The sequence below is a fragment of the Dokdonella sp. genome, from assembly GCF_019634775.1.
Taxonomy (GTDB): domain Bacteria; phylum Pseudomonadota; class Gammaproteobacteria; order Xanthomonadales; family Rhodanobacteraceae; genus Dokdonella.
The window spans coordinates 115,344-172,044 of record NZ_JAHCAS010000001.1; the positions used below are offsets into that span (position 1 = coordinate 115,344).

General features: G+C 67.9%; 53 protein-coding genes (2 of these 53 only partly in view). 31 read left to right on the forward strand and 22 right to left on the reverse strand.

Features of this window, described 5'->3' with window-relative positions:
* Positions 1–2,686, reverse strand: the 5' portion of a protein-coding gene (gene hrpA / locus KF907_RS00485; protein ID WP_291216971.1) for an ATP-dependent RNA helicase HrpA. It extends 1,271 nt beyond the left edge of the window; only the first 2,686 of its 3,957 coding nucleotides appear in the window; its start codon is at positions 2,684–2,686; its stop codon lies off the left edge, out of view.
* A gap of 105 nt (positions 2,687–2,791) precedes the next feature.
* On the opposite strand from hrpA, the gene KF907_RS00490 reads away from it, so the two are divergent.
* The gene (locus KF907_RS00490) at positions 2,792–3,259 is read left to right on the forward strand and encodes a Dps family protein (RefSeq protein WP_291216974.1); all 468 of its coding nucleotides are present in this window, start codon (positions 2,792–2,794) and stop codon (positions 3,257–3,259) included.
* Positions 3,260–3,468: 209 nt separating this feature from the next.
* Here the strand turns inward: KF907_RS00490 and KF907_RS15400 are convergent, their stop codons facing one another.
* Together KF907_RS15400 and KF907_RS00495 are read right to left on the reverse strand one after the other, a co-directional pair.
* On the reverse strand, positions 3,469–3,729 hold the full coding sequence (locus KF907_RS15400; RefSeq protein WP_472843843.1) for a type II toxin-antitoxin system RelE/ParE family toxin: 261 nt from the start codon (positions 3,727–3,729) through the stop codon (positions 3,469–3,471).
* 80 nt (positions 3,730–3,809) lie between these two features.
* Positions 3,810–5,048, reverse strand: a complete 1,239-nt coding sequence (locus tag KF907_RS00495) for a threonine/serine exporter family protein (protein WP_291216976.1) — start codon at positions 5,046–5,048, stop codon at positions 3,810–3,812.
* A 470-nt stretch (positions 5,049–5,518) separates the two neighbouring features.
* Here KF907_RS00495 and KF907_RS00500 point away from each other — a divergent pair, with 470 nt between their 5' ends.
* From KF907_RS00500 to KF907_RS00515, 4 genes are read left to right on the forward strand one after another with little or no spacing between them, the layout of a single operon-like run.
* The gene (locus KF907_RS00500; RefSeq protein ID WP_291216979.1) at positions 5,519–6,625 is read left to right on the forward strand and encodes an MlaE family ABC transporter permease; all 1,107 of its coding nucleotides are present in this window, start codon (positions 5,519–5,521) and stop codon (positions 6,623–6,625) included.
* Entirely contained in the window at positions 6,622–7,416 is a 795-nt protein-coding gene (locus KF907_RS00505) for an ABC transporter ATP-binding protein (RefSeq protein WP_291216982.1), read from the forward strand. The genes KF907_RS00500 and KF907_RS00505 overlap by 4 nt, the downstream gene beginning before the upstream one ends.
* 13 nt (positions 7,417–7,429) lie before the next feature.
* A complete protein-coding gene (locus KF907_RS00510) occupies positions 7,430–8,374 on the forward strand; it encodes an MlaD family protein (RefSeq protein WP_291216984.1) in 945 nt (314 codons plus the stop codon).
* An 8-nt stretch (positions 8,375–8,382) separates the two neighbouring features.
* The gene (locus KF907_RS00515) at positions 8,383–9,012 is read left to right on the forward strand and encodes an ABC-type transport auxiliary lipoprotein family protein (protein WP_291216987.1); all 630 of its coding nucleotides are present in this window, start codon (positions 8,383–8,385) and stop codon (positions 9,010–9,012) included.
* Here KF907_RS00515 and KF907_RS00520 read toward each other — a convergent pair.
* Together KF907_RS00520 and KF907_RS00525 are read right to left on the reverse strand one after the other, a co-directional pair.
* A complete protein-coding gene (locus tag KF907_RS00520) occupies positions 8,960–9,370 on the reverse strand; it encodes a hypothetical protein (RefSeq protein ID WP_291216991.1) in 411 nt (136 codons plus the stop codon). The two genes, KF907_RS00515 and KF907_RS00520, sit on opposite strands and share 53 nt — an antisense overlap.
* 360 nt (positions 9,371–9,730) lie before the next feature.
* Complete coding sequence (locus tag KF907_RS00525) at positions 9,731–11,134, reverse strand: amidase (protein ID WP_291216993.1); 1,404 nt, start codon at positions 11,132–11,134, stop codon at positions 9,731–9,733.
* 106 nt (positions 11,135–11,240) lie between these two features.
* Here KF907_RS00525 and KF907_RS00530 point away from each other — a divergent pair, with 106 nt between their 5' ends.
* On the forward strand, positions 11,241–12,845 hold the full coding sequence (locus KF907_RS00530) for an electron transfer flavoprotein-ubiquinone oxidoreductase (protein ID WP_291216995.1): 1,605 nt from the start codon (positions 11,241–11,243) through the stop codon (positions 12,843–12,845).
* 210 nt (positions 12,846–13,055) lie between these two features.
* Here KF907_RS00530 and KF907_RS00535 read toward each other — a convergent pair whose 3' ends face one another.
* Positions 13,056–13,487 carry a group III truncated hemoglobin gene (locus KF907_RS00535; RefSeq protein ID WP_291216997.1) on the reverse strand — a complete coding sequence of 144 codons (432 nt, stop codon included), beginning with the start codon at positions 13,485–13,487 and terminating at the stop codon, positions 13,056–13,058.
* A 133-nt stretch (positions 13,488–13,620) separates the two neighbouring features.
* On the opposite strand from KF907_RS00535, the gene KF907_RS00540 reads away from it, so the two are divergent.
* The 4 genes from KF907_RS00540 (at position 13,621) to KF907_RS00555 (ending at position 16,801) form a co-directional block, all read left to right on the forward strand.
* The gene (locus KF907_RS00540; RefSeq protein WP_291216999.1) at positions 13,621–14,526 is read left to right on the forward strand and encodes an ATP-grasp domain-containing protein; all 906 of its coding nucleotides are present in this window, start codon (positions 13,621–13,623) and stop codon (positions 14,524–14,526) included.
* 189 nt (positions 14,527–14,715) lie between these two features.
* Positions 14,716–15,462: an electron transfer flavoprotein subunit beta/FixA family protein gene (locus KF907_RS00545; protein WP_291217001.1), complete on the forward strand. Its 747-nt coding sequence runs from the start codon at positions 14,716–14,718 to the stop codon at positions 15,460–15,462.
* Positions 15,462–15,854: a hypothetical protein gene (locus KF907_RS00550; RefSeq protein ID WP_291217004.1), complete on the forward strand. Its 393-nt coding sequence runs from the start codon at positions 15,462–15,464 to the stop codon at positions 15,852–15,854. Before KF907_RS00545 ends, KF907_RS00550 begins: the two co-directional genes overlap by 1 nt.
* Before the next feature lie 2 nt (positions 15,855–15,856).
* Positions 15,857–16,801, forward strand: a complete 945-nt coding sequence (locus KF907_RS00555) for an electron transfer flavoprotein subunit alpha/FixB family protein (protein WP_291217006.1) — start codon at positions 15,857–15,859, stop codon at positions 16,799–16,801.
* An 82-nt stretch (positions 16,802–16,883) separates the two neighbouring features.
* Here the strand turns inward: KF907_RS00555 and KF907_RS00560 are convergent, their stop codons facing one another.
* The 5 genes from KF907_RS00560 to KF907_RS00580 form a co-directional block, all read right to left on the reverse strand.
* Complete coding sequence (locus tag KF907_RS00560; RefSeq protein WP_291217010.1) at positions 16,884–18,047, reverse strand: M48 family metallopeptidase; 1,164 nt, start codon at positions 18,045–18,047, stop codon at positions 16,884–16,886.
* On the reverse strand, positions 18,044–19,168 hold the full coding sequence (locus KF907_RS00565; protein WP_291217012.1) for a YjgN family protein: 1,125 nt from the start codon (positions 19,166–19,168) through the stop codon (positions 18,044–18,046). The genes KF907_RS00560 and KF907_RS00565 overlap by 4 nt, the downstream gene beginning before the upstream one ends.
* A gap of 61 nt (positions 19,169–19,229) precedes the next feature.
* Positions 19,230–20,843: a GMC family oxidoreductase gene (locus KF907_RS00570; protein WP_291217015.1), complete on the reverse strand. Its 1,614-nt coding sequence runs from the start codon at positions 20,841–20,843 to the stop codon at positions 19,230–19,232.
* 95 nt (positions 20,844–20,938) lie between these two features.
* Positions 20,939–21,742 carry an MOSC domain-containing protein gene (locus KF907_RS00575; RefSeq protein ID WP_291217018.1) on the reverse strand — a complete coding sequence of 268 codons (804 nt, stop codon included), beginning with the start codon at positions 21,740–21,742 and terminating at the stop codon, positions 20,939–20,941.
* Positions 21,739–23,094 (reverse strand): NTP/NDP exchange transporter, encoded by a 1,356-nt coding sequence (locus KF907_RS00580; protein WP_472843812.1) that lies wholly within the window; start codon positions 23,092–23,094, stop codon positions 21,739–21,741. The genes KF907_RS00575 and KF907_RS00580 overlap by 4 nt, the downstream gene beginning before the upstream one ends.
* A gap of 140 nt (positions 23,095–23,234) precedes the next feature.
* Between KF907_RS00580 and fghA the strand changes: the two genes are divergently transcribed.
* The gene (gene fghA, locus KF907_RS00585; protein ID WP_291217023.1) at positions 23,235–24,083 is read left to right on the forward strand and encodes an S-formylglutathione hydrolase; all 849 of its coding nucleotides are present in this window, start codon (positions 23,235–23,237) and stop codon (positions 24,081–24,083) included.
* Positions 24,084–24,131: 48 nt separating this feature from the next.
* Here fghA and KF907_RS00590 read toward each other — a convergent pair whose 3' ends face one another.
* The 3 genes from KF907_RS00590 to KF907_RS00600 are packed head-to-tail and all read right to left on the reverse strand — an operon-like array spanning position 24,132 to position 27,976.
* On the reverse strand, positions 24,132–24,599 hold the full coding sequence (locus KF907_RS00590; RefSeq protein WP_291217027.1) for a hotdog fold domain-containing protein: 468 nt from the start codon (positions 24,597–24,599) through the stop codon (positions 24,132–24,134).
* Positions 24,600–24,603: 4 nt separating this feature from the next.
* Complete coding sequence (locus tag KF907_RS00595; RefSeq protein WP_291217029.1) at positions 24,604–27,075, reverse strand: acyl-CoA dehydrogenase; 2,472 nt, start codon at positions 27,073–27,075, stop codon at positions 24,604–24,606.
* A 31-nt stretch (positions 27,076–27,106) separates the two neighbouring features.
* A complete protein-coding gene (locus KF907_RS00600) occupies positions 27,107–27,976 on the reverse strand; it encodes an alpha/beta fold hydrolase (RefSeq protein ID WP_291217033.1) in 870 nt (289 codons plus the stop codon).
* A 116-nt stretch (positions 27,977–28,092) separates the two neighbouring features.
* On the opposite strand from KF907_RS00600, the gene KF907_RS00605 reads away from it, so the two are divergent.
* On the forward strand, positions 28,093–28,680 hold the full coding sequence (locus KF907_RS00605; RefSeq protein ID WP_291220195.1) for a TetR/AcrR family transcriptional regulator: 588 nt from the start codon (positions 28,093–28,095) through the stop codon (positions 28,678–28,680).
* A 60-nt stretch (positions 28,681–28,740) separates the two neighbouring features.
* Here the strand turns inward: KF907_RS00605 and KF907_RS15385 are convergent, their stop codons facing one another.
* A complete protein-coding gene (locus KF907_RS15385) occupies positions 28,741–28,911 on the reverse strand; it encodes a hypothetical protein (RefSeq protein ID WP_343214747.1) in 171 nt (56 codons plus the stop codon).
* Between the two features lie 142 nt (positions 28,912–29,053).
* Here KF907_RS15385 and KF907_RS00615 point away from each other — a divergent pair, with 142 nt between their 5' ends.
* The 3 genes from KF907_RS00615 (at position 29,054) to ubiT (ending at position 31,688) form a co-directional block, all read left to right on the forward strand.
* Positions 29,054–29,344: a DUF2249 domain-containing protein gene (locus KF907_RS00615; protein ID WP_291217038.1), complete on the forward strand. Its 291-nt coding sequence runs from the start codon at positions 29,054–29,056 to the stop codon at positions 29,342–29,344.
* Complete coding sequence (locus KF907_RS00620) at positions 29,341–30,597, forward strand: hypothetical protein (RefSeq protein WP_291217041.1); 1,257 nt, start codon at positions 29,341–29,343, stop codon at positions 30,595–30,597. Before KF907_RS00615 ends, KF907_RS00620 begins: the two co-directional genes overlap by 4 nt.
* A 209-nt stretch (positions 30,598–30,806) precedes the next feature.
* Positions 30,807–31,688, forward strand: coding sequence for a ubiquinone anaerobic biosynthesis accessory factor UbiT (gene ubiT / locus KF907_RS00625; protein ID WP_291217043.1), 882 nt, complete (start codon positions 30,807–30,809; stop codon positions 31,686–31,688).
* 101 nt (positions 31,689–31,789) lie between these two features.
* Here the strand turns inward: ubiT and KF907_RS00630 are convergent, their stop codons facing one another.
* The 3 genes from KF907_RS00630 to KF907_RS00640 form a co-directional block, all read right to left on the reverse strand.
* Complete coding sequence (locus KF907_RS00630; RefSeq protein ID WP_291217046.1) at positions 31,790–32,671, reverse strand: U32 family peptidase; 882 nt, start codon at positions 32,669–32,671, stop codon at positions 31,790–31,792.
* Positions 32,672–32,675: 4 nt separating this feature from the next.
* Positions 32,676–33,674 (reverse strand): ubiquinone anaerobic biosynthesis protein UbiU, encoded by a 999-nt coding sequence (gene ubiU / locus KF907_RS00635; protein ID WP_291217049.1) that lies wholly within the window; start codon positions 33,672–33,674, stop codon positions 32,676–32,678.
* 71 nt (positions 33,675–33,745) lie between these two features.
* A complete protein-coding gene (locus tag KF907_RS00640; RefSeq protein WP_291217052.1) occupies positions 33,746–35,218 on the reverse strand; it encodes a UbiD family decarboxylase in 1,473 nt (490 codons plus the stop codon).
* Positions 35,219–35,481: 263 nt separating this feature from the next.
* Here KF907_RS00640 and KF907_RS00645 point away from each other — a divergent pair, with 263 nt between their 5' ends.
* From KF907_RS00645 to KF907_RS00660, 4 genes are all read left to right on the forward strand, one after another.
* A complete protein-coding gene (locus KF907_RS00645) occupies positions 35,482–37,263 on the forward strand; it encodes a phosphoenolpyruvate carboxykinase (GTP) (RefSeq protein WP_291217054.1) in 1,782 nt (593 codons plus the stop codon).
* A gap of 158 nt (positions 37,264–37,421) precedes the next feature.
* Positions 37,422–38,006, forward strand: a complete 585-nt coding sequence (locus tag KF907_RS00650) for an RNA polymerase sigma factor (protein ID WP_472843813.1) — start codon at positions 37,422–37,424, stop codon at positions 38,004–38,006.
* Positions 37,999–38,466 (forward strand): hypothetical protein, encoded by a 468-nt coding sequence (locus tag KF907_RS00655; RefSeq protein WP_291217056.1) that lies wholly within the window; start codon positions 37,999–38,001, stop codon positions 38,464–38,466. The genes KF907_RS00650 and KF907_RS00655 overlap by 8 nt, the downstream gene beginning before the upstream one ends.
* Before the next feature lie 6 nt (positions 38,467–38,472).
* The gene (locus tag KF907_RS00660) at positions 38,473–39,456 is read left to right on the forward strand and encodes a DUF4097 family beta strand repeat-containing protein (protein ID WP_291217058.1); all 984 of its coding nucleotides are present in this window, start codon (positions 38,473–38,475) and stop codon (positions 39,454–39,456) included.
* On the opposite strand, the gene KF907_RS00665 is transcribed toward KF907_RS00660, so the two are convergent.
* Positions 39,441–40,376, reverse strand: coding sequence for a carbohydrate kinase family protein (locus tag KF907_RS00665; protein WP_291217060.1), 936 nt, complete (start codon positions 40,374–40,376; stop codon positions 39,441–39,443). The genes KF907_RS00660 and KF907_RS00665 overlap by 16 nt on opposite strands.
* Before the next feature lie 408 nt (positions 40,377–40,784).
* On the opposite strand from KF907_RS00665, the gene KF907_RS00670 reads away from it, so the two are divergent.
* The 12 genes from KF907_RS00670 (at position 40,785) to KF907_RS00725 (ending at position 53,898) form a co-directional block, all read left to right on the forward strand.
* Positions 40,785–41,831, forward strand: a complete 1,047-nt coding sequence (locus tag KF907_RS00670) for a rod shape-determining protein (protein WP_291217063.1) — start codon at positions 40,785–40,787, stop codon at positions 41,829–41,831.
* Between the two features lie 49 nt (positions 41,832–41,880).
* A complete protein-coding gene (gene mreC, locus KF907_RS00675) occupies positions 41,881–42,780 on the forward strand; it encodes a rod shape-determining protein MreC (protein WP_291217065.1) in 900 nt (299 codons plus the stop codon).
* Positions 42,777–43,268: a rod shape-determining protein MreD gene (gene mreD / locus KF907_RS00680; RefSeq protein WP_291217066.1), complete on the forward strand. Its 492-nt coding sequence runs from the start codon at positions 42,777–42,779 to the stop codon at positions 43,266–43,268. The genes mreC and mreD overlap by 4 nt, the downstream gene beginning before the upstream one ends.
* A complete protein-coding gene (gene mrdA, locus KF907_RS00685; RefSeq protein WP_291217069.1) occupies positions 43,265–45,148 on the forward strand; it encodes a penicillin-binding protein 2 in 1,884 nt (627 codons plus the stop codon). The genes mreD and mrdA overlap by 4 nt, the downstream gene beginning before the upstream one ends.
* Positions 45,145–46,263, forward strand: coding sequence for a rod shape-determining protein RodA (gene rodA, locus KF907_RS00690; RefSeq protein WP_291217071.1), 1,119 nt, complete (start codon positions 45,145–45,147; stop codon positions 46,261–46,263). The genes mrdA and rodA overlap by 4 nt, the downstream gene beginning before the upstream one ends.
* Before the next feature lie 35 nt (positions 46,264–46,298).
* Positions 46,299–47,318 (forward strand): lytic murein transglycosylase B, encoded by a 1,020-nt coding sequence (mltB, locus tag KF907_RS00695; RefSeq protein ID WP_291217073.1) that lies wholly within the window; start codon positions 46,299–46,301, stop codon positions 47,316–47,318.
* Complete coding sequence (locus tag KF907_RS00700; RefSeq protein WP_291217076.1) at positions 47,315–48,208, forward strand: septal ring lytic transglycosylase RlpA family protein; 894 nt, start codon at positions 47,315–47,317, stop codon at positions 48,206–48,208. The genes mltB and KF907_RS00700 overlap by 4 nt, the downstream gene beginning before the upstream one ends.
* Positions 48,209–48,260: 52 nt before the next feature.
* Entirely contained in the window at positions 48,261–49,499 is a 1,239-nt protein-coding gene (locus KF907_RS00705; protein WP_291217079.1) for a D-alanyl-D-alanine carboxypeptidase family protein, read from the forward strand.
* A complete protein-coding gene (locus tag KF907_RS00710; RefSeq protein ID WP_291217081.1) occupies positions 49,499–49,789 on the forward strand; it encodes a DUF493 family protein in 291 nt (96 codons plus the stop codon). The genes KF907_RS00705 and KF907_RS00710 overlap by 1 nt, the downstream gene beginning before the upstream one ends.
* A 180-nt stretch (positions 49,790–49,969) precedes the next feature.
* Positions 49,970–50,656, forward strand: coding sequence for a lipoyl(octanoyl) transferase LipB (lipB, locus tag KF907_RS00715; RefSeq protein ID WP_291220197.1), 687 nt, complete (start codon positions 49,970–49,972; stop codon positions 50,654–50,656).
* Positions 50,653–51,630 carry a lipoyl synthase gene (gene lipA, locus KF907_RS00720; protein ID WP_291217084.1) on the forward strand — a complete coding sequence of 326 codons (978 nt, stop codon included), beginning with the start codon at positions 50,653–50,655 and terminating at the stop codon, positions 51,628–51,630. The genes lipB and lipA overlap by 4 nt, the downstream gene beginning before the upstream one ends.
* 48 nt (positions 51,631–51,678) lie before the next feature.
* Entirely contained in the window at positions 51,679–53,898 is a 2,220-nt protein-coding gene (locus tag KF907_RS00725) for a carboxy terminal-processing peptidase (protein ID WP_291217086.1), read from the forward strand.
* Between the two features lie 129 nt (positions 53,899–54,027).
* Here the strand turns inward: KF907_RS00725 and KF907_RS00730 are convergent, their stop codons facing one another.
* The 3 genes in view from KF907_RS00730 to KF907_RS00740 are tightly spaced (at most 21 nt apart) and all read right to left on the reverse strand, a layout consistent with a single transcriptional unit that may run on beyond the window.
* Entirely contained in the window at positions 54,028–55,422 is a 1,395-nt protein-coding gene (locus KF907_RS00730; protein WP_291217089.1) for a leucyl aminopeptidase family protein, read from the reverse strand.
* Between the two features lie 21 nt (positions 55,423–55,443).
* Positions 55,444–56,130: an HAD family hydrolase gene (locus KF907_RS00735; RefSeq protein ID WP_291217091.1), complete on the reverse strand. Its 687-nt coding sequence runs from the start codon at positions 56,128–56,130 to the stop codon at positions 55,444–55,446.
* A 12-nt stretch (positions 56,131–56,142) separates the two neighbouring features.
* Positions 56,143–56,701, reverse strand: partial view of a substrate-binding domain-containing protein gene (locus KF907_RS00740; RefSeq protein WP_291217094.1) — the 3' portion only. Its footprint extends 530 nt past the window's final position; 559 of the gene's 1,089 nt are visible here — the last part of the coding sequence; the start codon falls outside the window, past its right edge; its stop codon occupies positions 56,143–56,145.

The window sequence follows — 56,701 nt, forward strand, 5'->3', positions numbered from 1 at the left end:
CATCGGCAGGATCGCCCGGCACGAAACGGTATTCGAGGCGCAGGCGATGCCCGCCGATGGCCAGGTGGGTCGGGAAGTCCTCGGCGGCGGTACCGGTTTCGGCCGTCAGCACGTCGGCCAGCGACCAGCGCAACGCGGCCTGCTCGGCCGGACCAGCCTTGCGGTACCAGGCATCGAGCGCCGCGCTGGTGTGGATGTCGGCCGGCAGGCGGCCGCTGAAGAACGCGGCCAGTGCTTGCTCGTCGCGCACCAGCCCGGCACGACGCTGCTTGGCCTCGACCTCGTGTGCCTGGGCCAGCGTGCGTGCATTCGCGCGGATGAAGTCGGCCTTGGCGTCGAGATCACCGCGCACGAGCGCCTCGCGCACGAAGATTGCGTGTGCCGTGGCCGGATCCTGGCGGCCGAACTGCACGGGCCGGCGCTCGACCAGCACAAGGCCGAACAGCGTGACCTGCTCGTGGGCCATGACCGCGCCGCGCTTGCGCGACCAATGTGGGTCATGCCAGGTCCGCCGCACGAGATGTGCGGCCTGCTGCTCGATCCAGGCCGGCTCGATGCGCGCGCACTGCATCGCATGGACCTTGCCGATGTCGAGGATTTGCCCGGCCAGCAACCATTGTGGCGGCGATTTCGCCAGCGCAGATCCGGGAAAGATGCCGAAACGCCGTTCGCGCGGCCCGCGGTACTGGCTGCGCTCGTCCTTGCGCCCGACCTGGGTCGGCCAGCCACTCAGCAGGCAGCGGTGGATGGCGTCGTACAGGCCGGGATTGGCGGGCCGGGAGTCGGAATCGACGGCAACAGCTTGCCTTCCGCCAGCGTGCTTCAGCGATTCCGCACCTCCCGTCCCCGGCTCCAGCAGCAACAACTGCCGATGCAGCTCACGCCATTCACGCATGCGCAGGAACGACAGGAAACGTGCCTGGCACCAGTCACGCAGTTTCGATTGGGTGAGGTCGGCGTGTGCGGCATCGTAGGCGGCCCAGAGATTGAGCACACCGACGAAGTCGGACTTCGGATCGGCGAACTCGGCATGCGCGGCATCGGCCTGCTGGCGCGCGTCGGCCGGGCGCTCGCGCGGATCCTGGATGCTGAGGAAGGCGACCAGCACCAGCAGTTCGCGACGCACACCGAGCCGCGCGGACTCGACCAGCATGCGCGCCAGCGCGACGTCGACCGGCACCGCGGCGATCGCCCGGCCGATCGACGTGAGCCTGTAGCCGCCCCCGCGTGCGCCCGCCGCTTCCTCGATCGCTCCGATCTCCGCCAGCCGCCGATACCCATCCCCGATCGCCCGCTCCGACGGCGCCTCGACGAACGGAAACGCGGCGACGTCGCCGAGGTCGAGGCTCAGCATGCGCAGGATCACGCCGGCCAGCGAGGTGCGCAGGATTTCCGGGTCGGTGTAGCGCGGGCGCTGTGCGTAGTCGTCCTCCGCGTACAGGCGATAGCAGATGCCCGGACCGACGCGGCCGCAGCGACCCTTGCGCTGGTCGGCCGCCGCCTGCGAGATCGGCTCGACGTGCAGGCGTTCGAGCTGGCTGCGCTGGCTGTAGCGCTTGACACGCGCGCTGCCGGTGTCGACGACGTAACGGATGCGCGGCACGGTCAGGGATGTCTCGGCGACATTGGTCGCCAGCACGATGCGCCGCTGCGGCCCCGGGCGGAACACCCGGTCCTGCTCGCTCGTCGACAGGCGCGCGTACAGCGCGAGAACCTCGGTCTCGCGGTACTTGCGCCGCGCCAGGGCGAGATGGGTGTCGCGGATCTCGCGCTCGCCGGGCAGGAACACGAGCACGTCGCCACGCGGATCCTCGCGCGTGATCTCGTCGACCGCGGCGACTATGTCGGCGGATGCATCGCTTTCGCGACGTCGCGCGCCCTCGCCCTTCGCCGGGGCTTCACTGTCGGCGCTCTCGCGCGCACGCCAGCGCACCTCCACCGGATACGTACGCCCCTCCACCTCGACCACGGGCGCGTCGCCGAAATGCGCGGCGAAGCGTGCCGTGTCGATCGTTGCCGAGGTGACGATGAGCTTGAGGTCAGCGCGTTTGAGCAGCAGGCGCTTGAGGTAGCCGAGCAGGAAGTCGATGTTGAGGCTGCGCTCGTGTGCCTCGTCGAGGATGATCGTGTCATAGGCCGACAGCCAGGCGTCGCCCTGGGTCTCGGCGAGCAGGATGCCGTCGGTCATGAACTTGACCAGGGTGGCCTCGCCGACCTGCTCGGTGAAGCGCACCTGGAAGCCGACGAGGTCACCGACCGTGCTGCCGAGCTCGCCAGCGACGCGCCGCGCGACCGCGCGTGCAGCCAGGCGGCGCGGCTGCGTGCAGCCGATCATGCCCTGGCGGCCACGACCGGCAGCGAGGCAGAGCTTGGGCAACTGCGTGGTCTTTCCCGACCCGGTCTCGCCGGCCAGCACGACGACCTGGTGGGTGCGGATCAGTTTGACGATTTCCTCGCTGCGCGCGGCGATCGGCAGCGATTCGTCGACGCGCACCTCGGGCACGCGCGCGGCGCGCGCGGCAACCGCGGCGCGCGACACCTCGATGTCGGCGGCGAGCCGGTCGACCTCGCCTGCCTGCACTTCGGCTCCGGCCTTGGCCAGGCGGCGCCAGCGTCCGAGCAGCCGCCCGCGGTCGCGCGAGCGCGCGCCGTCGATGGCGGAACGAAGGTCGGACAGTCGGGGCATGGCGGGGCAAGCGGCGCAACGTCACGGCGGACCGTGCGCTCTGGTAATCCGTTCGGAAAGCCGCCATATGATAGCGACCACACTCACCACCACGGGAGTTCGATCATGGCCATCGACATCGGCATCTCGGCGAAGGACCGCAGGAAGATCAGCGAAGGACTCGCCAAGCTGCTCGCCGACAACTATTCGCTGTACCTCAAGACCCACGCCTTCCACTGGAACGTCACCGGACCGATGTTCAACAGCCTGCATGTGATGTTCGAGACGCAATACAACGAACTCTGGCTCGCCAACGACCAGATCGCCGAACGCATTCGCTCGCTCGACGTGTTCGCTCCTGGCTCATATTCGCAGTTCGCCAAGCTGACCTCGATCAAGGAGGAAAGCGGTGTGCCGGACTGGAAGGACATGGTCCAGCAACTGGTCGACGGTCACGAAACCGCCGCCCGCACCGGCCGCGCGGTGTTCAAGCTCGCCGATGCCGCCGACGATCAACCCACCGCCGACCTCATCACTCAGCGCCTCGAAGCGCACGAGAAGACCGCGTGGATGTTGCGCTCGCTGTTGAAGTAGCAAACACGACAAGGGCCAGCCATTCCTTCCCCCGCGAAGCAGGGGGAAGGAGTCGCTCGCGTTCGGCCAAACCGCACCACGACGGGAGGCCCTGCAGGAGCCCCTTCAGGGGCGATGCTTCTCTGGCGCTTCATGCGTGATCGCGACCCTGATCGCCCGTAAACGGGCTCCTGCAACAGCGCTCCTCGCGCGGCTTCAGTCGCGATCCGTCAACCCGCGTGACTCCTGGAACCGCTCGTCGATGTCCCGGCTGCCATGCATGACACGAACAACCTCGATGCCATATCGAGCCGGGTGAAGGACACGACGCAACGACCGAACGGAAGACTGCGGATGCCGGGCGCGAGCTCTTTGCGTTCGCGACCGATCTTCGGCTGTGTTGCCCACAGGGCAAGGCGCTCATCCAGGCGGTCCATCCAGCGGTCGGCTTCAAGCACGCTGTCCGCCGCGATGCAGCCCCATATCTCCAGAGTGAATCCGGCCCATGATGAGGGCCATCATCAGTCGTTCGGCAGCCAACCGCGCCCGTCAAGCCGTTCCCGGTGCACAGCTACAACTTCCGCCTCGGCGGCACCAGCAGATCGCCGAACAACAGACCGGCGACGAGGGCGATGAGCAGGGTCATCAAGGTGATGCCGGTATCGAGGCCGAGCAGGACGTCACGCTCGAACACGAAGCTCATGGTGCGGAAACCGACGCTGCCAGGGACGAGCAGGATGATGCCGGGTTCGCGGATCAACGCACCGGGGCGGCTGAACATGCGGGCGAATACGTTGCTCGATGCGCCGAGCACGAGGCCGCCGAGGAACACGCCGAATGCGGCCGATACGTAGGCGCCACCGGCGCGCGTGCAGATGTAGCCGACGATCACCGCCGCGATGACGATCGGATAGTGGCGCAGCGGACTGCGGAAGGTGATCGCGAATGCGAGCCCCGAGATCGGCACGACGACCCATTCGAGCCAGACCGGCACGGCCGGCGCAGGGGTCTGCATCGGCACCCAGCCGATCAGTGTGCACAGTTGCACCGCCGCGGCGGTGCCGAAGGCGAGTTTCAGCAAGGTCGTCATCGCGCCGGCCATGCGCGCGGTGCCGGAAATCAGATGCTGGCTCGACAGCTCGCGCACCGCGGTGGTCAGGCTCATGCCCGGCAACAGCACGATCAGGCTGGCGATCACCACCGACTTCACCTGGATGGGCACGATGTGCGTGGCGATGAAGATCGCCGCGAGCGTGGCGACGAGTGCGGAGATCGCCTCGAATGCCGCGGCGATGTTCGGGCGTCGCTGGGCCAGCACCGACGTCGCGCCGATGGCGAGGCCGATGACCGCGGCGGTCGCCACGCCGGCCCAGCCGGTCAGCAGGATCGCCGCCACACATGCCGAAGCGATGCCGTAGGCGACGACGCTGGCAAAGCGCGACAGCCGCGATTGTGGCGTCTCGCCGATCTGCAGCAGGCGCCGGTAGCCTTCGACGAGGTCGAGGCTGCCGTCGATGACGCGGTCGGCGATCTCGTCGACGATGCACAGGCGCTTGAGGTTGACCTCGCCCGGTGAGGCGCGCACGACCTGGGTGATCTCGGCGAGTGGCCTGCGCCCGCGTGCGCGATCGGCGAAGGACATGACGATCGACGTCGGCGTCGACAGCACGTCGCAAGCGAGGTCGAGACGCTGGGCGACGAGACTGATCGCCGCCTCGAGACGCGGCGCTGCGGTGCCGTACTCGTGCAGGCGACGCGCAAGTTCGACGACGAACTCGATGCGCGTGGTCAGTGGCGCGGTGCCGCTCATCCAAAGGCTCCCGGGAAGGCCGCGCATGATGCCTGCATCCGCGCGCGTGCGGCAGTGTCCATGGCGCCGCATGGGTGGGGAACTGATAGCCTTGGGGGTGCTCTGATCAATCCCGCAATGGCGTCATGACATTCGCAAGGTTTGCTGCGGGGTGGGCGTGGTGAAGTGCAGGCTGGTTGCCTGGGCGAGCCGCGCACGCCGCGCTGCGGGCCTTGCGGAAGTCACCCCATCATTGGGAATCAAATGGTTGGGGCCGTCCTGTCGAGCGCAGCTCGGCCTTGCGCCGGCTCGACAGACGGCCAGTCTGCCTTCGCCGTCGCGCCTTGATCTGCGCCCGCACAGGACGGTGACGCCGTTGTGGGATTGATCGGAGCATCATTGGGTAGCCCGACCGCGGCTGGCTTTCAACAACCGATCGACTGTTGAACGCCAGCCGCGATCGGCCAAAGCGGATTGCGCCTGGACCGATCGTGGACACAGCTTCGGCAACCCTCAACGGAGACGGCACGCGCGTGGTCGCCCGCGGCGACTGGACGCTGGTCGAGGTCGCGCGGCTGGCCGGGCTGGCGGCGCAGCTCAAGCGCCAGGCCGTGAGCGGGCTCGCGGTCGACGCGCGGGCGCTCGGCCGCATCGATACGGCGGGTGCGAGCGTGCTGCTCGACCTGGTCGATGGCGATGTCGCACGCATCGAGGCGCCACCGCCTGCCGCGGCACGCCTGATCGCCCGCGTGGCGAGCGCATACCAGGCCGAATCGCCCCCGGCGCGACCGACGAACGGACTTGCCGAGCGCGTCGCCCGCATCGGCCTTGCCGTGGAAACGCTCGGGCGCGACGCTCGTGCCCTGGTCGGTTTCATCGGCCTGGTCCTGTCGACCGGCCTGCGCGGCCTGCTCCAGCCGCGCCGCTGGCGGCCGACCTCGACCGTGTTCCACATCGAGCAGACCGGCTTCGACGCGCTGCCGATCGTTGCCCTGCTCTGCTTCCTGGTCGGCGCCGTGGTCGCCTTCCTCGGCGCAACCGTGCTCGAGGAATTCGGCGCCAGCATCTACACGGTCGAGCTGGTCGGCTATTCGTTCCTGCGCGAGTTCGGCGTGCTGCTTACCGCGATCATGGTCGCTGGGCGCTCCGGCAGTGCGTTCACCGCGCAGATCGGCTCGATGAAGGCGCGTGAGGAAGTCGACGCGATCCGCACGCTCGGCCTCGACCCGATCGACGTGCTGGTGATGCCGCGCATCCTCGCCCTGCTCGTCTCGCTGCCGATACTGACCCTGGTCGGCATGCTTGCCGGCATCCTCGGCGGCGCAGCCGTCTGCACGTTTGCCCTCGACGTTTCGCCGACCATGTTCTTCACCCGACTGCACGAGACCACCGAGGTGCGCCACTTCTGGGTCGGCATGTCGAAGGCGCCGGTGTTCGCTTTCCTGATCGCCGCCATCGGTTGCCTGGAAGGTTTCAAGGTGTCCGGCAGCGCCGAATCGGTCGGTACGCACACCACCTCGAGCGTGGTGCAATCAATCTTCGTGGTCATCCTCGTCGATGCGCTGGCCGCGATCTTCTTCATGGAGATCGAACTGTGAACGCCGTCGAGCCGGTCATCCGCATCCGCGGCCTGCGCAACCAGTTCGGCACGCAGGTCGTGCACGAGAACCTCGACCTCGACGTGCACCGCGGCGAGATCATCGGCGTGGTCGGTGGCTCGGGCTCCGGGAAGTCCGTGCTCATGCGCGCGATCATCGGCCTCGGCCATCCGGCTGCCGGCAGCATCCGCCTGTTCGGCGAAGAAGTGACGACGCTCGACGACGCCGGGCGCAGCGCGCTCGAACGCCGCTGCGGCGTGCTGTTCCAGAACGGCGCGCTGTTCTCGTCGCTGACCGTGGCCGAGAACGTTGCCGTACCGCTGGTCGAGCACCACGGCCTCGACCGCACGATCGTCACACGCCTGGCCGCCCTCAAGATCGCCCTCGCCGGCCTGCCCGCCGAGGCCGGCGCCAAGTACCCGGCGCAGCTTTCCGGCGGCATGGTGAAACGCGCCGCGCTGGCACGCGCGCTTGCGCTCGATCCGGACATCCTGTTCCTCGACGAGCCGACCGCCGGCCTCGACCCGATCGGTGCCGCCGCGTTCGATCGCCTGATCCTGACCCTGCGTGACGCGCTCGGCCTGACCGTGTTCATCATCACCCACGACCTCGACACGCTGTACGCGATCTGCGACCGTGTCGCCGTGCTCGCGCAGAAGCGCATCCTCGTCGCCGACACGCTCGACGTGGTCGAGCGTTGCGACGACGCCTGGGTACGGGATTACTTCCAGGGCCCGCGCGGCCGCGCCGCACGGCACGCGGCCGTGGTCGCAGCGGCACCGACCACCTGACGAGTCATCGACCATGGAAACCCGCGCCCACCACTTTTTGATCGGCAGCTTCGCCATCCTCGCCTTTCTGCTCGGCCTCGGTTTCGTGCTGTGGCTGTCGAAGACCGGTTCCGAACGCGAGTTCCGCTATTACGACGTCGTCTTCACCGAGGCCGTCACCGGCCTCTCCAAGGGCGGACTCGTGCAGTACAACGGCATCAAGGTCGGTGAGGTCGCGCAGTTGTCGCTCGATCCGAAGGACCCGCGCAAGGTGATCGCGCGCGTGCGCCTCGACGCCAGCGCGCCGGTCAAGAAGGACACCGTCGCCAAACTCGGTCTGCTCGGCGTGACCGGCACCGCCTTCATCCAGTTGAGTGGTGGCACGCCGTCAAGCCCGCGCCTGGAGGCAACCAGCGAAAGACCGATCCCGCTGATCGCAGCCGAAGAATCGGCGCTGGCCAGGCTGTTGGCCTCGGGCGAAGACATCGTGGTCAGCGTCAACGAGGCCCTGTTGCGCGTCGGCCAATTGCTGTCGGCCGAGAACGTGCAGCACGTCTCCACTACCCTGGCCAACATCGACGAGCTCGTCGCCACCGTATCCAGCCAACGCGACAACCTCGGCGAGGCCGTCGCCCAACTCGCCGACGCCAGCAAGGAACTCAAGGGCACGTTGCACACGCTCAACCAAATGGCCGGCACGACCAATCAGCTCGTGCGCGACGAGGCACGCGCGGTGTTGCAGTCGACCGACAAGGCGATCGCCTCGATCGAGCGCGTCGCAGTTTCCACCGAGAGCATGCTCGAGGAAAACCGCGCCGCGCTGTCGAGCTTCAGCGAGCAAGGCCTGCGTCAGGTCGCGCCGACCCTGGCCGAGCTGCGCGAGACCCTGCAGGCCTACAAGCAGCTCGGTGAACAGCTCGGCAATTCGAACTCGCTGCTGCTCGGCCGCGACCAACCGAGGGAGTACAAGCCGCGATGAGCCGTGTGATGCGTCCGTTCACGATCGTTGCCCTGGCCACACTGCTTGCCGGGTGTTCGGCACTGGGGGGCAAGCACACGCCGTTCTCGATCCACTCACCCAAGCTGTCGCCGTTTGCCCCGGCGGCCACCACGCCGGTCGACTGGCAGTTGCAGATCGCCCTGCCGCAGGCGAGCAGCGCGCTCGACAGCCCGCGCATCGCGGTGATGCCGCACCCGGGCGTGCTCGAGGTCTACCCGGCCGCGCGCTGGCGCGATCCGGCGCCACGCCTGTTGCGCAGCCTCGTCGTCGAGGCCTTCGATCTTTCCGGCCGCGTTGGCGGTGTCAGCGGCGCCAACGTCGGCCTCAGCGCCGACTACGCGCTGGCGATCGACCTCCGCGACTTCCAGGCCGAAGTCGGCCGCGACGGCACGCGCGCCGCGATCCGCCTGCAGGCCCGACTGTTCGACCTGCGCGGCAACCGCATCGTCGCCACGCGCGCCTTCGACGAAACCGCGGCGGCCGCGAACAGCGACGTCGGCAACGTGGTTGCCGCCTTCGAAACCGCACTCGCCCAGCTGATGCCCGAACTGGTGAACTGGACCATCACCAGCGGCAATGCGGCGTGGGCAGAAATGGCGAACAACGCATCCCCGTAGAAGCCATTCGGTTTCCCGACATCAATGCGCTGTAGGAAACGCCTTCAGGCGTGATGCGTTTTCCAGACATCAATGCGCTGCAGGAAACGTCTTCAGGCGTGATGCGTTTTCCAGACATCAATGCGCTGTAGGAAACGCCTTCAGGCGTGATGCGTTTTCCGGACATCAATACGCTGTAGGAAACGCCTTCAGGCGTGATGCGTTTTCCGGACATCAATACGCTGTAGGAAACGCCTTCAGGCGTGATGCGTTTTCCGGACATCAATACGCTGTAGGAAACGCCTTCAGGCGTGATGCGTTTTCCAGACATCAATGCGCCGTAGGAAACGCCTTCAGACGTGATGCGTTTTCCGGACATCAATACGCTGTAGGAAACGCCTTCAGGCGTGATTCTGTTTCTTTGGGGCGTTGTACGGCCAAGGCATCGCGGCTGAAGCCGCTTCCTACAGGCCGCTTCCTACAGGCCGCTTCCTACAGGCGCTTCCTGCGGGGCGGCCTCGATGCCTGTGGGAAACGCCTTCAGGCGTGATGCGTTTTCCGGACATCAATACGCTGTAGGAAACGCCTTCAGGCGTGATGCGTTTTCCGGACATCAATACGCTGTAGGAAACGCCTTCAGGCGTGATGCTGTTTCTTTGGGGCGTTGTACGGCCAAGGCATCGCGGCTGAAGCCGCTTCCTACAGGCCGCTTCCTACAGGCGCCTCCTACGGCCGCTTCCTACGCCGGCGCAAGCGGATACACCGGCGCGGCATCGAGACGCGCTGCGCAGACCTCGGCAAGGTCGATCAGGCGCAGGTCCGAACCCGGTGCGCCGACCAATTGCAGGCCGACCGGCAAGCCGTCGTCGAGTGTCCCCATCGGCAGGCTGATCGCCGGGCAACCGGCCAGGCTGGCAAAGGCGGTGAGATCGGCATCGTTCGCCCGCTCCCCTTCGGCGATCGCATACGGCCCATGCGGTACGCTCGGCAGCACGAGCACATCGATGGCCTCGAACAGGCGGCGCGCAAGCACGACGGCGCGATCGATCATGCGATCCGCAGCGGCGTAGTCGACCGCACTACGCGCCTGTGCATAGCCGAGCAATGCACGCAGGCGCGGTGACGGGCCGCGTGCCTCGTCGGCGAGGTCCTCGGCGAGTTCCAGAGCCAGTTCGGCTTCCATGACGAGCAAGCCGGCACGACGCATGCGGGTGAAGTCGTAGCCCGCCGTGTCGATGCGGCTGCGCTCGCCAAGTTCGCGTCCGAGCGTGTCGAGCGCGCGCGCGAACACGGCCTGCACGGCAGGTGCGACACCGATCGCGCCGAGGTCGGCGATGCAGCCGCTGCGCAGGCGACCCGGCTCCCAATCCGGCGGTGCCAGGGCGATGCGGCGCCGGCGCGAGCGCGGATCGTCGGGGTCGTAGGCATTGAGAACCTGCAGAACGAGGGCGAGATCCTGCACCGAGCGCGCGAGCAAGCCGACGCTGTCGAGCCGGCGCGCGCTCTTGACCACGCCGCGCATGGCGATCTCGCCGGGTGTCGGGCGCAGGCCGAACACGCCGCAGTGGCTGGCCGGGATGCGCGTCGAACCGAGCGTGTCGGTGCCGATCGCGAAGGCGCACTGGCCAGTAGCGACGGCAACCGCCGAACCCGCCGATGAACCGCCGGCGACGATGTCAGCACGCTGCGGATGCGCGATCGCGCCGCCCGGCGCGGTGATGCCGGCCGAACCGAGCGTGCCTTCGTCAAGCGACGTCTTGCCGAGGATCACCGCACCAGCCGCACGCAGGCGCGCAACCACGCCAGCGTCGCGCTCAACCGACCGCGCGCGCGTGCCCAGGCCGAGCGCGGTCGGCAGGCCGGCGACGTCGATATTGTCCTTCACCGCCACGGTCAGGCCGTCGAGACGACCGATCGGGCCTTGCGCCCGGCGCCGCGCATCGCTGGCCGCAGCGTCCTGCATGACATCGGGGGCAAGCGCGGTGAACGCGCGCAGACGCGGGTTCTCGCGCGCGATCGCCTCGGCATGCAGGGTGGCGAGCCGGCGCGCGTCGAGGCGCCCGGCAGCCATCCAGTGCAGCAACTGGAAAGCACTGGCGCCACGCAGTCGCGCATCGGCCAGCGGTTGGTCGTGATCGTTCATCGGCAGTCGCCATCCTGCAGTGGATGGCCGAGTATGCCGCAAGCGAATTGCCGACCACCCCGCGAAGCCGGACAATGCGCGACCGTACGTATTGCCGGAGCCAGCCATGAGCGAGCGCGAAACCATGGAGTACGACGTCATCACGGTCGGCGCCGGTCCGGCCGGACTGGCGTTCGCGATCCGCCTCAAGCAGCTCAAGCCCGACATCCGCGTCTGCGTGATCGAGAAGGCGTCGACGATCGGCGCACAGGTGCTGTCCGGCGCGGTCATCGAGCCGGAACCGCTGAATGAACTGCTGCCCGAATGGGGCGCGAATCCACCGTCACCCTGCGTGGCGGCGACGAAGGACGAGTTCTGGTGGCTGCGTGACGCCACGCGCGCGCTGAAATCGCCGCTGGTGCCGCCACAGATGCACAACCACGGCAACTTCATCGTTTCGCTCGGCGCGCTGTGCGCCTGGCTCGCGCCACAGGCCGAGGCACTCGGGGTCGACGTGTTCCCCGGCTTCGCCGCCAGCGAGGCCGTGTTCGACGAAGCCGGCGCGGTGCGCGGCGTGCGCATCGGCGACATGGGCGTGGCCCGCGACGGTTCGCAGAAGCCTTCGTACACCCAGGGCATCGACATCGTCGCACCGGTGACCGTGCTTGCCGAAGGCTGTCGCGGCAGCATCAGCAAGCAGCTCATCCGCAAGTACCGCCTCGATGCCGACCGCGATCCGCAGACCTACGGCATCGGCATGAAGGAACTCTGGCAGGTGCCGGCCGGACGGGTCGAGCCCGGCAAGATCATGCACACGCTCGGTTGGCCGCTCGATGCGGCGACCTACGGTGGCAGCTTTCTCTATCACCTCGACCAGGACCGCATCGCGGTCGGCTTCGTCGCCGGGCTCGATTATCCCGACCCGAAATTCACGCCGTTCGAGGCCTTCCAGCAGCTCAAGAACCATGCCCTGATCAAGCCTCTGCTCGAAGGCGGCCAGATCCTTTCGGCCGGAGCGCGCGCGCTCGTCGAGGGCGGCCTGCAATCGCTGCCGAAGGTCGAGATGCCGGGTGCCCTGCTGATTGGCGATTCCGCCGGCCTGGTCAACGTGCCGAAGATCAAGGGCACGCACCAGGCCCTGCGCTCGGGCATGCTCGCCGCCGAGCACGTCGCCGAACACGGCACGAGTACGGGCTGGGATGCAAGGCTGCGCGACTCGGTCGTGGCGAAGGAACTGCGCAAGGTGCGCAACATCCGCCCGGGCTTCAACAAGGGCCTGTGGTTCGGCCTCGCCAATGCCGCGTGGGAGACCGCGACCGCCGGCCACTCGCCGTGGACGCTGAAGAACCACGCCGACCATTCCGCCCTGAAGCGCGTCGACGAATACGAATCACCGGACCGCCACTGGACCGAACGCACGCTGCCGCCGCGCGACCGCCTCGCCAGCGTCTACTTTGCCGCCACCGAGCACGACGAGGACCAGCCCGTCCACCTGCACGTCGCCGATACCAACATCTGCATCACTCGCTGCGTCGCCGAGTACGCCAACCCGTGCACGCGCTTCTGTCCGGCCGGTGTCTACGAGATCGTCGAGGACGAGGCCGGCAAGCGCCTGCAGATCAACGCCGCCAACTGCGTGCACTGCAAGACCTGCGACATCAAGGACCCGTACCAGATCATCACCTGGGTCACCCCGGAAGGCGGCAGCGGGCCGAACTACCAGGGCCTTTGACGTGCACGTCATGGCCTCTGCCTGCTGCGCCTCCGGCATTGCAATCGCGACTGAAACCGCTCCCACAAGAATGGTGCGGCGCTGAACGAAGGTCCGTGGGCGCGACTGACCAACCGTTCGGCTGTTGAAGACCGGTCGCGATGCGTTGGTACAGCCAGGGCTCACGGCTGAAGCCGTTTCCTACAGCGTCGCGCCTCGCAGGAAGCGGCCTCAGCCGTGATGCTCCTGCGACGAGCGTGGTGTCCCGACAACGGGAATGCCCAGACCGCGCACCTGCCCCGAGCGCGGCAGGCCGAGGCCGAGGCGCAGGCCATCGCCGATGCGGCTGGCATATTCGCGCATGACCGCCGCCGACCCGGCGTCGAGCACCTCGCCCGCGGTTTCGCCCCACATCGCCAGCCAATGCTCGAAGTGCTCGACGCCGATCGCATGCGGCCGGTGCTTGGCCATCGGGTTGCCGCGATAGGTGCCGGCGCGCAGCACGGTCGAGCACCAGAACGAGGTCAGCAGGCGCTTGTGCTCCGGCCAGTCCTCGACCACCGGGTTGAACACCGCACCGAGCATCGCATCGGCACGGACCTTGTCGTAGAAGCGGTCGACGAGCGCGGCGATGCCTTCCTCGTCGAGTCGGTGAGCGGGCATGGATGAGCGGTCCTGCATGGCGGCACAAGCATGGGGTGGCGACGATGCGCCACGCCCTGACGCCGATCAAGTGGACGAGACGCCACACCCGCCGGTGTGGGAAGCTGCGCGGCTTTCCGCACCGGACATCCGCATGATTACGCCCCGGATCGCCCTCGTCACCACGCGCGCCGCGCGCGGGCTCGATGACGACATGGAACCACTGGTCGATGCGCTCACGCAGGCCGGTGCGCAGGTGGCCGTGGTCGACTGGGACGATGCCACGCTCGACTGGGCCGCGTTCGAACTCGCCGTGCTGCGCTCGCCGTGGGACTACACGCAACGGACCGACGAATTCCTCGCCTGGCTGGACCGCGCGTCAGCGCTGACGCGGATGCTCAATCCGCCCGATGTGCTGCGCTGGAATGCCGACAAGCACTATCTCGCCGATCTCGATCGTGCCGGCGTGGCGATCGTGCCGAGCCGCTTCGTCGACGTCGGCGATGATGCCGCGGCGGCGGTCGACGCCTTCCTCGGCGATTTCCCGACGTTCGCCGACATCGTCGTCAAGCCCTGCATCGGTGCGGGCTCGCGCGATGCGCAGCGGCATGCGCGCGACAGCCGCGCGGCAATGCTGGCCCACGTCGAACGCCTGCTCGCGGCCGGCCGCGAGGTGCTGCTGCAACCGTATCTCGCCCGCGTCGACGAAGCGGGCGAAACCGCGCTGATGCATTTCGACGGCAGGTTCAGCCATGCCATCCGCAAGGGCCCGCTGCTGCGGCGTGGCAACGATCCGACGCGCGCGCTGTTCGCACCCGAGCACATCACGCCACGCACCCCGGGCGCGGACGAACTCGAACTGGCGCGACGAGCGCTGGCCGCGATCCCGTTCGCCGGACCACTCGCCTACGCGCGCGTCGACCTGATCCGTGACGTCGACGGAGCGCCGGTGCTGCTCGAACTCGAACTGGCCGAGCCCTCGCTGTTCTTTGCCCACGGCGAGGCCTCGGCGGCGCGATTCGCCGATGCACTGCTCGCGCAAACCCGCCAGCCGCGTTGAGCATGGCTTGACCAAACCGGGCGCAGCGCACACTCCGATGCGGCTTGGCGGGCTTCATCCAGGACTTGTCCACAGCCCTGTCCACGGCGGGTGTGGATAACCCGGCCATGCACCGAACGAACACCGGGCTTGCGTCGTTCCGGGTTACAATCCCGCGGCTTTGCACACACTGAAGGGAACCCTGCAGCGATGAAGATCCTGGTCGGTTACAAGCGCGTCGTCGACTACAACGTGCGCATCCAGGTCAAGCCGGACGGCTCCGGCGTCGTCACCGAAGGCGTCAAACAATCGGCCAACCCGTTCGACGACATCGCCCTCGAGGAAGCGCTGCGCCTGCGTGAGAAGGGCGTCGCCAGCGAGGTCGTGGTCGTCACCATCGGTCCTGCCGACGCCCAGGCCCACCTGCGCAACGGCCTCGCCATGGGTGCCAACCGCGCCATCCACGTGGTCACCAGCGATGCAATCCAGCCGCTGACCGCCGCGCGCGTGCTGCTCAAGCTGGTCGAGAAGGAGCAACCGGACATCGTCCTTCTCGGCAAGCAGGCGATCGACGACGACTGCAACCAGACCGGCCAGATGCTCGCTGCGCTGTGGGACCGTCCGCAGGCGACCTTCGCCTCGAAGGTCGAGGTGAACGGCCGCGCCGCACGCGTCACGCGCGAGGTCGATGCCGGCCTCGAAACGATCGAGGTCGATCTGCCTGCCGTCATCAGCGCCGACCTGCGCCTGAATGAACCACGCTTCATCAAGCTGCCGGACATCATGAAGGCGAAATCCAAGCCGCTGGAGACGATCGCCTTCGCCGACCTCGCGGTCGAATCGGGAGATCACCTGACGACCACGCACTACGCACCACCGGCGAAGCGCGCCAAGGGCGTGATGGTCAAGGACGTCGCCGAACTCGTGTCCGCGCTCAAGGCGAAGGGGCTGGTCTGATGAAGCCGCACCTGATCGGCGCCCTCTGCGCCGTGCTCGGCAGCCTGGCCGCCTGTTCGGACCGTGCGGCCGAGAAGCCGCGCGCGGACGAAGCGATCGCGCGCAGCGAGCCGACCTCGGCGCCGGCCGAGGCTGCGGCCCCTGCCGATCCCTCGGCGGGACATTGCGCGCAGGTCGGCGGCAACTGGAACGAAGCCTCCGGGCAATGCCAGGTCAACGCGGCGATGTGCGCGAGCACCGGCGCCGGCACCTGGAGCGAAGGCGTCGGCTGCGTCACCGCCGGTATCGCCAGCGAAGCCGACTGCGTCGGCTTCGGCGGCATGCGCTGGGACGGTAGCCAGTGCGTGCTCGCGTTCCTCGACCGCAACGATCTCAAGAACATCGGACTTTAATCATGGCCAAGGTACTCATCGTCGCCGAACACCTCGACGGCAAGCTCAACAACAGCACCGCACGCTGCGTCACCTGCGCGCAGGCGCTCGGCGCCGAGGCGGTGGACGTGCTGGTGCTCGCCGCCGATCCGGCCGGCGTCGCCGCGGAAGCGGCAAAGGTCGAAGGTGTCGCAAAGGTCGTCACGGTCGCGCGCGCCGAGAATGCGCACGCACTCGCCGCAGTGCTCGCGCCGCAGGTCGTGGCGGTCGTCAGTGACGGCTACAGTCACGTGCTCGCGCCGTCGACCACCTTCGGCAAGGATCTCATGCCGCGCGTCGCCGCCCTGCTCGGCGTCGCCCAGGTCTCCGACATCATGGCGGTGGAGTCGGCGCACAGCTTCAAGCGCCCGATCTACGCCGGCAATGCGATCGTCACCGTCGAAGCACCGACCGGCAGCGTGCTCGTCGGCACCGTGCGTACGGCCTCGTACGCGGCCGCAGCCAGCACTGCGAACGCCGCAGCGATCGAAGCGCGCACGCTCGACGTCGCCGTGCCCGCACACACACGCTTCGTCGAACTCGCCCAGGGCAAGAGCGATCGCCCGGACCTGCAGGGCGCATCGCGTGTCGTCTCCGGCGGGCGCGCGCTCGGTTCAGCGGAGAACTTCGCCATCATCTACGCGCTTGCCGACAAGCTCGGCGCGGCGGTCGGCGCATCACGCGCCGCGGTGGACGCCGGTTACGTACCGAGCGATCTCCAGGTCGGCCAGACCGGCAAGATCATCGCCCCCGAGCTCTACTTCGCGGTCGGCATCTCCGGTGCGATCCAGCACCTCACCGGCATCAAGGACGCCGGCACGATCGTGGCGATCAACAAGGATGCCGAGGCGCCGATCTTCGAGATCGCCGACTTCGGCCTCGTCGGCGACCTGTTCAAGCTCGTGCCGGAGCTCGAGCAGGCACTGTAGAAGCCCCTGTAGCTGCAGGAGCCACTTCAGGGGGATGCTTTCCCCGGCGGTGTACGAAAATGCATCGCCCGTGAACGGGCTCCTACGGCAGCGGGTCGGACTCCGCGTCAGCGCAATCGTCCTCGCCGCAATCCTCTTCAGGTTCCTCATCCTCGCAGATGTCCTCGTCTGCGCAGGGGTCGTAGCCGGGCACGTCGCGGAACCTGTCCGGGTGGCGTTCGAGGAAGGCCTCACCGGCGGCCTCGGCGGCAGCGATGCGCGCCTCGTCGGACGGATGCGTCGACAGCCAGGCCGCTGCGTCGCCGTAGTCCTCGTGGGCTTGCTGCAGGTTGCGCATCCCCTCGGCGAACCAGGCCGGTGATTCGCCCATCGCTTCGAGCGTGGCGAACGCGTAGCGGTCCGATTCTTCCTCGAAACCGCGCGAGTAATGGTTTTGCAGCAGGAAGGTCGGCACGCCGATGACGACCGAACTGGCCGCGCTGACGTCGCCAGCGAAGAAGGCGCCGAGCACGATCACGAAGGAACTGCGCAAGGTCTGGCGCAAAGCATGGCGATGCTGCTGATGACCGAGCTCGTGGGCGATGATGGCGTCGAAGGCGCGGTCATCGCTCATCGCTTCGACCAGATCATCAGTGACGACGATGGTACCTCCCGGCAGGGCCAGCGCGTTGGCGCCGACCTCGTCGGAATGGCGAAACTCCAGCCGATGCGCGCGCACCGTCGCAGCGGCCGCGACCACGCGCTCGAAGCGTGCGCGCAGTTCCGCTTCGCGCGCGCTCTCCAGGCCGCTCGGTCCGAAGCCAAAATGATCATCGAGCTGGGCAAGCACGCCATCACCGAGCCGGTCCTCGACACTCATCGGCACCTGTTCGGCAATGCGGTCCGCGGCCCAGGGGATTCCCCAGACGACCGCAACGACGAGCGCGGCGACGCACACGACGATGGAAGCCGCGACTGCGTGGGCATGGCGTTCGAGCCGATCGACGAGACGTTGCAGGCGATCCTCGCTCGGGAACCAGGCGTCGAGCAGCGGGTGGTCGGCGACGAGCAGACGTGCGCCGTCGTCAAACGCGATCGTGCGCGGCGTGCGGCCGAGGCGTGGCGTGATGCGCAGGCCGGCAAGCGCCGCGCTGCGCTCGACGCCATCGCCGGCGACATGCACGACGCCGGCCGCGTCGCGGCTCACCATCACCTCATGCATGCGGCTGGTGACGCCGTCGAACCAGTGGGCGGAAAAGGTGTTCACAGGCCGATGTCGATGTCGAACAGGCCGTCGACTTCGGCCGCGGTGGCATCGATCTCGCCACGGCGTTCGGCGACGAGTTCCTGGAGGTCGTCGGCGGCAAGCAGGCAGAGCGATTCGGCGCGGTAGCGCGCGATGCGGATCTTCGCCCACGGGATCAGCAGGCCCGCGCTGGCGAGGATGGCTAGCGTGTTGAACGCATAGATGCCGAGCAGCTTGTGCCCCTTCAGCGTCGAGCGCAGGCGCCGGCCGCCGATGTCGACATGGTTGTAGACGAGGTTGATCAGCGCCGCCTGCAGGAACACGAAGACCACGAAATAACCCGCGTAGAAACCGCCGACGACCGTCATCAGGTACCAGAACGGCGGCTCACCTCCGGATTCTCCCAATGCCGCCGACGCCGCGGCGAGACCGATCACGGCAAGGAAAAAGACAAACATCAGTGCCGACAGCGCGCCCCAGGCGATCAGGTAGGGAATGTAGAAACGCCCAGGCGCGAGGACGAAACGAAACCCGTGGCCACCGTAGCGGTGGTGCTCGACGACGAACTGCTTCTGTTTGCCCTGGACCCACGGGTAGAGCATGCCGAGCGTGAGCACCGTCGGGATCAGCAGCAGCAGGTAGCGGACATAGGCCTCGGCATAGTCGGGAATGAAACGGAACACGAGCCCGCGCCACGACGAGTAGCGTGCGCGAAAGGCGAGACCACGCACGAGCAGCCAGGGCGTGGCGAGCATGATCACGCCGATGAGCACGAGCTGCCAGACCAGGCTGTACTGGCTGGCCAGCACGTAAGCGACGAACAGGGTCACCGCGATGATGCGGCCCTTGAGGATCGGCCAGGGCTTGGCAAGGAACTCGAACGGCACGCCGGCCAGATGCGTACTGGCGTAGAAGTAGCGCTGCGTACGCACCTTGGCCCAGGCCGAGTAGAGGCCAAGGGTGACGATGCTCAGGGCGAGGTTGACGATCCAGATGCGGAAATACTCGCGCGCATCGCCGTCGAAGGCGAAGCGATGTTCAACCATCGGAGCCGGCGGAGCCGGCCACCAGGCCTGCACGTCGGCAGGTGGTGCTGGCGGAACTGGCGGTGACGCAAGCGCACCGATGACGTCCTCGTGCATTCCTTCTCCCCGGCCCACGCCGGGAGTCTGTCGGACCTCGCGGGCCTCCGGCGCGCGCAGTCTACGCGACGCGCGCGCGCGCGCGAACCCCGGACGCCGGCCCGAGCAGCAGATCGGCGGCATGCTCGGCAATCATGATCGTCGGCGCATTCGTATTGCCGCCGGGCAGGGTCGGCATGATCGAGGCATCGACCACGCGCAGGCCGGTGAGGCCGTGCACGCGCAGTTCGCTGTCGACCACCGCATGGGCATCGATGCCCATGCGACAGGTGCCGACCGGGTGGTAGATCGTTTCGGCCTTGCGGCGCACAAAGGCTTCCAGCATGCGGTCGTCATCGCCATCCACGCCGGGGAAGATCTCGGCGCCGCGATATGCGTCGAACGGCGCCTGCGCGAAGATGCGCCGCGACAGGCGCACGCCCTCGATCATCATCGCCAGGTCGTAGCCTTCCGGGTCACTCAGGTAGTTCGCATGGATTGCCACCGGCTGCGCGGGATCGGCCGAGCGCAATTCGAGACGACCACGGCTGCGCGGGCGCAGCGCGCAGGCATGCACGGTGTAGCCGCAACCGTCGAGGCGATGACGGCCGTGGTCGTCGAGCAGGGCCGGCACGAAGTGCAGTTGCATGTCGCAGCGCTCATCGGTGGCCAGGCGCGTGCGCACGAAACCGCCGCATTCGGCGATGTTCGAAGTACCGATGCCGCGTCGGTGCAACAGGAATTCGAGCGCGACGGCGACATCGTTGGCGCGGTCGTAGCTGATCGCTTCGGTCGAACGCTGCAGGGTGCAGATGTCCAGATGATCCTGCAGATTGGCGCCAACACCCTCGAGCGCGTTGCGCACGGTGATGCCATGCGCGCGCAACTGATCCGCCGGGCCAATGCCTGAAAGCATCAGCAGTTGTGGCGAGTTGACTGCGCCCCCGCAGAGGATCACTTCACCTGCTTCGGCGCGGCGCAAGCGCCCACGCTGGCGATAGTCGACACCCACCGCGCGCGTGCCGCAGACGAGCACGCGCTGGGCCAAGGCATGGGTACGCACCTCCAGATTCGGGCGGCCGCGCGCGCGGCCCAGCCAGGCCTTCGCCGTCGAGCAGCGCGTACCGTCACGCTGGGTCACCTGGTACCAGCCAACGCCCTCCTGGCTAGCGCCGTTGAAATCGGCATTGCGCACCTGGCCGGCAGCAACGGCGGCCTCAAGGAACACTTCCGACAGCGGATTGTGGTGGCGCAGGTCGGCGACACTGAGCGGCCCACCGCTGCCATGCCAGGCATCGGCACCGCGTGCATTGTCCTCGCTGCGCTTGAAGCGCTCGAGCACCGCCGCCCACGACCAACGCGCATCATCCACGGCACGCGCCCATTCGTCGTAGTCGGCGGCGACACCTCGCGTATAGCACATGGCATTGATCGAACTCGACCCACCGAGAACCTTGCCGCGCGGCCACCACAGACGGCGCCCGTCAAGGTTTGGTTCGGGCTCGGTCGTGTAGTTCCAGTTGAGCCGTCGGTTCGTCGCCAGCTTGGCCAATCCGGCCGGCATGTGGATGAACGGATGCCAGTCGCGCCCACCGGCTTCGAGCAGGAGCACACGCTTCGACGAATCGGCGCTCAAGCGCTCGGCGAGCACGCAACCGGCGGAGCCGGCGCCGACGATCACGTAATCGTAGCTCATGGCAGTCCTGCAGATGGTGGGTCCGACGAGGCTAGACGGCGAGCATAGAGCACATGCTCGAACGCACGCCGAGTCGCACGGGTGCGCGAGCGGTGTCAGGCCAGTACCTCGACCGCAGCGCCGACCCGCAACGTGCCGACACCGCGCGGAATGAGGTTCTGTCCGAACGACACGCCTTTCGGCGTGCGCCGGTAGGTCAGCAGCGTGCGCAAGGGCTCGCCATCCGCGGAGAATTCACCACGCCCGAAGTCGAGCGTGGTGAACACGCAGCGGATGCACGGCTTGACCACGTCGAATTCGATGCCGCCGATACGCACACGCTTCCAGCCGTCCTCGGCATGCGCGGCCACGCCGTCGACGACGAGATTCGGACGGAACCGCAGCATCGGCACGGGCTCGGCGAGCCTTGCATTGAGCGCGTCGAGAGCGGCCTGCGAGATCAGCAACAGTGGGTAGCCGTCGGCAAAGCTGACGAGATCGCCTGGCTGCGCATATGCCGGATCGACCGGGCGCACAGCCGACTCGTCCATGTGGACGAACGCGGCCGGAAAGCCGAGATACGCGCTGATCCAGGCGTCGGCCTCGGGCTCGGCCATGCGTGCCGAAACGACGCTGCCCCACACCTCCACCCTGCGTCGGGCTGACACGTCGGCGAGTGCACGCACTATCAGTGCCGGCATGCCGGGCGCATCGATGTGCAGGCCCTCGGCGGCTGCCCGCGCCCGCAGCAGGACCAAGCGCGGCAGCTTGCGCGCGGTGAGGAAGCGGCCGCTCTCATCGACCACCATCCAGCGCCGATCAGCGACGAGGCCACGCGCCTCGACTTCGGCCTCCGCGGGCGACAGCGGCGCGCAGGACTTGAGCGGAAAAACGTGCAGTGCCGTCAGTGTCGGCTTCATGTTGTCTCGTCCTGGACACGTCCGGACGGCAGCTTGCGTTGCTCGCGCCACAGGCCCCAGGCGCCGACGCCGAAGCAGCCGGCGACGAACATGCCGACACCGAACACGGCGTGGCTGCCAAACGCCGCGACGAACTTGTGCAGCCAGACGAAAGTGAGATCGCCGCCGCGATAGATGACCGTGTCGATCGCCGCACCGGCCTTGTAGCGCCACTCGCGCGGCACGCGCGTGTAGATCGTCTCGCGCGCCGGCTTGTTGAGGCAGAACTCGCTGCTGCGCGTGACGATCTGCACGATCGCCACCATCAGCGGCAGTGGATTCGCGGCAAGCAGGGCGTAGCCGATGAAGATCGCCAGCGACGGCAGCAGCAAGGCCGGGGCGACGCCGAAGCGCGACAGCAACCAGCGCGTGACGAAGACCTGCACGATGAGGGTCAGTGCGTTGATGGCGAGGTCGATGTTCGCGTAGAAGGCCGTCGCCTCGCGCGCATCGGTGTAGAACCTGCGCACGATCGCGGCCTGCTCGTTGTACAGCAGGGTGCCGACGCCGACGCCGAACAGCACGACCATCGCCATCCAGCGCAGCAGCGGTTCGCGCATGACCAGGGTCAGGCCGGCGAGCACACCGCCGCCCATCGCCGTCTCGCGGCTGCGATCGCCGCGCGCCTGCTCGCGCGCGACCGCCCACTGGCGCAGGCGCATCTGGCAGGCCAGGCACAACACCAGGAAGCCGCAGGCGACGAGCATGAGGTTGGCGATGCCGACACGCTCGACCAGCACGCGCGTCAGGATCGGCCCGAGAAAGGCACCGATCGTGCCGGCCGCACCGATGTAGCCGAAGTACGCACGCGCTTCGACGTCGTCGAACACGTCGGCCATGAAGCTCCAGAACACCGCCACCGCGAACAGGTTGAACACGGCGATCCAGACGAAGAACGCCATGCCCCGCCCCGGCATGCCGCTGTCGAAGGCCAGGTAGAACAACAGCAGGGTGGCGATGAAGAACAGGTACACGACCGGCAGGAACACGCGCCGCGGGAAGCGGCTGACCAGCAGGCCATAGGCCGGCTGCAGCAGCAGCATGACCAGAAAGGTGATGGTGAACAGCACCTGCAGGGTGAACGCGCCGGCATCGAGGCCGTGACTGGCGAACCAGTCGATCAGCCAGGGCGGGAAGACCGCGCGCACGTCAGCCGATGCGCCCATTGCCTCGCGCACCGGACGCAGCACGTAGTAGCCGCTCAACAGGCAGAAGAAGTACAGGAACGCCCACAGCAGCGGCGGTGAAGCGCGTAGCGCGGCATTGAAGCGCCCGAGGCCGGAAGCCGGCTTGGCAACGTCGTTCATCGGCATCCGGAGGAAACGCGGCGTCGCGCGCACGGTAGCGGCCGGCCGCGCGCGGTGCAATGCACAACCAGTTCCTCCTTTCTCCCCGTTGGGTACGGAGAGAAGGAACAGATGGCATCATTCCAGCCCCGGTACGGACCCCGAACATGACGATCGAGACGATTTCCGAACAGCGCAGCTTCGGCGGCACGCAGGGCTTTTACCGGCATGTCTCGGAGGAAACCGGCGGGGTGATGCGCTTCGGCGTGTTCCGGCCACCGCTCGGCCGCGGTGACAAGGCACCGGTTCTGTACTGCCTCGCCGGCCTGACCTGCACCGAGGAGACCTTCGCGATCAAAGCCGGTGCGCAGCGGCTCGCCGCTGAACTTGGCCTGGTCCTCGTCACGCCCGATACCAGCCCGCGCGACACCGGCATCGACGGCGCGACCGGCGACTGGGAATTCGGCGAGGGCGCCGGCTTCTACCTCGATGCAACGACACCGGCGTTCGCGTCAGGTTTCCGCATGTACAGCTACGTGACGAAGGCACTGCCGGCCGTCATCGCGGCGAACTTCGCCGACGCCGACCTCTCTCGCGAATCGATCCTCGGCCATTCGATGGGCGGCCACGGCGCGCTGACGATCGCACTGAAGAATCCGGACCGCTATCGCTCGGTGTCGGCCTTCGCACCGATCGTCGCACCGAGCCTGGTGCCGTGGGGACAGAAGGCGCTGCCGCGTTACCTCGGCGACGACGCGCAGGCCTGGCGAGCATACGACAGCGTCGCCCTGCTCGAGGACGGCGCACGTTTCCCCGGCACGCTGCTGGTCGATCAGGGCCAAGCCGACAAGTTCCTCGAACCACAGTTGCAGCCGTGGCGCCTCGACGCCGCCGCGCGCGCCGCCGGCCAGGCACTCACGCTGCGCCTGCACGCCGGCTACGACCACAGCTACTGGTTCATCCAGAGCTTCATCGAGGACCACCTGCTGCACCATGCAGCGGCGTTGCATGGGTGAGGTGCGCGCGCTGGCGCACGGCGACGAGGATCGCCCCTGAAGGGGCTCCTACGAGGGATCCTTCGGCGAGACCCACATCGTGATGTCGGCGTCGAACACGACGACATCGCCCGCGTCGCGCACTTCGACCAGGGCATGCACCTCGCGCGCGGAGCCGGCCTCGATCGCCGGCACGCGCGCAGTCGCGACGAGGACGCCGCGCGCCTTGGCAAGGTAGCGCACGGTCATGCCCTTCGGGATCCAGCGCATGGCATCCGGAATCGTCGCGTCGGTGGCGAGGCCGCCGGCCAGTTCGGCCGCATTGCACAGCGCGATCGCGTGCACCGTGCCGATGTGGTTCTGGATCGCGCGGCGCTGGCGCAGGCGCACGACACAGGCGCCCGGTTCGAGGCGTTCGATGGTCGGACGGATCGAGGCGAAGTACGGCGCCTGCCAGCAGATCAGGCGCGAATAGAGCCAGCGCCCCGGCGTCGATCCGCCGAGGCGCCGGAACAGCGCGAGTGCGCGCGAGGCCACGACCTCAGGCCACGCTGCGCAAGGCATTCGGCGGGGACTTCGCCGTGGCCGAACGCAGTTCGGCCGGGTCGAAGTCGTCGACCGAGATGAACTCGAACGAGGCCGCGCGCACATGCTCGAGCAACTGGCGTTCGGCGGAGTCGATGAAGCCTTTCGCTTCCGCATCGGCGATCTGCGCAGCGAAATCGAAGCCGGCGACTTCGCCGGACTTGACCGCCTTCAGGAACTTGCGCTCGACCGGTTCGGCGGCGATGACCTCTGGCAGCAGCGCGTTCATGCGACCAACCGGGTTGTTCGCGGTCGGCGTGAGATAGGCGCCGTCGACGAGACGCGAGCGCGCTTCGTTCGGTGCGGTCAGGATCGCGGCGACGCGACGGCCGAGACGATCCGACGGCGGCACTTCGCGGCGGCCGAACGGGAACACCAGCGCACGCAGCAGCCAGGCCACCGGACGCAGAGGAAAGTTGCGCAGCACGCCGTCGAGTGCGCCCTGCATGCGCCAGGCGCATTCGTGGAAGGCCCAGGCCAGCAGCGGGCGGTCGGTGGACGGGCGGCCATCGTCCTCGTACTTCTTGAGCAGACTCGAGGCGATGTAGAGGTAGGAGAGCACATCGCCGAGGCGCGCCGAGATCTTCTCCTTGAACTTGAGCTTGCCACCGAGCACGAGCATCGAGGTGTCGGCGACCAGGGCGAGCGCGGCGGAGTAGCGGTTGAGCTTGCGGTAGTAGCGGCGCGTGCAGGCATCCCCCGGCACGCGGCCGATCTTCGCTGCGGTCAGGCCGAGCACGAAACTGCGCGCGGCATTGGAGATGCCGAAGCCGATATGCCTGAACAGCACGCGGTCGAAGGCGCGCAGGCGCGTGCCGTAGTCCTCGATCGCCGCGGCCTGCATTTCCTCCAACACATGGGGATGGCAGCGGATCGCGCCCTGGCCAAAGATCATCAGGCTGCGCGTCATGATGTTCGCGCCTTCGACCGTGATCATGATCGGTACGCCCTGCCAGGCGCGGCCAAGATAGTTGCCGGGACCGAGGATGACGCCCTTGCCGCCATGCACGTCCATGGCATCGCGCGAGACTTCGCGCGCCCACTCGGTGGCGTGGTACTTGGCGATCGCCGAGGGCACCGCCGGCCGCTCGCCACGATCGACTGCCGCGGCCGTGGCGCGCGACAGCGCCGCCGTCGCGTAGGTGTAACCGCCGATGCGAGCGAGCGCATCCTCGACACCTTCGAAGCGACCGATGGCGAGGCCGAACTGCTTGCGCAGGCGCGCATAGGCGCCGGTCGCCGCCGCGCCCATGCGGCTGCCGCCGGTTGCGGTCGATGGCAGCGAGATCGCACGGCCGACCGACAGACACTCGACCAGCATGCGCCAGCCCTGCCCGGCCATGTCCGGGCCACCGATCAACTGCGACAGCGGTACGAACACGTCCTTGCCGCGCACCGGGCCATTCTGGAACGGCACGTTGAGCGGGAAGTGGCGGCGACCGATCTCCAGCCCCCTGGTGTCGCGCGGAATCAGCGCAAGCGTGATGCCGAGATCCTCGACGTCACCGAGCAGGTGGTCGGGATCGTGCATGCGGAAGGCGAGGCCGACGATGGTCGCCACGGGCGCCAGCGTGATGTAGCGCTTGTCGAAGGTCAGGCGGACGCCCAGCACGTTGCCACCCTGCCACTCGCCCTTGCAGACGATGCCATAGTCCGGGATCGCGGTCGCGTCGGAGCCGGCGTATGGACCGGTGAGGGCGAAGCATGGAATCTCGCGACCATCGGCCAGACGCGGCAGGTAGTGATTCTTCTGCTCGTCGGTGCCGTAGTGCAGGAGCAGTTCGGCCGGGCCGAGCGAGTTCGGCACCGCCACCGTCGAGGACACCGTGGCCGACATGCTGGCGATCTTCTGCAGCACGGCCGAGTGCGCGAGTGCGGAGAAGCCAAGGCCGCCGTACTGCTTCGGGATGATCATGCCGAAGAACTTGTTGGCCTTGAGGTATTCCCACATCTCCGGCGGCAGGTCCGCCAGTTCGTGCGTGATCTGCCATTCGTCGATGCGCTTGCACAGCCCCTCGACCGGACCGTCGAGGAAGGCGCGTTCCTCGACACTGAGTTCGGGCCTGGGCTGGGCGAGCAGCTTTTTCCAATCGGGCTTGCCGCTGAACAGTTCGCCCTCGAAACCGACCGTGCCGGCCTCGAGCGCGATCTGCTCTGTCGGTGAGAGCTGCGGCGTGATCTTGCGGTAGATCGCCAGCAGCGGTGCGCTGATGCGCTTGCGGCGGAAGTCGTCGAGGTTGAGCGGCAGCGCGACCAGCGCGAACACCAGCAACGGGATCGCGGTGGCAAGCCAGTGCGAACCGGCGAGCAGGCCGGCGCCGACCATGGCGACGACGGCAGCGATCGTCCACGCGCGCAAGCCGACGCGAACATAGGCGGCGCCCAGCGAGACGAGCAGCAGGGCCAACAGGGGGGTGAGTTGCAACATGACGGATTCTCCTCGGTCTCGTTGCGTCTGATCACGCGGGGGGCAGGGACTGCAGGAAGTCGAATACGTGCGCACTGAAGACGCGGTTCTCGTCACCGGCAACCATGTGCGTCGCCCGTGGCACTGTGACATGACGGGCGTGGGGTACAAGCTCTAGAAATTCGGCGATCGTCTCTGCGGAAACGACGTCGCTGGCGCCACCGCTGACCAGCAAGGTCGGCACCCGGATCTTGCGCGCCGCCTCGAACAGGTCGCCCTGATGGCGCGCCGAATCCTCGGCGATCGGCGCGAGCATGCGCGGATCCCAGTGCCAGCGCAGCCGTCCGTCGTCGCCACCGACGAGCAACCCAGCCAGGCGCTCGGATGAACGCCGCGGGCCGCGATGCGGCAGGTAGGCGGCGATCGCGTCGGCAGCCTCGTCGACATGGGCAAAGCCATCGGGATGCGCGCGCATGAACTCGACGATGCGGGCGACTCCGGCCGGCTCCCAGCGCGGCGTGATGTCGACCAGCACCAGCGCACGGCAGTGGGCAGACTCGCGCGCCGCCATGACCAGGCCGACCAGGCCGCCCATCGAGGCACCGACCACTACCGGTGGCGACGTCGTCTCGGCGCAGACGGTGGCGAGATCGTCGACGAACTGATCGACATGGTAGTCGCCGCTGCCGAGGCGATCGCTCTCGCCGTGGCCGCGGGCGTCATACGCCAGCGCGCGCCAGCCCGCCATGCCGAGTTCGGCGAGCGCGCTGCGCCAGGCGCCACGGGTCTGGCCAAAACCGTGCGCGAAGACGATGGTGGGTGCGGTGGCCGGGCCATGCTCCTCGACGGCCAATGCCACGTCGCCGGAGCGCAGGCGGCGCAGGCGTGGGGAAGTCACGGCGGATGGTTCGGCTTTGACCATACGGGCAAGTATGGAATGAAACGAGCGTTCGAATCAACGTGACGCACGCGCATGCCAGCGGTCACCGTCCACCGCTCGCTTTCCATCGCCGCTCGGCCTCGGGCACACTCGAACGCATGACCACCGCCGCCTCGACGACCAGCGAGCCCCGCGCGCGCCTGAGCGCCGCCGACTGGGAAACCGCCGCGCTCGATGTCCTCGCCCGCTCCGGCCTCGGCGCGGTCGCCGTCGAATCGATCGCGCGCGCGCTCGGCGTCACCAAGGGCAGCTTCTACTGGCACTTCGCCAACCGCGAAGCTCTGGTCAAGGCCGCGATCGAGCGCTGGGAGCGTCGCGACGAGGACGATGTGCTGCGTCAGGTCGAGCCGATTGCCGACCCGCGCGAACGCCTGCGCGAGCTGTTTCGCCGCGTCGGCGGCGAGGCGCAGTCGCACCTCATCTATGCCGCCCTGCTGCAGGCCTCCGACCACCCGCTCGTGCAACCCGTCATCGAACGTATCTCGCGCCGTCGCCTCGACCTGCTCACCGAGGCCTACCGCCAGGCCGGTTTCGAACCGCGCGCCGCCAGCCATCGGGCCCGCCTCGCCTACACGGCCTATACCGGCTTCCTGCAACTGCACCAGCACCACGGCATGCCGCGCATGGACCACGATGACTTCGAGGCCTATGTCGCGCATGTCATCGAGACGCTGATTCCGGGGTGAGCACGGGCTTTTCCTGCGCGTGCCGCGCGTTTGCAACGAAGTCTGACGACGACTCTTCGGTCATTCTTGCCCGTATGACGCGCACGAATGCTCCTCGCTCTTCAGCAGGCGCAGGACATTCGCGTGGACAAACAGCTTCTCGCGCCTGGCTTTCTGCTCGCGAAGCAGGCCGAGGTCGACCAGTTGCTGGAGGCAAACCGACGCCGTCCGCCGCTTCGCGATACCTTTCACGACGAGGTTCCGGATACGGCAGCAGGGCTGCCTGGGATGTTCTGATCAATCCCGCAATGGCGTCATGATCAGAGCATCCCTTGGCGACGCCACGGTGGTTGATGCGGATCATGGCGAGCCAGCGCCGCCGATGCGACCGTCGATGGCCGCCGCCACGCCATGGAGCATGCGTTCCGCCATGATCGAACACCTGGACCTGCGTGACCTGCCGCCGCCGGAACCCCTGAACCGGATCGTCGAAGCGCTGCGCTCGCTCGCGCCCGGGCATCGTCTGGACGCGCTCACGCCGTTTCCACCGATGCCGTTGCTGCCGATCCTGCAGCGCCAGGGTTTCGCCTGGCGCATCGACGAACTGCCGACAGGCCATGCGCGGGTGAGCATCTGCCGGAAGGAGGATGCCTCCGTGTTGCTGACGGCAGATCCGCTGCGGTGAGCGGGCTGGACCTGGCCCAGGCACCACCGCCCGAGCGACCCCTGCGCTGGCTGTCCAGCGTGCCGATCTGGGGCATGGCGGCAGGTGGCTGGCTGCTGGTGCATGGCGAAACGGCGCTGACCAGCCGCTGGTCGCTGCACACGGTGGCGCTGGTGCACCTGTTCACCCTGGGTGTGCTGGGCAACGCCATGCTCGGCGCCCTCCTGCAGTTCGTGCCCGTCGCCGCGGGCAGTGCGATGCCCGTGTCGAAACAGGCCGGCTGGCTGCATGTGGTCTACAACCTGGGGCTGGTGCTGTTCGTGGTCGGCCTCGGCCTTGGCTTCCCGGCTGTCCTCGGGATGGCTGCGGCCCTGCTCGCCCTTCCACTGCTCGCATTCGCCCTTGCCGCATTGCCGGGCCTGTTCGCGGCAGGTGCACGACGCAGCCTGCGCGCCGGCATCGGCTTCGCGCTCGCGGCGCTGATCGCGACCGTGCTGGTCGGCCTGCTTGCGGTCGCCATCCTGCGCGGCGATGCCGCCCTGCCGCTGGAGCACATCGCCGATGTCCATGCGGTGCTGGGACTGCTCGGCTGGAACCTGGCCCTGATCGCTGCGGTCGGCAGCATCACCCTGCCGATGTTCCAGGGCACCGTGACGGTGCCGGCGCACTGGCTGTCGCGCTGGCTCCTGCTGACCGGCATCTGCCTGCTCGCCGGAATCCTGCTGCGTCTGGGCAACGGCTCGCCGACCGGTTTGGTCGTGGCGGCGGCCGTGCCGGCGTTGCTGCTGGTCGCTGCATCGTTCTGGCTGCCACTGCGCGCGCTGCACCAGCGCAATCCGGCACTGAGGGCGTTCTGGCGGTTCGGCACACTGGCGGTCGGCACCGCCTGCTGCCTGGCCCTGCTGCAGACCGCACAGGTGCTGCCCGCCTCGACCGCCATGCTGGCAGGAGCACTCGGCATCGGTGTCGGCTTGCCGATGATGGTCATCGGCATGTTGCTGGAAATCACCGCATTCCTGACCTGGATCGGCTTGCGACAGGCCTGCCCGCGTGGGGTCCGCGTGCCCGGCACCGGTCGCCTGCTGCCGGAGTCCGACAAGCGTGTCGTGCTCGCCGCCCATCTGACCTGCCTGCTCGCCCTGCCCGCCGCGGTGCCGTGGCCGGTGCTGGCCAAACCGGCCGGGATGCTGCTCGCCAGTGCGCATGCGCTCACGCTGATCTACATGCTGCGTTGCCGCCAGCGTGCGCGCCGGTTCCTGCAGGCGTCGGCTTGAGCAGCGCGCGCGCACGGGGTCGCGCCCGCCGCGCCGCAAGGCATGCGGATGCAGGTGCCCCGGCGCGGACCTGGCCCGTACATCCGCATCCGCCCCGGTCATGCCGGCTGCCGGCCACGCACGGCTCGATCACCATGGCTTGATCCCGGTCAGCGCGGGCCGCTGTCATCGCCACTAGCCTGCGTCGGGCCGGCATCAGCAGACCCTGCATGACGATCACCCCATCCGTGTCGCCAGCGCCATCCGCAGCGGATCCACAGGCTGCGCAGCCATCGTTGCGGGCGGCCTCGTTGCTGCTCTCCGCGACGCGCCACGCCATCGACCTGATCGACGATGCAATGGTCGCGCTGCTGGCGATGCGGCGCGTGATGTCGGCGCAGGCCGGGACGGCGAAAGGCATTCTTCGGCGCCCGCTGCGCGACCAGGCCCGCGAGTGCGAGATCCAGCGGCGCGCGCGGCGCCTGGCCGCCCGCATGCGCGTGCCGACCGAAACCACCGACGGCCTGATCCACGTGCTGATCGACGATGCCTGCCGACAGCAATCGCACCACGCCTCGGCTACGCCCTCCCCCTCCTTGCCGTCCACGACCGATGCCGACATGAGCAACCAACGCGCCCTGCTGCGACTGATCCCGCCACCGCAACGCTTCAAGCCGTTGCTGCGCTGGGCGCCCCCCACGTTGATGGAGAAGGTGATCGAACTGGCCTTGTCCCGAGCACTCGCGCGCGAGCACATCGGGCGCCCACTGGACCATATCGCCGGTCGGCGCCTGGGCATCGAAGCCGCAGACATCGGCGTGACCTGCGTGGTGCAGTGGAGCGGGGGGCGCTTGCGCGCGGTGCAGGCGCCGGCCGAAGCCAGCGTGCGTGGCAGCGTGACCGACCTGCTCCTGCTTGCCGCCCGCCTGGAGGATGCCGACACCCTGTTCTTCCAGCGCCGGCTGGTGCTGACCGGCGACACCGAGCTCGGGCTGACCGTGCGCAACCTGCTCGACCGGATGCCTTGGGAGGCCTTGCCGCTGGGGTTGCGCATCGCCCTGCATCGTGGCGCGCGCCTGGCGCGGGCGGCGCGCGAGGCCTACCACGCCTGATGATCCGCAGACGCATCCCCGTCCATCCGGGCACATCAAGTCTTTGCCCCGAGCGCAACGGATAGCGAGCGGCCCCTACTGGCGCAGGCCGATGCGCCGCGTCACTCAGGCAATGCGAGTTCGTGCCTGCCCGGCTGCCCGTGCCAGTAGCCATTGCGCGCAGCGCGTGGCGGCGGTGCTGTCGGCGCGGCCAGCATCTGGCGGAAATGGGCGACCACCTCGGCCATGCCGTCGGCCTGCGGATACAGGCGCAGCACATCCACGCCGCAGGCCAGCAGGTCATCGCGCTCGGGGGCGAGGTCGACCACTTCCGCACTCTGGATCTGGATGCCGTTGATGGTCAGGAACGGATCGCCCTCGCGGGTGGCCAGGGGCATGCCATCGGCGTGTTCGATGCAGCGGAACCCGCACTGATCCTTCGGCACATCCAGTGCTCGGGCCGTGAAACACCGTGCTGAATAGGCCAGCGGCATCCGCCCCCAGGCCATCAGCTCCAGTTCCGGCATGCGTCCGCCCTGCGCCTGCAGCGCGTCGCGCAACTCGCGCAGCAGGGCGCGCCCCTGCTCCACGCCGGGCACCCAGCGGCACAGGCCGTCCTCCATCAACAAGGCCAGGGCATGATGGTTGTAGATGTTGAGCGTGGGGCCGCCGACGAAGGGCAGCCCGCGCTCGCGGCAAAGCTGCACGGCCGAGAGGTCGTTGGCCTCCACCAGGAATCGCCCGTTCTCGACCTGTCGGCGCAGCACCCCCAGCTCCGACTCCGCTTCGATCAGGGCCAGCGTGGACAGCACCACCTGCTTGCCGGCGTCGGTCAGTTCGTGGGCGAGGCTGAGCCAGTCGCGCAGACCCAATTCGCGGCGCTTGCTGCAGACGGTCTCGCCGAGATAGACGATGTCGACCGGCCATGCCGCCGCCGCGCGATAGAACGCCAGCGTGTGTTCGCGCGGCCAGAAGTACTGCAGCGGTGCCAGGCTCAGTTTCATCGGTTCAATGCCAGGCACGGTGATAGGGGCCGAGGGTGGTCTGCTGGCCTTCGGCGTGCGCGGCCAGCGCCTGCTGCCAGGCGGATTCGGACTTCCACTGCTGCGGGCTCACGCGGTAGCGGTCGATCGCCGCGCGCCAGGTTCGCGTCACCGCACTCACATAGGCCGCTCCACGCTGGCGGCCCTCGATCTTCAGTGCCACCACACCGGCCTGTGCCAGACGCGGCAGGATGTCCAGCGTGTTCAGACTGGTCGGTTCCTCGAGGGCATGGAACACCTCGCCACCGACCCGATAACGTCCCTTGCATACGGTCGGATAGCCGGCCGGTTCGCCATCGGCGAATCGGTCGATGAGCAGGCCGTTCAGGCGTACCGAGCGGCTGCGGTCCGGATGTTCGTCCCAGCGCACGAACTTGGCCGGCGAACATACGCCATGCCGGTTCGGTGACACGCCGGTGACGTAGCTGGAAAGCTGGCATCGACCCTCGACCATGATGCACAGGCTGCCGAACGCAAACACCTCCAGAGGCACCGGTGCGGTTTCGCACAGGCGCTCGACCTGCTGGATCGACAACACGCGGGGCAGCACTGCCAGGGAGATGCCGAAACGTTCGTGGGCGTAGCGCAGCGCGGCCGCCGTGGTTGCCGAGCCCTGCACGGAAAGGTGCCGCGCCAACTGCGGATGTCGTCGCGCCGCATGGTCCAGCACGGCCATCTCGGCGGCGATGATGGCATCGGCGCCGAGCGCCGCGGCCTGGTCCACCGCCGTTCGCCAGTACGGCAGGCGGGCGCTGTCGGGGTAGGTGTTCAGGGCCAGATAGACCTTGCGTCCGCGCGCGTGCGCATACGCGATGCCCTGGCTCAACTCGTCACCGTCGAAGTTCAGGCCGGGGAAGGCGCGTGCATTGGTCTGGTCGCGGAAACCCGCATAGACGGCATCGGCACCGGCATCGATTGCCGCCCGCAAGGCAGGCAGGTTGCCCGCCGGACATACCAGTTGCATGAGGGATTCCCGTACCGGCCCGCCGGTGATGCTCGATTCGCGGACAGCCGGCGTCATTGATCCATGTCAGCTCATGGCGACTTGCACAAGTCCGCCCACAGGGCGTCGATGCGTCGCTCGACCTGCGGGTCGGGACGGATCGGACGCCCCCAGTCCCGGCTGGTTTCCCCGGGCCATTTGTGGGTGGCGTCCAGCCCCAGCTTGGAACCCAGGCCCGCGACCGGCGAGGCGAAGTCCAGATAGTCGATCGGCGTGTTCTCGACCAGCAAGGTGTCGCGCGCGGGATCCACGCGGGTGGCGATCGCCCAGATGACCTCGCGCCACTCACGCACGTCGATGTCGTCATCGGTCACGATCACGAACTTCGTGTAGGTGAACTGGCGCAGGTAGGACCAGATGCCCATCATCACCCGTCGCGCGTGCCCGGGATACTGCTTGCGGATGGACACCACGGCGATGCGGTAGGAACACGCCTCCGGCGGCAGGTGGAAGTCGATGATCTCGGGAAAGACCTTGCGCAGGATCGGCACGAACACGTCGTTGAGCGCCATCGACAGCACGGAAGGCTCGTCGAACGGCGCCCTCCCCATGTAGCTGCCGTGGTAGATCGCGCCATCACGCAGGCGCATCCGCTCGACCGTGAACACCGGAAACATGGCTTGCGCGTTGTAGTAGCCGGTGTGGTCACCGAAGGGCCCTTCCAGCGCGGTATCGTGCGGATGGATGAAACCCTCGAGCAGGATCTCCGCACCGGCCGGCGCATCCAGCCCGGTCAGATCGCTGCGCCACACGCGCGTGCGCGCACCGCGCAGCAGGCCGGCGAACTCGTACTCGGACAGCGTGTCGGGGACCGGAGCCACCGCCGCCAGCATGGTTGCCGGATCGGCACCGATGGCCACCAGCAACGGGAATGGTTCGCCGGGCCGGGCCGCCTGCCAGGAGGCATGGTCCTGGGCTCCGCCCCGGTGCTGCAGCCAGCGCATGATCAGGCGGTTGCGCCCGATCACCTGCTGCCGGTAGATCGCCACGTTCTGCCGGCGCTGGTGCATGCCGCGCGTCACCACCAGACCGAAGGTGAGCAGGCGTCCGGCATCTTCAGGCCAGCAGCGCTGGATCGGCAGGCTGCCGAGGTCGACATCGCCCCCTGCCACGACCTGCTCGCAGAAGGCCGCATGTCGAACCCGCATCGGCGCCGCATGGGCCAGCTGGGCGAGGCCCGGCCATGCGTGCAGCATCTCGCGCAACGACGAAGGCCAGACCGGCTCCTTCAGTTCGGCGAGCAGCTCACCCAGCTCACGCAGCGATGCGAGTGGCCGGTCGCCGATGGCCAGTTCGATCCGGCGCCGATGGCCAAACAGGTTTCCGAGGGCCGGCAGCGCGGAGCCCTTCGCGTGCCGCATCAGCAGCGCCGGCCCCTGCTCGCGCAACGCGCGCAGGCACAACGCGGTGCTTTCCAGGTCCGGATCGACCGGCGCGTCGACCTCCCGCAGCTGGGCATTGGCCGAGAGGCAGGCCAGAAACTGGCGCAGGTCGTGAAACGCCATGCCGCATTCACCCCGCCGAGGCCGCACCGGGCGGCAGTCTGCACGGGCGCAACCGGCCCGCGCCTTGACGGCGGTCAAACCTGCCGGGATGCGGCTGGGCGCCAGTGTGGGCCGAGCAGGGATGGCCTGACCGAGGCGGCCTGATCCACCCGCCTCCACGCTGCGATGCGGCAGCGGACCTTGCCAAGCCCGCGGTTGCCTCGCTAGTTTCGCGGCCAATCCGTTCACGTGCCGGCGAGCAAACCCGGCCACCCGAGGAATCCATGTCCAGTTCGCTTGTGTCCTTGAACCGCTGGGTCGAGGAAGTCGCCCGCTTGACCGAACCTGCCGCGATCCACTGGTGTGACGGCTCGGAGGCCGAAAAGGCCGCCCTCACCGCACTGATGCTCGAGCGCGGCGACCTGATCGCGCTCGACCAGGACAGCCACCCGGGCTGCCACCTGCACCGCTCGCATCCGTCCGACGTCGCGCGCGTCGAGCACCTGACCTTCATCTGCACGAAGGACAGGGACGACGCCGGCCCAAACAACCACTGGATGGATCCGGCCGAGGCGCACGCGAAGATCGACGCGCTGTTCGCCGGCTGCATGCGCGGACGCACGCTCTATGTCGTGCCTTACTGCATGGGGCCGATCGATTCCCCGATCTCGCGCTGCGGCGTGGAGATCACCGATTCGCCGTACGTGGTCGCCAACATGCGCATCATGACGCGCATGGGCGCCGCGGCACTGGCACGCATCGAGCGTGAGGGCGTGTTCGTGAAAGGCCTGCACTCGACCGGCGAACTCGACCCGGACAAGCGCTTCATCATGCATTTCCCCGAGGAACTGGCGATCAAGTCGATCGGCTCGGGCTACGGCGGCAATGCCCTGCTCGGCAAGAAATGCCATGCCTTGCGCATCGGCTCGTGGCAGGCACGCAGCGAGGGGTGGCTTGCCGAGCACATGCTGATCCTCGGTGTCGAGAATCCGCAGGGCGAGACGCACTACGTCGCCGCCGCCTTCCCGTCCGCCTGCGGCAAGACCAACCTGGCCATGCTGATCCCGCCCGAGGGCTACCGCGCCGCCGGCTGGAAGGTGTGGACCATTGGCGACGACATCTGCTGGATGAAGCCGGGCGCCGACGGCCGCCTGTGGGCGATCAATCCGGAAGCCGGCTACTTCGGCGTCGCTCCGGGCACCGGCCGCAAGACCAACCCGAATGCGCTGGCGATGCTCGGACGCGACACGATCTTCACCAACGTCGGCATGACCGCAGACCGCAAGCCGTGGTGGGAGGGCCTCGACGAAGGCACCCCGGCGCTGGACTGGCAGGGCCGCCCCTACGACCCGGCCAACGGTCCGGCCGCGCATCCGAACTCGCGCTTCACGGTCGCCGCGAAGCAATGCCCGAGCTGGTCGCCGCGCGCCGAGGATGCGCAGGGCGTGCCGATCAGCGCGATCGTGTTCGGTGGCCGCCGACCGTCACTGGTGCCACTCGTGTTCGAGGCGCGCGACTGGGCGCATGGCGTCCTCGTAGGTGCGGCGATGGGTTCGGAGACGACCGCGGCGGCGACCGGCGCGGTCGGCGTGCTGCGTCGCGACTCGATGGCGATGAAACCGTTCTGCGGCTACAACTTCGCCGACTATTTCGCGCACTGGCTGTCGTTCGACAAGGCCGGCGCGAGATTGCCGAAGATCTTCCACGTCAACTGGTTCCGCCGGGGTGCCGACGGCAGATTCCTGTGGCCCGGCTACGGCGAGAACCTGCGCGTGCTCGAATGGATCATCGGCCGCTGCACCGGCAAGGCCGGTGCGCAGGACACGCCGATCGGTGCGCTGCCGCGCGCGCAGGACCTCCACCTCGACGGTCTCGAGCTCGCCCCCGGCGCGATCGAGGAGCTGCTGCACGTCGATGCGGTCGGCTGGCGCGACGAACTGGCCAGCATCGGCGCGTACCTCGACTCGTACGGGACACGCATGCCTGCGCGCCTGCATGCCGAGTGCCGCCGCATTGCCGACACCCTCGCCGGTGCGCCGAAACAGGCGCGCGCCGCGAATGGTTGAGGGTGACGGTCTTTCTTCGTAGGAGTCCCTGCAGGGGCGATGCTCCTTCTTCGTGCCCCCGTGTCAAAGAGCATCGCCCGTGAACGGGCTCGTGCAGGGGTTCCTGCGGGGCATTGCCGGTAAACCTTTCCGCCGCAGCCGGCATCGAATCGGGCACCATGAGTACCGCCTGCCTGCCGATGCCGCTTGCGATGATCGATGCGCCACGGTCCGAACCCGAGGATGCCGCGCTGGTTCGCCGTGCGGCGAGCGGCGACACGCGGGCGTTCGAAGCGCTGTACCGGCGCCATGTCGGCCGTGTGCACGGCGCCGTCTGGCGCCTGTCGGGCATGAACGCGACACGTGCCGAGGAACTGACCCAGGAAGCCTTCGTGCGCGCCTGGCAGAAGCTCGGCAGTTTCCGCTTCGAAAGCGCGTTCACGACCTGGCTGCATCGCCTCGCGGTCAACGTAGCCTTGATGGACCTGCGCAGCCGCTCCCCCGAGGACAGCATCGAGGACGACGCGCTCGATGCACTCGGCGAGGCGCCACGTCCATTCTGTGCCGGCGAGCGTGCCGACCTCGAACGCGCTGTCGCCACCCTGCCGCCACGCGCCCGTGCGGTGCTCGTCCTGCACGACATCGAAGGCTGGAAACACGAGGAGATCGGCCATGAACTCGGCATGGCGGTCGGCTCGTCGAAAGCGCAACTGCATCGTGCGCGCGCTCTGCTGCGGCGCGCACTCGGAGAAGGCCATGAATGACTTCGAGATCCAGCGCCGCCTGCGCGAACTGCGCGTCGTGCGCGAGCCCGGGCGCGACCTCTGGCCTGACATCCGTGTACGTCTGCGGACGGTGCAGTCCGCGGCGCGCACGCGGGCTCGTCCGCGCCGCTGGCTGCCGCTGTCGGCCGCGGCGATGTTCGCCGTCGCCACTACGACCGGCCTGTTCGCCATAGCGGTGCAGCGTCAGGGTGCGCAGCCGACGGCGCCGGACCGGGCGGCCGTGTCAGTGCGCGAACAGATCGAACGCGCCCGCGACCTTGCCCTGCGCGACTACCCCGACCTCGCCGGTGCCGAGATCGTGCTCGACAGTGCCAACGCCGAACTCGAGCGCGCCCTGCGCGAACAGCCCGGCGCAACCTATCTCGTCGATCTCGCCAACCTCACCCATGCACAACGGCGCAAGCTCGCCCGCCTCGGCCTTCAGGCCGGCCAAGGATAAGCCACGATGAAAACCACCGCTCCGCTCCTGTCCTGCCTCCTGTTCGCCGGCGTGTTCGGCAACGCCATCGCCGGCACGCCGATCAACGAGACGCGCAGCGTCGATGCGCGTGCGCGCATCGAGGTGTCGAACGTGCGCGGCGCAGTCAACGTCAGCACCTGGAATCGCGATGAGGTCGAGGTCACCGGCACGCTCGGCGACGGCAGCGGTGGGCTCGAGATCGAGGGCAGCGGCTCGCGCCTTTCAATCAGGGTCAGGGGTGCCGAAAACCGGGGTTGGCTGAGCGGCTGGTTCGGCGGCGGCGCGGGCACACGCATGGAGGATACGATCCTCGACATCAAGCTGCCGCGCGAAGCCGAACTGGACATCGGGGTCGTCAGCGCCACGGTGGCAGTGTCGGGCCTGGCCGGACGGCGCCTCGAAGTGAACAGCGTGAGCGGCAAGGTGCGCGTCGATTGCCAGGCGCACGAAGTCGAGATCGGCAGCGTGAGCGGCGGGATCACCCTGGCCGGCCGCAACGGGCGCGTGCAGGCCGCCACCGTGTCGGGCGACATCGATGCCGGCACGAGCGCCGAGCGATTCGGCCTGGAGACGGTGTCCGGTCGCATCAACGTCGAGACCTCGGGCTACCGCGAACTCGAAGCCGGTTCGGTCTCGGGCGACATCAACGTGCGCGGCACACCGGCGGCCGATGCACGCCTGGAGTCGGAAACGATGAGCGGTGACGTGCGCGTGCAGCTCAACGAGGGTTTCGCCGGTCGGATCCGCGCCGAAACCTTCAGCGGCCGCTTGCGCAGCGACTTCGGCACGGTCACGGAATCCGGCCACGGGCCCGGCCGTTCGCTCGACGCGACGATCGGCGAAGGCGCTGCGCGCCTGCGCATCGAAACCTTCAGCGGCGACATCGAGATCCGGGGGCCGATTCCTTCAGACGTTCACGGCGCCGGCATTCCACGACGTCCCTGGACCGCGCCTCAATCGAGTGAATAGCCGAACTGTTGGCGGAATTGGTCGGCGAACTCCTCGTAGTCGAAGCGCTGGTTCTGCGTGCCGGGATGCTCGACCTTGAGCGCGCCCATGAGGTTGCCGATGCGGCCGATGGTCGGCCAGTCGTAGCCCTTCATGATGCCGTGGATGAGACCTGCGCGGAACGCGTCACCACAGCCGGTCGGGTCGGTGATACGACGTTCATGCGCGGGCGGCGCGTCATGGGTGGTGCCGCCGGCATGGATCTTCGCGCCACGCGGACCACAGGTGGTGATGTAGGCCTTCACGCGCTTGGCGATCTCGGCCTCGTCCCAGCCGGTGCGCTCCTGCAACAGGTTCGACTCGTAGTCGTTGACGGTCACGTAGTCGGCCATCTCGACGAAGCGGCGCAGTTCCGCGCCGTTGAACAGCGGCATCGCCTGACCGGGGTCGAAAATGAAGGGGATGCCGGCTTCGACGAACTCGGCGGCGTTCTGCAGCATGCCTTCGCGGCCGTCCGGGCTGACGATGCCGAACTGGATGCCGGGCACATCGCGCACGTGGTTCTCGTACGAGCGCATCATCGCGCCGGGATGGAAGGCGGTGATCTGGTTGTTGTCGAGGTCGGTGGTGATGAAGGCCTGCGGGGTGAACAGGTCGGGCAGTTCCTTGACGCGGTCGAGGCGGATGCCGAACTCCTCGAAGTGCTCGCGATATGGACCAAAATCCTGGCCGACGGTCGCCATCGGCACCGGATCGCCACCGAGCAGCTTGAGGTTGTAGGCGATGTTGCCGGCGCAGCCGCCGAACTCGCGGCGCATGCGCGGCACGAGGAAGGACACGTTGAGGATATGCACCTTGTCGGGAAGGATGTGGTTCTTGAACTGGTCCGGAAACACCATGATGGTGTCGTAGGCGAGTGAACCGCAGATCAGGGCCGACATGATCGAGGGGAGCTCCGTTGCTGGGGATGCGCCGGCAGGCGGCGATCGGTGGAAGCCGCGCCAGTGAGGGCGGCCGCAAAGGGCGCGATCTTGCCCGACTTGACCTCGATGCGCACGCGGCGCGCGCCACGCGACCGCGGGCCGCCCTCCATCGGCGCTGCACAGATCGCCGCAAACCCGCGCAAAACAAGGCTTTCTTAACGTCGATCCGGCTTGCGGGGGCGCCGGAGCGTCTCTACACTGCGCGTTCTTCGTCGATCGCAAGCCCCGCATCCTTCGCCGGCGTGTTCCTTCCCGGATCGCGCCGTGCCCCGGTGGCCAAAGGCACGCTCCACCGCGTCGCCGGCAGCACCCTCACCGAAGATGCCGGCCTCCGACCGACCATCCCCTGGACGAAATCCGATACCCATGTTCAAAGGCTTGCGCGGACTCTTCTCGAACGACCTGTCGATCGATCTCGGCACGGCGAACACCCTCATCTACGTGCGCGGTCAGGGCATCGTGCTCAACGAGCCCTCGGTCGTGGCGATCCGCCAGGACCGAGGGCCCGGCGGACCGCGCAGCGTTGCCGCGGTCGGCGTCGACGCCAAGAAGATGCTCGGCCGCACGCCCGGCAACATCGTCACGATCCGGCCAATGAAGGACGGCGTCATCGCCGACTTCACCATGACCGAGGAGATGCTCAAGCAATTCATCCGCAAGGTGCATCGCTCGCGCATGTTCCGCCCCAGCCCACGCGTACTGGTCTGCGTGCCGTGCGGCTCGACCCAGGTCGAGCGTCGCGCGATCAAGGAATCGGCCGAGAGCGCCGGCGCGCGCGACGTGTTCCTGGTCGAGGAGCCGATGGCTGCGGCGATCGGCGCCGGCATCCCGGTCGGCGACGCGCGTGGCTCGATGGTGCTCGACATCGGTGGTGGCACGTCGGAAGTCGCAGTGATCTCGCTCAACGGCATCGTCTACTCGCAGTCGGTGCGCATCGGCGGCGACCGTTTCGACGAGGCGATCATCAACTATGTGCGGCGCAACCACGGCACCCTGATCGGCGAAGCAACGGCCGAGCGCATCAAGGTCGAGGTCGGCTGCGCGTTCCCGCAGTCGGAGGTCAAGGAAATCGAGGTGTCCGGACGCAATCTGGCCGAGGGCGTGCCACGCATGTTCACGGTCAATTCCAACGAGATCCTCGAGGCACTGCACGAGCCGCTCGCCGGCATCGTCAGCGCGGTGCGCAGCGCGCTCGAGCAGACTCCGCCGGAACTGTGTTCGGACGTCGCCGAACGCGGCATCGTGATGACCGGTGGCGGTGCCCTGCTGCGCGACTTCGACCGCCTCCTGTCCGAAGAGACCGGTCTGCACGTGCATGTCGCCGACGAACCGCTGACCTGCGTCGCCCGTGGCGGTGGTCGCGCGCTCGAACTCGTCGACAAGCACGGTGGCGACTTCTTCGCACAGGAGTGACCAGGTTCCCGCCGTGCATGCATCCTGCGGTTCCGACGAATAGCCCCGCATGCCGCTGACCCGAACCGACAAGGTGCCGTTGTTCGCCGAGGGTGGCGTCAGCACGCTGCGCCTGATCGTGTACCTGACCATGGCGATGATCGTCATGGTCGTCGACCATCGTGCCGGCTACCTCGAGGGCCTGCGCCAATTGGCCAGCCGTGTGATCGAACCGGTTTACCGGGTGGCCGGGCTTCCGGCCGAAGCCGCACGCGCGGGGCGCCTGGCGATCGCCACGCAGTCGCAACTCGCCGAGGAGAACCGCACGCTGCGCGAGGCCCTGCTGCTCGCCCAGGCGCGGCTCAACCGCATGGCGGCGCTGGCCGAGCAGAACGAACGCCTGAAGGCACTGCTGGACGTGCAGAACAACCTCGGCCTCGGCGTCCAACTCGCGCACCTCGTCGACGTCGACCTCGATCCGTTCCGCCAGCGCGTGGTCATCGACGTCGGCCGCGCCCAGGGCGTGGCGGTGGGCCAGCCGGTCCTCGATGCCGGCGGCGTCATGGGCCAGATCGTCGAAGTGCTGCCGAACACCTCGGTGGCGATGCTGATTACCGACCCTACGCACGCGATCCCGGTCACGATCGAACGCACCGGACTGCGTGCAATCGTCTACGGCACCGGCGGCATCGATCGCCTGCAATTGCCGACCATTCCGATCAGTGCCGATGTCCGGGTCGGCGACCGCCTCGTCACCTCGGGTCTCGGTGGGCGCTTCCCGGCCGGCTTTCCGGTCGGCGAGATCCTCGAGATCAGCAATGACGAGAGCGGCATGTTCGCCGCCGCGCTGGCCAGACCGGCCGCCGCTCTCGAGCGCAGCGGCGACGTGCTGCTGCTGCACGACCTGCCCCAGCCGATGGGTCCGCCACCACCGGACGCATCGCCGGACGGACGGGAGCCAACGCCATGAACCGCCAGCGCGCACACCTGTGGCTGTTCACGGCGAGCATCGCGCTCGCTTTCCTGTTGCAGCTGCTGCCCTTGCCGCAGGCACTGCTGCCGCTCAAGCCGTTCTGGCTGGCCCTGATCATCGTCTATTGGGCGATCGAGGCGCCCGAACGCATCGGCCTCGGCTTCGCCTTCCTGCTCGGCCTGGCCGGTGACGTACTCAGCGGCGAACTGCTCGGTGAGCAGAGCCTGCGCCTGGTCATCCTCGCCTTCATCGTGCTGCGGTTCCGTTCGCGGCTGCGCTTCTTCCCGATGTGGCAACAGGCACTGGCCGTGCTGGCCCTGCTGCTCAACGACCGTGTCGTGCAGATCATGGTGCGCGGCTTCTCCGGCGAGGTCATGCCGGGCGCAACGTTCTGGATCGCACCGTTCGTCGGCATGCTCGCCTGGCCATTCGTGTTCCTGCTGCTCGACGACCTGCGTGCCCGCCTGCGCGTGCAAGAGCCATGAAACCCCGGCCGATCAAGGACACGCGCCAGGAGGCTTCGCTGTTCGTGCGCCGTGCTCTGGTCGGCTTTGCTCTGATCCTGCTTGCGCTGTCCGCGCTTGCGGCGCGCTTCTGGTACCTGCAGGTCGAGCGCCACGACGAACTGCGGGCACGTTCGGACTCGAACCGCATCCTCACCCGTCCGCTGGCGCCGGCGCGCGGCCTGATCTACGACCGCAACGGCGTGCTGCTGGCCGAGAACGTCGCCGCGTTCCGCCTCGAGATCACCCCCGAGCAGGTGAAAGACATGGACGCCCTGCTCGCCGACCTCGCCGCCACGATCGGCGTCAACGATGATGACATCGCACGCTTCAAGGCACTGCGCAAGGGCAAGCGCGCCTACCAGAGCGTGCCGTTGCGCATGAAGCTCAGCGAGGAAGACATCGCGCGTTTCGCGGTCAATCGCTGGCGCTTTCCCGGGGTCGACGTGGTGCCCTATCTCACGCGCTACTACCCGAAGGGCAAGGAGTTCGGCCATCTGGTCGGCTATGTCGGACGCATCGACGACAAGGATCTTCAGCGCCTGGAAACCTCGCGCTATGCCGGCACCACGCACGTCGGCAAGACCGGCATCGAACGCTCCTACGAGGAGCTGTTGCACGGCCAGCCCGGGTACGAACTGGTCGAGGTCAATGCCGACCGGCGCCCACTGCGCGTGCTCGAACGCGTCGCGCCGACGCCGGGCAAGAACCTTTACCTGACCATCGACGTACGCATCCAGGAGGCCGGCGAGGCCGCTTTCGCCGACCGTGCGGGCGCTTCGGTGGCAATCGATCCACGCAACGGCGAAGTGCTGGCCATGATCAGCGTGCCGGGCTTCGATCCGAACCTGTTCGTCAACGGCATCGGCAACGCCGACTACAAGGCCCTGCTCGAGGCGCCGGACAAGCCGCTGCTCGACCGCGCCCTGCGCGGCAGCTACATGCCCGGCTCGACGATCAAGCCGTTCATCGCCGCAGCAGGCCTCGAATTCGGGCTACGCCGCCCCGGTGACACGGTGCTGTCGACCGGCGAGTTCCACATCCCCGGGCAGAAGCGTGGTTACCGGGACATCCGCGCCGGTGGCCATGGCACGGTCAACCTCGAGCAATCCATCGCGCAGTCGGTCAACACGTATTTCTATTCGCTCGCCCTCGACATGGGCATCGACCGCCTGGCCGAGGGCATGGCGCGCTTCGGGTTCGGCGCACCGACCGGCATCGACCTGGTCGGCGAGGCCGGAGGGGTGCTGCCCTCGCGCGAGTGGAAACGTGCGCGCTTCAATCAGCCGTGGTATCCGGGCGAGACCGTCATCGCCGGCATCGGCCAGGGCTACTGGGTGGTAACCCCGCTGCAGCTCGCGCGCGGCGTGGCCACGCTGGCCGCGCGCGGCGTGCCGCAGCAGCCGCATCTGCTCTATGCCACCCAGGACGGCATCGGCGACGCGCCGATGCGCCACATGCTGTCCGCACCCGGCGAGCCGGTATTCAGCAATCCGGCACACTGGGAAGCCGTGCGCGACGGCATGGTCGCCGTGGTCCACGGCCCGACCGGCACCGCACGCACGATGGGTGTCGGCTTTCCCTACATGATCGCCGGCAAGACCGGCACGGCCGAGCGCTATTCGCGCACGACCGAGGCCTGGGAGCACATCTCGCAGGTGGCGATCGAGCGCCACCAGGTGCTGTTCGAGGCGTTCACGCCGGCCGATGACGCGCGCATCGCCGTGATCGTCGCCCTCGAGGCCGGGCGTGCCGGCGGCCGCGACGCGGCGCCGATCGCGCGCACGATGCTCGATGCCTGGCTGGTCAGCGAAGGCGGCCCCGCGCCGAACCCGCCACCGCTCGCCGGAGCAGGCCCATGAGCGAAGTCGTGCTCGCGCGCCTGCGCCGTACCGCTGTCTCGCTGTTGGGCAAGCCGCGCATGGACCTGCCCCTGCTCGGCGCATTGCTCGTGCTCGCCTTCGTCGGCCTCGCCACCCAGTACAGCGCAAGCGACCTTGATCGAGGCCAGGCGCTCGCCCAGGGTGTTCGCCTCGGTCTTGGCGGCACACTGATGTTCGTGCTCTCGCGCATCTCGCCGTCGACCCTGCGCAACTGGACGCCATGGGCCTATGCCGGCAGCGTCGCCCTGCTGGTGCTGGTGGCGATCCTCGGCGAGGGCCGCGGCGCGCACCGCTGGCTCGACCTCGGCTTCGTACGTTTCCAGCCCTCGGAACTGCTCAAGCTGACCATGCCGATGATGGTCGCCTGGTACCTCAACCAGCGACCGCTGCCGCCGGACTGGCTCTCGCTCGGCGTGGTCTGCGTACTGATCGCGATCCCGGCCGGCCTGATCGCCGAGCAGCCCGACCTCGGCACCGCCCTGCTGATCGTCGCCAGCGGCCTGTTCGGCGTGTTCCTGGCCGGCCTCGCCTGGTGGCGCATCGGCCTCATCGTCGCCAGCGTCGCCGCAGCGGCACCGATCGCCTGGCATTTCCTGCACGAGTACCAGCGCAACCGCGTGCGCATGCTGATCGACCCCGATTCCGACCCGCTCGGTCTCGGCTGGCACATCATCCAGTCGAAGATCGCGGTCGGGTCGGGAGGCGTCTGGGGCAAGGGCTGGAACGCCGGCACACAGTCGCGCCTGGAGTTCCTGCCCGAACACACCACCGACTTCGTGTTCTCGGTGTTCGCCGAGGAATGGGGCCTGGTCGGCGTGCTGATGCTGCTCGCGCTCTATGTGTTCATCATTGGCCGCAGCCTGTGGATCGCGGCCAATGCGCGCGACACCTATTCACGCCTGCTGGCCGGTGCGATCAGCATGTCCTTCTTTGTCTACGTCATCGTCAACGGCGGCATGATCACCGGCATGCTGCCCGTGGTCGGCGTGCCGCTGCCGCTGGTGAGCTATGGCGGCACCTCGGCAGTGTCCCTGCTGGCTGGTTTCGGCGTGCTGATGTCGATCCACGCGCATCGCAAGCGGGTGGCGGGGTGAGCATCGCGCAAGCTACAGTAGGCGCGGTTTTCCGCGTGGGCGCGTCGATCTTGAAGCCATTCGTGTCGTTGTACGGTCTCATCCTCACCGGCGGCCTCGTCGCTGCATGCAGCTCCACCGCCACCGCCCGGCCCGCACCCGACCCGGCCCACGTCGAATTCGCGCGCGAACTGGCCGTCAACGACGGCCTGGTCGAAGCCGACGTGCTTGCCATGCTGGCGAAAGCCAAGGTGCAGCCGGCGATCCTGGAGGCGATCGCGCGCCCGGCCGAGGCCAAGCCGTGGAAGGACTACCGACCGATTTTCCTTACCCGCAAGCGCATCGACGACGGCATCACCTTCTACCGCGCCAACCGCGAACTCATCGAACGTGCCGGGGCGGAGTTCGGCGTCGCCCCCGAAATCGTCGTCGCCATCATCGGCGTCGAGACCAGTTACGGTCAGATCGTTGGCAAATGGCGGGTGCTCGACGCCCTGGTCACGCTCGGCTTCCACTATCCCCCACGTGCGAAGTTCTTCCGTGGCGAGTTGCGCCAGCTGTTCCTGCTCGGCAACGGTCACCTCGCCTATCCGCTCGATGAACTGGTCGGCTCGTATGCCGGCGCGATGGGCTGGGGCCAGTTCATCCCGACCAGCATCGCCAACTGGGCGCGCGACTACGATGGTGATGGCCGTATCGACCTGTGGAACTCGGTGCCGGACATCGTCGGCAGCGTCGCCAACTACTTCGCCGCCCATGGCTGGGAAACCGGCGCGCCGGTGGCCACGCGCACGACGCCGACGGCAGAGGCGCGCCCGCTCGAGCCAAAGGGCCTCGAGCCAGCCTACCCGCTCCAGCAACTCGGGGAATGGGGCTACGCACCAGCCGACGCCGTCGACGATGCCACACGCACTGCAACCCTGCTCGTGCTCGAAGGCGCCGAAGGCGCCGAACACTGGATCACGTTCCGCAACTTCTACGTGATCACGCGTTACAACCGCAGTCCGCTGTACGCGATGGCGGTCTGGCAGTTGTCGCAGGAAATCGCCAAAGGCATTGCCGGACCAGTGCCATGACCGCACTGCGTGCCTGCGCCCTTGCGCTGCTCGCACTCACGCTGGCCGCATGCGTCGCGCGCAAGCCGCGCCCGCAGCCGCCAAGCACATCATCACCGGCAACACCCGCTGCACCGGTCCACGAGACGCAGCTGCCGCAATCGCAGCGCTACCGCAAAACCCGGGACAGCGAACCGGACGGCGTTCGCGTCGATATCGCCAGCCTGGTCGAGCCGGTGCCCAAGCCAGAGCCGCGTTCGCGTTACGGCAACAAATCGCCCTACAGCGTGCTCGGCAAGAGCTATGTCGTGCTGCCCGATGCACGCGGCTACGTCGAACGCGGCATCTCCTCATGGTATGGCGCGAAGTTCCACGGTTACATGACCTCGAGCCTCGAACCCTACGACATGTACCAGTTCAGCGCCGCGCACAAGTCGCTGCCGCTGCCGAGCTGGGCTCGCGTTACCAATCTTGAGAACGGCAAGAGCGTGATCGTGCGCGTCAACGACCGTGGCCCGTTCCATGACAACCGCCTGATCGACCTGTCCTATGCCGCCGCGGTGCGCATCGGCATCTGGCCCAAGGGCACCGGCCTGGTCGAGGTGCGCGCAATCGATCCTGCGCATCCCGAGGCGACGCCGCTGCCGGCACCCCAGCCGGTCGCACCCGGCGAACCGCACATCTACCTGCAGCTCGGCGCGTTCGCCGAGCGTGCCAACGCCGAGCGCATCGAACGCGAGCTGCGCGCACAACGCTTCGGCAATGTGCGTATCGTTACCATCGACGTGGATGGACGCACGATCCATCGCGTGCGTCTCGGTCCGCTCGCCGACATCGACGCCGCCGACACGACAGGCAAGCGCCTCGAACGGCTCGGCTTCGGTACACCGCGCGTGGCGATCGACGACTGATCGGGCGACAATGCCCGCTTCCGGCCAAATGAACCGAGGATCCTTTCCCCAGATGAAGCTGTTCAGCCTTGCCCTCGCCGGCACCACCCTGGTCGCCACCAGCCTCGCCCAGGCACAGGCGCCACAGCCGGTGCCACAGCCGGTCGCGCCTGCCGCCACACCCGCGCCGGCGCCGCCGCCGCCGAATCCACCGGCGAAAAGCTTCGTGCTGATGGACCATGCGACCGGCCAGATCCTCGTCGAGGGCAATGCGGACCTGCGCGTCGAGCCGGCCTCGATCACCAAGATCATGACTTCGTACGTCGTTTCGGCCGAAACCGCGCACGGCAAGATCAGCCTGGACGACATGGTCACGATCAGCGAAAACGCCTGGCGCTCCGGTGGCGCCGGCACCGATGGTTCAACCAGTTTTCTCGCCCTCGGGAGCCAGGTGCCGCTGCGGCAGTTGCTGTACGGCATGATCATCCAGTCCGGCAACGATGCCGCGATCGCGCTGGCCGAACACACCGCTGGTTCCGAGCCGCTGTTCGCCGACCTGATGAACCAGTACGCGCGGCAGCTCGGCATGACCGGCACGCATTACGTCGACGCCAGCGGCCTGCCGAACGAGAACCACTACACGACTGCGCGCGACGTCGCCATCCTGTCGCGCGCACTGATCCGCGACTATCCGGCCGAATACGAGATTTACAAGATCAAGGACTTCGAGTGGAACGGCATCAAGCAGCACAACCGCAACACCCTGCTGTGGCGTGACTCCAGCGTCGATGGCATCAAGACCGGCCACACCCGCGCAGCGGGCTTCTGCCTCGCCACCTCGGCCCTGCGCAACGGCCAGCGCCTGATCGCCGTGGTCATGGGCGCGGACAGCGAGAAGGCGCGCGCCGACGCCAACCAGGAGTTGCTGAACTACGGCTTCCGCTTCTTCGAATCGCACCGCCTCTACGAAGCGGCGAAACCGCTGGCCACACCGGAATTGTGGAAGGGCGAGTCTGACACGGTCGCCGTTGGCGTCGCCGAGGACGTCAACATCGTGCTGCCGCGCGGACGCTATGGCGATCTCAAGGCGCGCATGGACCTGCCCGCGCGGATCATCGCGCCGCTCGCCAAGGGCCAGGCGATCGGTTCCCTGAAAGTCGAGCTCGACGGCAAGGTGCTCGTGGAGCGCCCCATCATCACCCTCGCCGATGCACCCGAAGGCGGCTTCTTCACCCGCCTCGGCCATGGCGTCATGCTCTGGTTCAAGAGTGACGACAGTGCGGCAACCAGCGTGCCGCCGCAGGAGCCGTGATGCGCGACCTCGGCGACCTCGCTGCACGCAATCCCGACCAGGGTTTCCAGTTCCCGGGTGAATTCGAAGTCACCGTGCTCGGCCGTGCCGACGCCGGCCTCGAGGCGAAGCTGCGCGGCGTGCTGGGCAGCCTCGGCCTGCCTGTCACCGAGGGCAGCGTGCGCACCAAACCGTCGAGCGCCGGCAACTACGTGTCGGTGTCGGCCAGCTTCGCCTGTCCCGACCGCGCGCACTACGATGCCGTCCACGCCGCCCTGCGCGCCGACCCGGCGGTGCGCTGGACCTTGTAGGCGTCGTTCACGGGCGAGGCCCACTCCGTGGGAGCGGCTTCAGCCGCGATGGCGCGCGCTGGGTGCAGGCGCCGGCGACGAAGCGGAGCGCCGGCAATGGCTTCCGGCATGGATGCAAAACCCGGACGTTCGCGCGAGGATGCCGTTGTGAATGCCTGTTCCGACCCCCACACCGCGGCGATGACCCGTCCGCTCGTCGTCCGCCGCCTCGGCCGCCAGCCGTACGAACGCGTGCTCGAGGCGATGCGCGCATTCACCGATGCGCGCGATGCCGACACCGTCGACGAGTTCTGGCTGCTCGAACACGACCCCGTGTTCACCCTCGGCCAGGCCGGGCGCAGCGAACACGTGCTCGCGCCGGGCGATATCCCGGTGGTCAAGGTCGAGCGCGGCGGCCAGGTCACCTACCACGGCCCCGGTCAGATCGTCGGCTACCCGCTGCTCGACCTGCGTCGCCTCGGCCTGGGCGTGCGCGAACTGGTCTGCCGCATCGAGCAGGCGATCATCGACGCATTGGCCGACTGGAACATCGTCGCGATGCGCCGTGAAGGCGCGCCCGGTGTCTACGTCGGTGAGGCCAAGGTCGGCGCGCTCGGCCTGCGCGTGCGTCGCGGCTGCACCTTCCACGGCCTCGCCCTCAATGTGGCCATGGACCTCGAACCGTTCCGGCGCATCAACCCTTGTGGGTTCCGCGGCCTCGCCGTGACCCAGGTGCTAGACTTGGGCGGCCCGGGCTCGCTGGCGGCCGTCGAGGATGCCCTCGTCGAGGCGTTCGCCAGGCAGTTCGGTTTCCGGCCGCAGCCGGCCGCTGCGGAACTCCCCATGCGCAGGTGCGATACCGCTACCGGCGCGGTCGACGCCGCATGAACGAGACCCGCACCATCCCGCTGACCGTGGTCGGCGAAAAGCAACTCGGCGAGGACAAGATCGCGCGCAACCGCGCGACCTTCGTCGATGCACCGACCCTGCGCAAGCCATCGTGGATCCGCGTGCGCATCCCGCCGGGCAACGCCGTCGCCCAGCTCAAGTCGAAACTGCGCGAGAACCGCCTCGTCACCGTATGCGAGGAAGCCTCGTGCCCGAACATCCACGAGTGCTTCGGCAAGGGCACGGCCACCTTCATGATCCTCGGCGAGGTCTGCACACGGCGCTGCTCGTTCTGTGACGTCGCCCATGGCCGACCGAAGGCGCCCGATCCGCTCGAGCCGGCCAAGCTCGCCGGCACGATCCGCGACATGCGCCTGCGCTACGTGGTCATCACTTCGGTCGATCGTGACGACCTCGCCGACGGCGGCGCCGCGCATTTCGCCGCCTGCATCCGCGCGGTGCGCTTCGAGAACCCGGGCATCCGCATCGAGATCCTCACTCCGGATTTCCGCGGCAAGGGCCGCATGGAACGCGCCCTTGAGGCACTCGCCGCGCATCCGCCGGACGTGTTCAACCACAACATCGAGACGGTGCCGGAGCTCTATCGCGAAGTGCGGCCCGGCGCCGACTACGCGTGGTCGCTCGACCTGCTGCGCCGCTTCAAGGCGCAACACCCGCACATCCCGACCAAGTCCGGCATCATGCTCGGCCTCGGCGAGAACCTCGACCAGGTTCATCGCACGTTGAACGATCTGCGCCAGCATGATGTCGACATGGTCACGATCGGCCAGTACCTGCAGCCCACCGCACACCATCACCCGGTCCTGCGCTACTGGACGCCCGAGGAGTTCGCCGCCCTCGCCGACCACGGCCACGCGCTCGGCTTCGAGCACGTCGCCTCCGGCCCGATGGTGCGTTCGTCCTACCATGCCGACGAGATGGCCCACGCGGCCGGTTTCGTCGACGTCGCCTGATTCCGTTACCGGCGGGCCGTGCCCGCCCTGATCGACCTGGAGAGTTGCATGCGTCGCATCGTTCTGAGCCTGGCCCTCGTCACCGCTCTCGGTACGGCCGTGGCCAAGCCCGCCGAGACCGCCTCGGCGGTTGCCCTCAAGCCGACCTCCGACCAGGCCGAGGCCGCGATCTGGGCGATGCGCTTCCTGTCGCGCTTCCACTACAAGCCGGTGCCGCTCGACGATGCGATGTCGGAAAAGATCTTCGACGCCTACCTCGATTCGCTCGACGGCGAGCATCTGTTCTTCACCCAGGCCGACATCGACGGCTTCGCCGCGACGCGCGACAAGCTCGACGATGCGATCTACGAGCGCGACCTCGGCGCACCGTTCGCGATGTTCGCGATCTACCAGCAACGCGCTGCCGAACGCCTGACCCATGCGCGCGAGCTGCTGGCCAAACCGTTCGACTTCAGCAAGGACGAAAGCTACGCCTATGACCGCGCGAAGGCGCCCTGGCCGAAGGATCGCGCCGAACTCGACGAACTGTGGCGCCTGCGCGTCAAGAACGACTGGCTGCGCCTGAAGCTCGCCGGCAAGGCCGACAAGGACATCCGCGAGACGCTCGACAAGCGCTATTCGAACTACCTCGACCGCACCCACCAGCTCAACGGCGAAGACGTCTTCCAGACGTTCATGAACGCCTACGCGATGTCCATCGAGCCGCACACCAACTACCTCAGCCCACGTGCCTCGCAGAATTTCGACATCGCCATGCGCCTCTCGCTCGAGGGCATCGGCGCGGTGCTGCAGCGCCAGGACGAATACACCGCGATCCGCGAGATCATTCCGGGTGGACCGGCCGCGATCGACGGCCGCCTCAAGCCCGGCGACCGCGTGCTCGCGGTTGGCCAGGGTACGTCCGGACCGCTGGTGGACGTGATCGGCTGGCGCCTTGACGACGTCGTCGACAAGATCCGCGGTGCCAAGGGTACCGTGGTGCGCCTCGAGATCCTGCCCGAGACGGCGGGTCCCGATGGCAAGCACGAGACACTCACCTTGACCCGCAACAAGGTCAATGTCGAAGAGCAGGCGGCGAAGAAGTCGGTCATCGACGTCAAACAGGGCGACGCCACGCGCCGCGTTGGCGTGATCTCGCTGCCGACCTTCTACCAGGACTTTGACGCACGCCGCCGCGGCGAAGCCAACTACCGCAGCGCCACGCGCGACGTCGAGCGCCTGCTCGGCGAACTGCGCGAGGAGAAGGTCGATGGCGTGATCGTCGACCTGCGCAACAACGGCGGCGGCTCGCTCGACGAAGCCACCGACCTCACCGGCCTGTTCATCGACAAGGGCCCGGTCGTGCAGATCCGCGAGACCGGCGGACGTGTCGAAGTGAAGGCGGACAGCAGGGCAGGATCGGCCTGGAACGGCCCGCTCGCCGTGCTCGTCAATCGTGCCTCAGCCTCGGCTTCGGAGATCTTTGCTGCCGCGATCCAGGACTATGGCCGTGGCATCGTCATCGGTGAGCCGACCTTCGGCAAGGGCACCGTGCAGAACCTGCTCAGCATGGACGACATGGCGCGCAACGAGAAGCAGACCTACGGCAACCTCAAGATGACCGTGCAGCAGTTCTTCCGCATCGATGGCGGCTCGACCCAACTGCGTGGCGTCACTCCTGACATCAACTTCCCGTCGAGCGTCGGCGCCGAGGACTATGGCGAGTCGAGCTACGACAACGCCCTGCCGTGGACCTCGATCGCCAAGGCCGACTACTCCCCGGTTGCCAACCTCAAGCCGCTGGTGCCGATGCTGGTCGCACGCCACGATGCGCGCACCTCGAAGGACACGGGCTGGAGGAACCTCGCCGAGGAGATCGCCGACGCGAAGAAGCTGCGCGAGAAGAAGACGATCTCGCTCAACGAGGATGCGCGGATCAAGGAGCGCAACGAACAGGAGGCCCGGCGCAAGGCGCGCGAGGCGGCGCTGGCCGGCACCGCCATCCCGGCGGAAAACCCGGTGACCAGGGCAACCACCACACCCGAACAGAAGGCAGCCGACGCCGTCACCGAGGGCGAGCACGCCGTCGCCGCCACCGAGGACGACGGCCTGCAGGCGGACGAGCGCAGCATCAGCAGCGACCTCAAGCGCGAGCAGGAGCGCAAGGCACGCCGCGACGTCGTGCTCAACGAAGCGGCCAATATCCTCATCGATCAGGTCGACCTGATCCGCAACGATACCCAACTCGCCGCACGCATCCCGGTGCCGAAGGTCGATGCGACGAATTGAGGAGCATCGCCGCTGAAGGGGCTACGGGGCTCCGCACAGCGGTGATCTTTCGTAGCAACCCGTTCACGGGTGATGCATTCCGACGCGATCGACAACTGCATCGCCCGTAAAGGATGTTCCGATCAATCCCTAAACGGGCTCCGACAAGGGGCTCCGGTAACGCCGCCTCAGGAATTCGAAGTGCGCGCGCAGGCCCTGGGCCTCGCCGCCGCGCGGCCGGCCGGGCTTGTTCGCATCGTTCCAGGCGTACACGTCGAGATGCGTCCAGGCAGTCGCTTCCGGCACGAAGCGTTCGAGGTAGAGCGCGGCGGTGATCGCACCTGCATGGCGCGAGGCGCCGGAATTGGCGAGATCGGCGACATGCGAATCGAGCATGCTCAGGTACGGCCGCCACAGCGGCAGGCGCCACAGCGGATCCTGGGTCGCGCGCGCTGCCTCAAGCATGGCTTCGGCGATCTCGTCGCGGTTGCAGAACAGCGCCGGCAGCTCCGGCCCCAGAGCGACGCGCGCGGCTCCGGTCAAGGTGGCGAAATCGACGACGAGGTCGGGCTTCTGCTCGCCGGCCCAGGCCAGCGCATCGCAGAGTACCAAGCGGCCCTCCGCATCAGTGTTGTCGATCTCGATCATGTAGCCGGCCCGTGTGCGGATCACCTCGCCAGGCCGGAAGGCATCGCCGGAGACCGCGTTCTCGACCGCCGGAATGGCCAGGGTCAAGCGGACCGGCAGTTGTTCCGCCAGGACGAGCCCGGCCAATGCGATCGCGTGCGCGGCGCCGCCCATGTCCTTCTTCATCCAGCGCATGCCATCGGCCGCCTTGAGGTCGAGGCCGCCGGTGTCGAAGCACACGCCCTTGCCGATGATGACGACATGCGGCGCGTCGGCCGGCCCATGCGTCAGCGTGGCGAAACGTGGCTGGCGCTCGGCACTGGCGGCGCGGCCGACCGCGTGGATGGTCGGAAACTGTTCGAGCAGCTCGCCGCCGCTCCATTCCCGATAGGTTGCGCCATACCGCTCGGCGAGGGCGCGCACGGCGCCGGCGAGATCGGCCGGACCCATGTCCTGGGTCGGCGTGTTGACGAGGTCGCGTACCTGATACACCGCCTCGACGAACGGCGCCACCGTGGCGCGCACGTCCGCATCGACGGCCAGGCGTGCCACCGCACGCGTCGGCACGCGGTAGCGCGTGAACCGATATGCGCCCAGTGCCCAGCCAAGTGCGGCCCGGACAGGATCGAGGGCGAGGCCGCGCGCGTCGGGCAGGTAGTCGCCCACCGGCAGCACCTGCGGCAGGCTGGCCAGCGCGTACATGCCGTTGCGCTCGCTGCAGCCAGCCAGCATGACGGTGGTGCCATCGGCCGCGCTGACGGCAAGAAACCTCCCGTCCTCGCCGGAAAAGCCGTTGGCCGTGCACGCTGCACGTGCCGCTTCGCCCAGCTTGGCGACGATGGCATCGAAGCCGATCGCATCGACGGCGATGAGCGGAACCGGATGGTTCGCGGCGGCGACTGGAATCAGGGCATCCATCGATATCCTCGTCAACAGGGTTCAGGTGCGCATGGCGAGCCAGGCGGCCAGTTCACCGAGGTCGTGCACGACCAGGTCGGGTGCCACATCGCCGCTCCACGTCGCCTCGTTGCGGTTGATCCAGACCGTATGCAGGCCGGCGGCGTGCGCGCCCGCCACATCGGTGTGTGGATCGTCGCCGACATGCAGCACCTGTGACGGCGCGAGACCGAGGCGTGCGCAGGCATGGTGAAAGATCGCCGGCGCCGGCTTGGCCACGCCGACGTCACAGGCGGCGACGCTGAAGCGGAAGTGTTCTCCCAGACCGATGCGCTCGAGTTCCGCTGTGCCGTTGCTGATGCTGACCAGCGGCAGGCGTGCGGCCAGGGCGGCGAGTGCCGGCACGGTATCGGCGTAACAGTCGACCTCGTTGCGTGCACGCACGTAGATCGCATAGCTGCGTTCGACCCAGTCCTCGCCGAGCCCGAACGGAGCGAATGCGCGGCGCAGGGTCAGCTTGCGCTGGGCACGGAAGTCGTGGGCGTGCTCTGGATGATCGCGCGCGACCTCGTCGCGCAGGGCGCGCAAGGCCTCGATCGGCCAGGCTGCGGCGACCTCGGGGCAGTGTTCGCGCAGCCACGCATCGACGCTGCGCTCGACGTGCTGCATGACCGGCGCGATCGGCCACAGGGTGTCGTCGAGATCGAGTGAGATCGCGCGGATGTCCATCGCGCCGCCTGCTCAGGGCTTCGGCTTGGACTTGGCGGCGCGCTCGGCTTCGCGGGCAGCCTTCTCCGCCTCGGCACGCGCAAGATTCTCGCGTGCGGCCTGGGTCGACTCGGCGGTCGGGGCGGCACGCATGCGTGATTCGAGCGTGGCTCGCGGTGCCGACATGATCGGATCGCGCGTGCGCGGCATTGCCGCGACGTCGGCCGGCGTCACATCGACGATGGCCGCGTCGATGAAGGCCAGACGCTCGCCGTCGCGCGCATGGATGTCGCCAGCCTCGGCATACGGCACGAGCTGATGGCGGCGCATCGCCGCATGCGCGGTCGGCGAGTCGAGGAACAGCACGAAGTCCTCGATCGCCGCAATGTTCGGTGCGTCGGCACGATGGGTCACGTAGAGCGTGGTGAACAGCGGATAGCTGCCGTCGGCGATGGTCGGCGTGCTGGCCGTGCGCCCCTCGACCGTCATCAACTTCACGCCCTTGTTGGCGTAGCTGCTCGACAATGTCGACAGACCGAGGCCGGCGGGGTCGATCGCAATCGCCTCCTCGAGCTTGCTGGTATTGAGGTAG

Coding starts and splice junctions, on each gene's coding strand:
- KF907_RS00615 (WP_291217038.1), top strand. CDS start 29,054: ATGGCCGCCGCCACGCCATGGAGCATGCGTTCCGCCATGATCGAACAC.
- KF907_RS00705 (WP_291217079.1), top strand. CDS start 48,261: ATGAAGCTGTTCAGCCTTGCCCTCGCCGGCACCACCCTGGTCGCCACC.
- KF907_RS00660 (WP_291217058.1), top strand. CDS start 38,473: ATGAAAACCACCGCTCCGCTCCTGTCCTGCCTCCTGTTCGCCGGCGTG.
- KF907_RS00490 (WP_291216974.1), top strand. CDS start 2,792: ATGGCCATCGACATCGGCATCTCGGCGAAGGACCGCAGGAAGATCAGC.
- KF907_RS00600 (WP_291217033.1), bottom strand. CDS start 27,976: ATGGTCAAAGCCGAACCATCCGCCGTGACTTCCCCACGCCTGCGCCGC.
- KF907_RS00725 (WP_291217086.1), top strand. CDS start 51,679: ATGCGTCGCATCGTTCTGAGCCTGGCCCTCGTCACCGCTCTCGGTACG.
- KF907_RS00550 (WP_291217004.1), top strand. CDS start 15,462: ATGAAGCCGCACCTGATCGGCGCCCTCTGCGCCGTGCTCGGCAGCCTG.
- ubiT (WP_291217043.1), top strand. CDS start 30,807: ATGACGATCACCCCATCCGTGTCGCCAGCGCCATCCGCAGCGGATCCA.
- KF907_RS00495 (WP_291216976.1), bottom strand. CDS start 5,048: ATGAGCGGCACCGCGCCACTGACCACGCGCATCGAGTTCGTCGTCGAA.
- KF907_RS00630 (WP_291217046.1), bottom strand. CDS start 32,671: ATGAAACTGAGCCTGGCACCGCTGCAGTACTTCTGGCCGCGCGAACAC.
- KF907_RS00580 (WP_472843812.1), bottom strand. CDS start 23,094: ATGCCGATGAACGACGTTGCCAAGCCGGCTTCCGGCCTCGGGCGCTTC.
- KF907_RS00520 (WP_291216991.1), bottom strand. CDS start 9,370: ATGTCCGGAAAACGCATCACGTCTGAAGGCGTTTCCTACGGCGCATTG.
- lipB (WP_291220197.1), top strand. CDS start 49,970: ATGACCCGTCCGCTCGTCGTCCGCCGCCTCGGCCGCCAGCCGTACGAA.
- KF907_RS00515 (WP_291216987.1), top strand. CDS start 8,383: ATGCGTCCGTTCACGATCGTTGCCCTGGCCACACTGCTTGCCGGGTGT.
- KF907_RS00510 (WP_291216984.1), top strand. CDS start 7,430: ATGGAAACCCGCGCCCACCACTTTTTGATCGGCAGCTTCGCCATCCTC.
- mreC (WP_291217065.1), top strand. CDS start 41,881: ATGCCGCTGACCCGAACCGACAAGGTGCCGTTGTTCGCCGAGGGTGGC.
- KF907_RS00735 (WP_291217091.1), bottom strand. CDS start 56,130: ATGGACATCCGCGCGATCTCACTCGATCTCGACGACACCCTGTGGCCG.
- KF907_RS00730 (WP_291217089.1), bottom strand. CDS start 55,422: ATGGATGCCCTGATTCCAGTCGCCGCCGCGAACCATCCGGTTCCGCTC.
- KF907_RS00645 (WP_291217054.1), top strand. CDS start 35,482: ATGTCCAGTTCGCTTGTGTCCTTGAACCGCTGGGTCGAGGAAGTCGCC.
- KF907_RS00640 (WP_291217052.1), bottom strand. CDS start 35,218: ATGGCGTTTCACGACCTGCGCCAGTTTCTGGCCTGCCTCTCGGCCAAT.
- KF907_RS00535 (WP_291216997.1), bottom strand. CDS start 13,487: ATGCCCGCTCACCGACTCGACGAGGAAGGCATCGCCGCGCTCGTCGAC.
- mreD (WP_291217066.1), top strand. CDS start 42,777: ATGAACCGCCAGCGCGCACACCTGTGGCTGTTCACGGCGAGCATCGCG.
- lipA (WP_291217084.1), top strand. CDS start 50,653: ATGAACGAGACCCGCACCATCCCGCTGACCGTGGTCGGCGAAAAGCAA.
- KF907_RS00595 (WP_291217029.1), bottom strand. CDS start 27,075: ATGTTGCAACTCACCCCCCTGTTGGCCCTGCTGCTCGTCTCGCTGGGC.
- ubiU (WP_291217049.1), bottom strand. CDS start 33,674: ATGCAACTGGTATGTCCGGCGGGCAACCTGCCTGCCTTGCGGGCGGCA.
- KF907_RS00700 (WP_291217076.1), top strand. CDS start 47,315: ATGACCGCACTGCGTGCCTGCGCCCTTGCGCTGCTCGCACTCACGCTG.
- KF907_RS00540 (WP_291216999.1), top strand. CDS start 13,621: ATGATTACGCCCCGGATCGCCCTCGTCACCACGCGCGCCGCGCGCGGG.
- KF907_RS00655 (WP_291217056.1), top strand. CDS start 37,999: ATGAATGACTTCGAGATCCAGCGCCGCCTGCGCGAACTGCGCGTCGTG.
- KF907_RS00565 (WP_291217012.1), bottom strand. CDS start 19,168: ATGCACGAGGACGTCATCGGTGCGCTTGCGTCACCGCCAGTTCCGCCA.
- KF907_RS00670 (WP_291217063.1), top strand. CDS start 40,785: ATGTTCAAAGGCTTGCGCGGACTCTTCTCGAACGACCTGTCGATCGAT.
- KF907_RS00665 (WP_291217060.1), bottom strand. CDS start 40,376: ATGTCGGCCCTGATCTGCGGTTCACTCGCCTACGACACCATCATGGTG.
- KF907_RS00555 (WP_291217006.1), top strand. CDS start 15,857: ATGGCCAAGGTACTCATCGTCGCCGAACACCTCGACGGCAAGCTCAAC.
- KF907_RS00710 (WP_291217081.1), top strand. CDS start 49,499: ATGCGCGACCTCGGCGACCTCGCTGCACGCAATCCCGACCAGGGTTTC.
- KF907_RS00605 (WP_291220195.1), top strand. CDS start 28,093: ATGACCACCGCCGCCTCGACGACCAGCGAGCCCCGCGCGCGCCTGAGC.
- fghA (WP_291217023.1), top strand. CDS start 23,235: ATGACGATCGAGACGATTTCCGAACAGCGCAGCTTCGGCGGCACGCAG.
- KF907_RS00650 (WP_472843813.1), top strand. CDS start 37,422: ATGAGTACCGCCTGCCTGCCGATGCCGCTTGCGATGATCGATGCGCCA.
- KF907_RS00545 (WP_291217001.1), top strand. CDS start 14,716: ATGAAGATCCTGGTCGGTTACAAGCGCGTCGTCGACTACAACGTGCGC.
- KF907_RS00525 (WP_291216993.1), bottom strand. CDS start 11,134: ATGAACGATCACGACCAACCGCTGGCCGATGCGCGACTGCGTGGCGCC.
- KF907_RS00530 (WP_291216995.1), top strand. CDS start 11,241: ATGAGCGAGCGCGAAACCATGGAGTACGACGTCATCACGGTCGGCGCC.
- KF907_RS00570 (WP_291217015.1), bottom strand. CDS start 20,843: ATGAGCTACGATTACGTGATCGTCGGCGCCGGCTCCGCCGGTTGCGTG.
- mrdA (WP_291217069.1), top strand. CDS start 43,265: ATGAAACCCCGGCCGATCAAGGACACGCGCCAGGAGGCTTCGCTGTTC.
- rodA (WP_291217071.1), top strand. CDS start 45,145: ATGAGCGAAGTCGTGCTCGCGCGCCTGCGCCGTACCGCTGTCTCGCTG.
- KF907_RS00575 (WP_291217018.1), bottom strand. CDS start 21,742: ATGAAGCCGACACTGACGGCACTGCACGTTTTTCCGCTCAAGTCCTGC.